This is a genomic window from Nitrospira sp. (genome assembly GCA_030653545.1).
GTDB lineage: Bacteria > Nitrospirota > Nitrospiria > Nitrospirales > Nitrospiraceae > Nitrospira_D.
This window is the reverse complement of sequence record JAURZE010000014.1, coordinates 1-56,150: the sequence shown is the minus strand read 5'-3', so window position 1 is coordinate 56,150 and position 56,150 is coordinate 1. Positions and strand designations below refer to the sequence as shown.

At 56.8% G+C, this 56,150-nt stretch carries 55 protein-coding genes, 4 tRNA genes and 1 other RNA gene (1 of these 60 running past the window's edge); 30 read left to right on the top strand and 30 right to left on the bottom strand.

What is annotated here, in order from left to right:
- Window positions 1-277, top strand: partial view of a DegQ family serine endoprotease gene (locus tag Q7U39_05415; GenBank protein MDO9117373.1) — the final stretch only. It extends 1,223 nt beyond the left edge of the window; 277 of the gene's 1,500 nt are visible here — the last part of the coding sequence; the start codon falls outside the window, past its left edge; it ends in the stop codon at window positions 275-277.
- 64 nt (window positions 278-341) lie between these two features.
- Here the strand turns inward: Q7U39_05415 and purU are convergent, their stop codons facing one another.
- Both purU and rimO read right to left on the bottom strand, forming a co-directional pair.
- Entirely contained in the window at window positions 342-1,208 is an 867-nt protein-coding gene (purU, locus tag Q7U39_05410) for a formyltetrahydrofolate deformylase (protein MDO9117372.1), read from the bottom strand.
- A 66-nt stretch (window positions 1,209-1,274) separates the two neighbouring features.
- On the bottom strand, window positions 1,275-2,693 hold the full coding sequence (gene rimO, locus Q7U39_05405; GenBank protein ID MDO9117371.1) for a 30S ribosomal protein S12 methylthiotransferase RimO: 1,419 nt from the start codon (window positions 2,691-2,693) through the stop codon (window positions 1,275-1,277).
- 86 nt (window positions 2,694-2,779) lie between these two features.
- Here rimO and Q7U39_05400 point away from each other — a divergent pair, with 86 nt between their 5' ends.
- Entirely contained in the window at window positions 2,780-3,316 is a 537-nt protein-coding gene (locus Q7U39_05400) for a gamma carbonic anhydrase family protein (GenBank protein ID MDO9117370.1), read from the top strand.
- Here the strand turns inward: Q7U39_05400 and Q7U39_05395 are convergent.
- The 5 genes from Q7U39_05395 to trmFO all read right to left on the bottom strand — a co-directional run bounded on the left by Q7U39_05395 (window position 3,306) and on the right by trmFO (window position 8,242).
- Entirely contained in the window at window positions 3,306-4,040 is a 735-nt protein-coding gene (locus Q7U39_05395) for a hypothetical protein (GenBank protein ID MDO9117369.1), read from the bottom strand. The genes Q7U39_05400 and Q7U39_05395 overlap by 11 nt on opposite strands.
- The gene (locus tag Q7U39_05390) at window positions 4,037-4,891 is read right to left on the bottom strand and encodes a M28 family peptidase (GenBank protein ID MDO9117368.1); all 855 of its coding nucleotides are present in this window, start codon (window positions 4,889-4,891) and stop codon (window positions 4,037-4,039) included. Before Q7U39_05390 ends, Q7U39_05395 begins: the two co-directional genes overlap by 4 nt.
- A 27-nt stretch (window positions 4,892-4,918) precedes the next feature.
- Window positions 4,919-5,812: an acetylglutamate kinase gene (argB, locus tag Q7U39_05385; GenBank protein ID MDO9117367.1), complete on the bottom strand. Its 894-nt coding sequence runs from the start codon at window positions 5,810-5,812 to the stop codon at window positions 4,919-4,921.
- A gap of 190 nt (window positions 5,813-6,002) precedes the next feature.
- A complete protein-coding gene (gene xerC / locus Q7U39_05380) occupies window positions 6,003-6,953 on the bottom strand; it encodes a tyrosine recombinase XerC (GenBank protein ID MDO9117366.1) in 951 nt (316 codons plus the stop codon).
- Window positions 6,926-8,242 carry a methylenetetrahydrofolate--tRNA-(uracil(54)-C(5))-methyltransferase (FADH(2)-oxidizing) TrmFO gene (gene trmFO, locus Q7U39_05375; protein ID MDO9117365.1) on the bottom strand — a complete coding sequence of 439 codons (1,317 nt, stop codon included), beginning with the start codon at window positions 8,240-8,242 and terminating at the stop codon, window positions 6,926-6,928. The genes xerC and trmFO overlap by 28 nt, the downstream gene beginning before the upstream one ends.
- A gap of 160 nt (window positions 8,243-8,402) precedes the next feature.
- Here trmFO and Q7U39_05370 point away from each other — a divergent pair.
- The 3 genes from Q7U39_05370 (at window position 8,403) to Q7U39_05360 (ending at window position 10,265) form a co-directional block, all read left to right on the top strand.
- Window positions 8,403-8,477, top strand: a tRNA-Val gene (locus Q7U39_05370).
- 156 nt (window positions 8,478-8,633) lie between these two features.
- A complete protein-coding gene (locus Q7U39_05365; protein ID MDO9117364.1) occupies window positions 8,634-8,972 on the top strand; it encodes a hypothetical protein in 339 nt (112 codons plus the stop codon).
- Window positions 8,973-9,107: 135 nt separating this feature from the next.
- The gene (locus Q7U39_05360) at window positions 9,108-10,265 is read left to right on the top strand and encodes a hypothetical protein (GenBank protein MDO9117363.1); all 1,158 of its coding nucleotides are present in this window, start codon (window positions 9,108-9,110) and stop codon (window positions 10,263-10,265) included.
- Between the two features lie 21 nt (window positions 10,266-10,286).
- Here the strand turns inward: Q7U39_05360 and Q7U39_05355 are convergent, their stop codons facing one another.
- The 6 genes from Q7U39_05355 to Q7U39_05330 form a co-directional block, all read right to left on the bottom strand.
- Entirely contained in the window at window positions 10,287-10,772 is a 486-nt protein-coding gene (locus Q7U39_05355) for a TraR/DksA C4-type zinc finger protein (protein ID MDO9117362.1), read from the bottom strand.
- A 91-nt stretch (window positions 10,773-10,863) separates the two neighbouring features.
- Window positions 10,864-11,466, bottom strand: coding sequence for a recombination mediator RecR (gene recR / locus Q7U39_05350; GenBank protein ID MDO9117361.1), 603 nt, complete (start codon window positions 11,464-11,466; stop codon window positions 10,864-10,866).
- A gap of 51 nt (window positions 11,467-11,517) precedes the next feature.
- Entirely contained in the window at window positions 11,518-11,841 is a 324-nt protein-coding gene (locus Q7U39_05345) for a YbaB/EbfC family nucleoid-associated protein (GenBank protein MDO9117360.1), read from the bottom strand.
- Window positions 11,838-13,715, bottom strand: coding sequence for a DNA polymerase III subunit gamma/tau (dnaX, locus tag Q7U39_05340; GenBank protein ID MDO9117359.1), 1,878 nt, complete (start codon window positions 13,713-13,715; stop codon window positions 11,838-11,840). Before dnaX ends, Q7U39_05345 begins: the two co-directional genes overlap by 4 nt.
- Before the next feature lie 26 nt (window positions 13,716-13,741).
- An RNA gene (ffs, locus tag Q7U39_05335) (signal recognition particle sRNA small type) lies at window positions 13,742-13,841 on the bottom strand.
- Between the two features lie 316 nt (window positions 13,842-14,157).
- Window positions 14,158-14,247, bottom strand: a tRNA-Ser gene (locus Q7U39_05330).
- Between the two features lie 140 nt (window positions 14,248-14,387).
- Between Q7U39_05330 and Q7U39_05325 the strand changes: the two genes are divergently transcribed.
- The 10 genes from Q7U39_05325 (at window position 14,388) to Q7U39_05280 (ending at window position 24,300) form a co-directional block, all read left to right on the top strand.
- Entirely contained in the window at window positions 14,388-16,037 is a 1,650-nt protein-coding gene (locus Q7U39_05325) for an AsmA family protein (GenBank protein ID MDO9117358.1), read from the top strand.
- An 11-nt stretch (window positions 16,038-16,048) separates the two neighbouring features.
- A complete protein-coding gene (locus Q7U39_05320; GenBank protein ID MDO9117357.1) occupies window positions 16,049-16,840 on the top strand; it encodes a mechanosensitive ion channel family protein in 792 nt (263 codons plus the stop codon).
- A gap of 129 nt (window positions 16,841-16,969) precedes the next feature.
- Window positions 16,970-17,509, top strand: a complete 540-nt coding sequence (gene atpH, locus Q7U39_05315; GenBank protein ID MDO9117356.1) for an ATP synthase F1 subunit delta — start codon at window positions 16,970-16,972, stop codon at window positions 17,507-17,509.
- A gap of 2 nt (window positions 17,510-17,511) precedes the next feature.
- The gene (atpA, locus tag Q7U39_05310; protein MDO9117355.1) at window positions 17,512-19,029 is read left to right on the top strand and encodes a F0F1 ATP synthase subunit alpha; all 1,518 of its coding nucleotides are present in this window, start codon (window positions 17,512-17,514) and stop codon (window positions 19,027-19,029) included.
- A gap of 50 nt (window positions 19,030-19,079) precedes the next feature.
- The gene (gene atpG, locus Q7U39_05305) at window positions 19,080-19,958 is read left to right on the top strand and encodes an ATP synthase F1 subunit gamma (protein ID MDO9117354.1); all 879 of its coding nucleotides are present in this window, start codon (window positions 19,080-19,082) and stop codon (window positions 19,956-19,958) included.
- Window positions 19,959-19,985: 27 nt separating this feature from the next.
- Entirely contained in the window at window positions 19,986-21,428 is a 1,443-nt protein-coding gene (gene atpD / locus Q7U39_05300; GenBank protein ID MDO9117353.1) for a F0F1 ATP synthase subunit beta, read from the top strand.
- A 124-nt stretch (window positions 21,429-21,552) separates the two neighbouring features.
- Window positions 21,553-21,975, top strand: a complete 423-nt coding sequence (locus Q7U39_05295) for a F0F1 ATP synthase subunit epsilon (protein MDO9117352.1) — start codon at window positions 21,553-21,555, stop codon at window positions 21,973-21,975.
- A gap of 118 nt (window positions 21,976-22,093) precedes the next feature.
- Window positions 22,094-23,059, top strand: coding sequence for an RluA family pseudouridine synthase (locus Q7U39_05290; GenBank protein ID MDO9117351.1), 966 nt, complete (start codon window positions 22,094-22,096; stop codon window positions 23,057-23,059).
- 47 nt (window positions 23,060-23,106) lie between these two features.
- Window positions 23,107-23,529, top strand: a complete 423-nt coding sequence (locus Q7U39_05285; GenBank protein ID MDO9117350.1) for a hypothetical protein — start codon at window positions 23,107-23,109, stop codon at window positions 23,527-23,529.
- 339 nt (window positions 23,530-23,868) lie between these two features.
- The gene (locus Q7U39_05280; protein ID MDO9117349.1) at window positions 23,869-24,300 is read left to right on the top strand and encodes a GNAT family N-acetyltransferase; all 432 of its coding nucleotides are present in this window, start codon (window positions 23,869-23,871) and stop codon (window positions 24,298-24,300) included.
- A gap of 173 nt (window positions 24,301-24,473) precedes the next feature.
- On the opposite strand, the gene Q7U39_05275 is transcribed toward Q7U39_05280, so the two are convergent.
- From Q7U39_05275 to Q7U39_05255, 5 genes are all read right to left on the bottom strand, one after another.
- Window positions 24,474-25,118: an outer membrane beta-barrel protein gene (locus Q7U39_05275; protein ID MDO9117348.1), complete on the bottom strand. Its 645-nt coding sequence runs from the start codon at window positions 25,116-25,118 to the stop codon at window positions 24,474-24,476.
- Window positions 25,119-25,507: 389 nt separating this feature from the next.
- Window positions 25,508-26,098, bottom strand: a complete 591-nt coding sequence (locus Q7U39_05270; protein MDO9117347.1) for an outer membrane beta-barrel protein — start codon at window positions 26,096-26,098, stop codon at window positions 25,508-25,510.
- A 167-nt stretch (window positions 26,099-26,265) separates the two neighbouring features.
- Window positions 26,266-27,087 (bottom strand): metal ABC transporter permease, encoded by an 822-nt coding sequence (locus Q7U39_05265; protein MDO9117346.1) that lies wholly within the window; start codon window positions 27,085-27,087, stop codon window positions 26,266-26,268.
- Window positions 27,088-27,101: 14 nt separating this feature from the next.
- Complete coding sequence (locus Q7U39_05260) at window positions 27,102-27,893, bottom strand: metal ABC transporter ATP-binding protein (GenBank protein ID MDO9117345.1); 792 nt, start codon at window positions 27,891-27,893, stop codon at window positions 27,102-27,104.
- Window positions 27,894-27,938: 45 nt separating this feature from the next.
- The gene (locus tag Q7U39_05255; protein MDO9117344.1) at window positions 27,939-28,844 is read right to left on the bottom strand and encodes a metal ABC transporter substrate-binding protein; all 906 of its coding nucleotides are present in this window, start codon (window positions 28,842-28,844) and stop codon (window positions 27,939-27,941) included.
- A 188-nt stretch (window positions 28,845-29,032) separates the two neighbouring features.
- On the opposite strand from Q7U39_05255, the gene Q7U39_05250 reads away from it, so the two are divergent.
- Together Q7U39_05250 and Q7U39_05245 are read left to right on the top strand one after the other, a co-directional pair.
- Window positions 29,033-30,214, top strand: a complete 1,182-nt coding sequence (locus tag Q7U39_05250; protein MDO9117343.1) for an anhydro-N-acetylmuramic acid kinase — start codon at window positions 29,033-29,035, stop codon at window positions 30,212-30,214.
- Between the two features lie 17 nt (window positions 30,215-30,231).
- Window positions 30,232-30,741, top strand: a complete 510-nt coding sequence (locus Q7U39_05245) for a DUF2726 domain-containing protein (GenBank protein ID MDO9117342.1) — start codon at window positions 30,232-30,234, stop codon at window positions 30,739-30,741.
- 34 nt (window positions 30,742-30,775) lie between these two features.
- On the opposite strand, the gene ybgF is transcribed toward Q7U39_05245, so the two are convergent.
- Window positions 30,776-31,276 carry a tol-pal system protein YbgF gene (gene ybgF, locus Q7U39_05240; GenBank protein ID MDO9117341.1) on the bottom strand — a complete coding sequence of 167 codons (501 nt, stop codon included), beginning with the start codon at window positions 31,274-31,276 and terminating at the stop codon, window positions 30,776-30,778.
- A gap of 250 nt (window positions 31,277-31,526) precedes the next feature.
- On the opposite strand from ybgF, the gene Q7U39_05235 reads away from it, so the two are divergent.
- Entirely contained in the window at window positions 31,527-32,315 is a 789-nt protein-coding gene (locus tag Q7U39_05235) for a right-handed parallel beta-helix repeat-containing protein (GenBank protein MDO9117340.1), read from the top strand.
- A 12-nt stretch (window positions 32,316-32,327) separates the two neighbouring features.
- Here the strand turns inward: Q7U39_05235 and Q7U39_05230 are convergent, their stop codons facing one another.
- Window positions 32,328-33,263 (bottom strand): GGDEF domain-containing response regulator, encoded by a 936-nt coding sequence (locus Q7U39_05230; protein ID MDO9117339.1) that lies wholly within the window; start codon window positions 33,261-33,263, stop codon window positions 32,328-32,330.
- 218 nt (window positions 33,264-33,481) lie between these two features.
- Complete coding sequence (locus tag Q7U39_05225) at window positions 33,482-33,859, bottom strand: hypothetical protein (GenBank protein ID MDO9117338.1); 378 nt, start codon at window positions 33,857-33,859, stop codon at window positions 33,482-33,484.
- A 1,168-nt stretch (window positions 33,860-35,027) separates the two neighbouring features.
- On the opposite strand from Q7U39_05225, the gene Q7U39_05220 reads away from it, so the two are divergent.
- Window positions 35,028-35,624 (top strand): lytic transglycosylase domain-containing protein, encoded by a 597-nt coding sequence (locus Q7U39_05220; GenBank protein ID MDO9117337.1) that lies wholly within the window; start codon window positions 35,028-35,030, stop codon window positions 35,622-35,624.
- 62 nt (window positions 35,625-35,686) lie between these two features.
- Here Q7U39_05220 and Q7U39_05215 read toward each other — a convergent pair whose 3' ends face one another.
- Complete coding sequence (locus Q7U39_05215) at window positions 35,687-35,884, bottom strand: hypothetical protein (GenBank protein ID MDO9117336.1); 198 nt, start codon at window positions 35,882-35,884, stop codon at window positions 35,687-35,689.
- A 696-nt stretch (window positions 35,885-36,580) separates the two neighbouring features.
- Between Q7U39_05215 and Q7U39_05210 the strand changes: the two genes are divergently transcribed.
- The 6 genes from Q7U39_05210 (at window position 36,581) to Q7U39_05185 (ending at window position 44,576) form a co-directional block, all read left to right on the top strand.
- Window positions 36,581-38,632, top strand: coding sequence for a filamentous hemagglutinin N-terminal domain-containing protein (locus Q7U39_05210; protein ID MDO9117335.1), 2,052 nt, complete (start codon window positions 36,581-36,583; stop codon window positions 38,630-38,632).
- A gap of 408 nt (window positions 38,633-39,040) precedes the next feature.
- Entirely contained in the window at window positions 39,041-40,843 is a 1,803-nt protein-coding gene (locus Q7U39_05205) for a ShlB/FhaC/HecB family hemolysin secretion/activation protein (GenBank protein MDO9117334.1), read from the top strand.
- 964 nt (window positions 40,844-41,807) lie between these two features.
- Entirely contained in the window at window positions 41,808-42,119 is a 312-nt protein-coding gene (locus Q7U39_05200; protein MDO9117333.1) for a helix-turn-helix domain-containing protein, read from the top strand.
- A gap of 5 nt (window positions 42,120-42,124) precedes the next feature.
- On the top strand, window positions 42,125-43,132 hold the full coding sequence (locus tag Q7U39_05195) for a replication initiation factor domain-containing protein (protein ID MDO9117332.1): 1,008 nt from the start codon (window positions 42,125-42,127) through the stop codon (window positions 43,130-43,132).
- 47 nt (window positions 43,133-43,179) lie between these two features.
- Complete coding sequence (locus tag Q7U39_05190; GenBank protein ID MDO9117331.1) at window positions 43,180-43,476, top strand: helix-turn-helix domain-containing protein; 297 nt, start codon at window positions 43,180-43,182, stop codon at window positions 43,474-43,476.
- A complete protein-coding gene (locus Q7U39_05185) occupies window positions 43,476-44,576 on the top strand; it encodes a site-specific integrase (protein ID MDO9117330.1) in 1,101 nt (366 codons plus the stop codon). The genes Q7U39_05190 and Q7U39_05185 overlap by 1 nt, the downstream gene beginning before the upstream one ends.
- Before the next feature lie 17 nt (window positions 44,577-44,593).
- Here Q7U39_05185 and Q7U39_05180 read toward each other — a convergent pair.
- Window positions 44,594-44,670: transfer RNA gene (locus Q7U39_05180), tRNA-Met, on the bottom strand.
- Window positions 44,671-44,755: 85 nt separating this feature from the next.
- Between Q7U39_05180 and fmt the strand changes: the two genes are divergently transcribed.
- The 5 genes from fmt to pheT are packed head-to-tail and all read left to right on the top strand — an operon-like array spanning window position 44,756 to window position 51,155.
- Window positions 44,756-45,715, top strand: coding sequence for a methionyl-tRNA formyltransferase (fmt, locus tag Q7U39_05175; GenBank protein ID MDO9117329.1), 960 nt, complete (start codon window positions 44,756-44,758; stop codon window positions 45,713-45,715).
- On the top strand, window positions 45,673-47,154 hold the full coding sequence (gene rsmB / locus Q7U39_05170; protein ID MDO9117328.1) for a 16S rRNA (cytosine(967)-C(5))-methyltransferase RsmB: 1,482 nt from the start codon (window positions 45,673-45,675) through the stop codon (window positions 47,152-47,154). The genes fmt and rsmB overlap by 43 nt, the downstream gene beginning before the upstream one ends.
- Window positions 47,151-47,852: a ribulose-phosphate 3-epimerase gene (gene rpe / locus Q7U39_05165; GenBank protein ID MDO9117327.1), complete on the top strand. Its 702-nt coding sequence runs from the start codon at window positions 47,151-47,153 to the stop codon at window positions 47,850-47,852. The genes rsmB and rpe overlap by 4 nt, the downstream gene beginning before the upstream one ends.
- Before the next feature lie 10 nt (window positions 47,853-47,862).
- The gene (locus Q7U39_05160; GenBank protein ID MDO9117326.1) at window positions 47,863-49,428 is read left to right on the top strand and encodes a phenylalanine--tRNA ligase subunit alpha; all 1,566 of its coding nucleotides are present in this window, start codon (window positions 47,863-47,865) and stop codon (window positions 49,426-49,428) included.
- Window positions 49,429-49,436: 8 nt separating this feature from the next.
- On the top strand, window positions 49,437-51,155 hold the full coding sequence (gene pheT / locus Q7U39_05155) for a phenylalanine--tRNA ligase subunit beta (protein MDO9117325.1): 1,719 nt from the start codon (window positions 49,437-49,439) through the stop codon (window positions 51,153-51,155).
- A 376-nt stretch (window positions 51,156-51,531) separates the two neighbouring features.
- On the opposite strand, the gene rplT is transcribed toward pheT, so the two are convergent.
- From rplT to Q7U39_05120, 7 genes are all read right to left on the bottom strand, one after another.
- On the bottom strand, window positions 51,532-51,900 hold the full coding sequence (rplT, locus tag Q7U39_05150) for a 50S ribosomal protein L20 (protein ID MDO9117324.1): 369 nt from the start codon (window positions 51,898-51,900) through the stop codon (window positions 51,532-51,534).
- Window positions 51,901-51,943: 43 nt separating this feature from the next.
- Window positions 51,944-52,144: a 50S ribosomal protein L35 gene (rpmI, locus tag Q7U39_05145; GenBank protein ID MDO9117323.1), complete on the bottom strand. Its 201-nt coding sequence runs from the start codon at window positions 52,142-52,144 to the stop codon at window positions 51,944-51,946.
- 39 nt (window positions 52,145-52,183) lie between these two features.
- Window positions 52,184-52,675, bottom strand: a complete 492-nt coding sequence (gene infC / locus Q7U39_05140) for a translation initiation factor IF-3 (protein ID MDO9117322.1) — start codon at window positions 52,673-52,675, stop codon at window positions 52,184-52,186.
- Between the two features lie 28 nt (window positions 52,676-52,703).
- On the bottom strand, window positions 52,704-54,635 hold the full coding sequence (gene thrS, locus Q7U39_05135; protein MDO9117321.1) for a threonine--tRNA ligase: 1,932 nt from the start codon (window positions 54,633-54,635) through the stop codon (window positions 52,704-52,706).
- Window positions 54,636-54,717: 82 nt separating this feature from the next.
- A tRNA-Val gene (locus tag Q7U39_05130) sits at window positions 54,718-54,792 on the bottom strand.
- A 131-nt stretch (window positions 54,793-54,923) separates the two neighbouring features.
- Window positions 54,924-55,196 (bottom strand): HU family DNA-binding protein, encoded by a 273-nt coding sequence (locus Q7U39_05125; GenBank protein ID MDO9117320.1) that lies wholly within the window; start codon window positions 55,194-55,196, stop codon window positions 54,924-54,926.
- A 91-nt stretch (window positions 55,197-55,287) separates the two neighbouring features.
- Window positions 55,288-55,878, bottom strand: coding sequence for a helix-turn-helix domain-containing protein (locus Q7U39_05120; protein MDO9117319.1), 591 nt, complete (start codon window positions 55,876-55,878; stop codon window positions 55,288-55,290).
- Window positions 55,879-56,150 lie beyond the last annotated feature (272 nt).

Sequence of the window (56,150 nt, the reverse complement as noted above, 5' to 3'; positions counted from 1 at the left end):
TGCCGGAGTGGCGGTTCAGGATCTCGACCGGGAGACCGCGAAGGAGTTGGGCATCAAAGGCAAGGCGCAGGGAGTGGTGGTGACAGGCGTCGAGCCGGAGAGCGGCGCCGAAAAGGCCGGTTTGATGGCAGGGGATGTCATTCGAGAGATCAATCGCCAGCCGGTCAAGTCGGTCAAGGAATTTGAGAAGGCCTCATCAGCGATCAAGAAGGGCGACCATGTCCTGATCTTGATCAATCGCCATGGCAATGCGTTATTTCTGACCGCGAAAGTGTAGGTGAGAGACCGGGGGATGGGGCGTTCGCCTCATCCCCCGCGAGCAGACTCTTTCAGTATCCTGCCTAATCGAAGACGACGGTCTTTTTCCCATACACCAACACCCGATGTTCGATATGCCGGCGCACCGCGCGTGCCAGGACAATCTCTTCCAGGTCGCGTCCCTTCCTTACCAGATCATCGACGGTGTCCCGGTGTCCAACGCGAATCACATCCTGTTCGATGATCGGTCCCTCGTCGAGGTCCTGGGTGGCATAGTGGGCCGTTGCACCGATGATCTTCACGCCCCGCTCGTAGGCCTGCCGATAGGGATTTGCGCCGATGAACGCCGGGAGAAACGAATGATGAATGTTGATCACCGGGCAGCCGATTTGAGTGAGGAAGTCGGCGCTCAGAATCTGCATGTAGCGGGCCATGACCACCAGTTCCACACAATGGGATTTCAACGCCGAGATGACTTGCTGCTCTTGCTGGGGCTTGGTTTCCTTGGTGACCGGTAAGACCACGAAAGGGATCTTGAACAGGTGGGCCCACTCCGCGCAGGCGTCATGATTGGAAATGATGACCGGAACATCGATACGTAACTCGTCTCGACGGTGCCGTTGGAGGAGGTCTGCCAAGCAGTGATCTTGTTTCGAGACGAGCATGCCGACGCGCGTGCGGTGGCTGGAATGATGCACCTCGTAGCGCATCTCAAATATTTTGGCGATGGGGGCGAAGGCGGCGGAAATCTCGTCGGGAGGAATCTGCAATCCCTCGGTGGCGAATTCCATCCGCATCAAGAAGTCGTTCGTTTCTTCATCGGTATGGTGATCGGAGTCGAGAATGTTGCCGCCGAAGTCGTGAATGAATCCCGACACGCGGGCGACAATGCCCTTCCGGTCTTTGCAGTGGATGAGAATCACCACGGAATCTTTACGAGTGGCTGCCATGCGGATACGCCCCTTTCGTCAGTTTTCAAAGAGTGTAGCAGATCGGGAATCGGGTGTGGCGTGAAGTCAGGAGACGATGTGGCCGACGAGATCGTACGTGGCCGCATCCGTGATCTCGACCTTGACGAGGTCTCCTGGGTCGGCCGAGCCGTCGTTGATATAGACGACGCCGTCGATCTCGGGTGCGAGGCCTTCGTGCCGGCCTTCCAGCAGCAACGGAGTTTCCTCCGAAGGCCCTTCCACAAGGACCTCCATGACCGAACCGATACGATCCTGCCCGCGTGCCGCGGCAATCCCTTCCTGGGTGGCAAGCAGTTCGTTCCGTCGTTCTTCCATGACGCTGCGCTCGATTTTGTCGTCCAGCGATACCGCTGTCGTATCTTCCTCGTCCGAGTAGAGAAATGCGGCCACTCGGTCGAAACCGGATTCCGCCACGTAGGATTTGAGTTCCTGGTAGGCCTTCTCCGTTTCACCGGGAAATCCAACGATGAAGGCGGTCCGGAACGTCAGGCCGGGAATGCGGGTGCGAATCCGGTCCACGAGTTTCTCGATGGCGGCTCGATTCCCCAGACGGTGCATGCGCTTCAGCATTCGGTCGTTGATGTGCTGGAGCGGCATATCGATGTACTTGGTAATCTTTTCCTCGCCCGCATAGAGGTCGAGTAGATCATCGGTGACTTGTTGGGGATAGAGGTAGAACGGTCTGATCCAGCGAATGTCCGGAACCTTCACCAGCGCGCGAAGCAGCGAGGTGAGACCGCCTCGAATACCCAGGTCCACGCCGTAGTTGATCGTATCCTGGGAAATGAGGTTGAGCTCTTTTACGCCTTCGCCGGCGAGGCGCTCCGCTTCGGCCACAATGGATTCGATCGACCGGCTCCGCTGTTTCCCGCGCATGATCGGAATGGCGCAGAAGGCGCAATTTCGGTTACACCCTTCGGCGATCTTCACATAGGCACTGTGCGGCTTGCCGAGCCGTAGGCGCGGAGAGTCCGCGTCGTAGAGGTAGGGCGGTTCGCTGATCCACAGTCGTTGCTGGCGTTTGCTGGGCGTGAGGAGGTTACGACAGATTTCCGCGATCTTCCCGAATTCCCCGGTGCCCACTACGCCGTCCAATTCCGGCAGTTCTTTCAGCAGGTCGCCTTGATAGCGTTGAGCCAGGCAGCCTGCTGCGATGAGGACCCGGCAGGCACCTTTCTTCTTCAGTTTGCCATGTTCGAGAATCGAATTGATCGATTCCTGCTTGGCTTCTTCGATAAAGCCGCAGGTATTGATGATGACGACTTCAGCTTTCTTGGGGTTGTCGGTCAGTTGGAAACCGTCGTGAACCAGCGTGCCCAGCATGAGCTCGGAGTCCACCTGGTTTTTCGAGCAGCCCAGATTCACAAAACCGACGGTGGTTCTACGGGCGGCAACGGGTGCCTTGGTTTGCGCGGCTTTCTTGGTGGCTTTCTTGCGATCGAGCTGGATCAACGGTGTAGACATGAGCGGCAGTCTACGGGAGGGTTGAAAAGGCTGTCAACGCGTCTTGGTCTTGAAATCCAGGCCATGCTTCACCTACAGTGCGCACCGTGATTCGAACATTCAAGGGTATCAAGCCCACCATTCCGGACTCCTGCTTCATCGAGGACACCGCTGTCGTCATCGGCGATGTGGTCATGGGTGAGGAGTGCAGCGTCTGGTTCAATGCCGTGATCCGGGGCGATGTGCATTATATCCGCATGGGGAATCGGACCAATGTGCAGGATCTTTGCATGCTGCACGTGACGCACGATACTCACCCGCTGATCATCGGGAATGAGGTTACCATCGGCCATAGTGTCGTCTTGCACGGTTGTACGATCAAAGATCGGGTGCTGGTGGGCATGGGCGCGATCATCATGGACGGCGCCGTGATCGGGGAGGACTCGGTCGTGGGCGCCGGCGCGTTGGTGGTGGAGGGGACAGTGGTTCCGCCGAAGAGCGTCATCCTCGGCTCGCCCGGCCGGGTGCGGCGTGGGGTTTCGGATGCCGAACTCGCCTGGATCAAGGAGTCGGCGGCCAATTACGTGAAATACGCTTGCCAGTATATGGACGACTCGTCGAAGCAAACCGGATTTAAGGTCTAGCTCGTCGTGGCCTTCGAGTTTTCGTTGCCGCCGCTCCAATTTTCATAAAACACACCGGGTCCCCTACCAGGGCCGTTGGAAATTGCTCTCGTCCAACGAGGTACGGGATATTCTTGCGGTGACACCAGTCGGCGATCCAGACCACTTCTTCTGTTGAGGTGGTCACCAAACCAGGCAGGCTCAGTTTCGGCATGACGCGATCGACGATGGAACGCACGATGCGGCGCTGCTGCTCAAATTGGCGCGGGTCGAATGTCACCGGATCGGCGGTTCCGTAAGACAGCGGGGCCAAGTGAGGGAATCGTTCCGGATCATTGAGCACACTCACCATCCAGAGATGATCGAAGCGTCCCTTGGCCTTGGCTGCATCAAGGCTATGAAATCGAACCGGCAGGGATTGGCAGGCTCGATTGATGGCGGCGACCTCGGTTCGGCGAAGATTATAGGGCTCGACTTCTCGTTGGAGGTCGAGCGTTTCCATGAGAAGCGGCGGGAGCTCCGCGACACCCGCTCCCACATAGAGGCTCCGGCCATGCGGGTCGAGGCGATCGTAGAGCGCACGAGCGATCCGGTTGCCCAGTCGCTCACAGGGCTTTCGCTTGGCTTGCCAGAACTCATCGCCGCCTTCGTAACAATAGACCGGGCCGAGCGCCGTATAGTCTAAATGGGCAAAGAGCTGGGAAACGGCGGCTCGTGTCGGCCGGCTAAGGGGCTTGGGCATCATGGCCTTTCCGGCATGGCGGCAAGCGCCAGCACTGCATTCGTGACGGCGTCAGTCACGGATGCGAGGAATTTCAGGTTAAGGGTGTCGACCGTATCGGTGGATCGATGGTAGTGCGGATTCCGAAAATTAGCGGTGTCGGTCACCATCACGGCGGCGAAGCCCTGTTCCCAAAAGGCCGTATGGTCGCTTCGTCTGGTGTCGGGAAGGTGTTCCCCGTTACCAGGGACGACCAACGGAACGACGGGGATGGCGGGAGCCATGGCTTGCGACAACGCGGAGGTCAGGGAGGCTGACGCCTGGTTTCCGATCAGCGCGAGAAAGTTTCCGACAGAAGGTACGGCGATGGGAATACCGGGGGGCGTTCGCTGCGAGCCTTCCTGCTCGTTGGCATATCCGACACATTCAAGGACGATTGCCCCATAGACGGACTGGCCGGTCTCGGCAAGATGGGCCACATAGGCGCGACTGCCCAGCAGGTCTTCTTCTTCGAGGCAAAAGGCCATGAATCGGACCGGTCGCGCCAGTGCGGTCTGCGTGAGTCGGCGGGCGACTTCGAGAAGGACGGTGAGCGCGCTGGCATTGTCGTCGGCGCCGGGCGATCCAATGACCGTATCGTAGTGGGCGGCGAGAATCAGCGGTGGAGCGGCCGCGCTATTTTGCGACGATTTGCTCCCGATCACGTTGTCGTAGGTCTGTCCCAAGGCCTCAAATCGGTGCGTGGTGACCTCAAGGCCCAAGCGGAGGAACTGCTGTGTTAAATAGACGGCCGTCTCCCGCAATGCGACCGGCGATGTGTCGGGGTGGCGCTCGCGGGTAAGCGCAGCGAGGTGGGTCGTCAATTCGTCAGTCACGCGGCTGGTGCTCGTGCTTGGAAAGGGTTACGACACAATCTCGGTGCCGATGCCCTTGCGGGTGAATATTTCGAGCAAGAGGGCATGGGGAATGCGGCCGTCGATGATGTGGGCTTTCCCGGCTCCGCCCGCCAGCGCCTCGAGACAGGCATGCACTTTCGGCAACATGCCTTGGCCGATCACGCCTTTCTTTACCATTCGCTGCACATCTTTTCGTGAGACCGTCGAAAGGTGGCGGTTGTTGGCGTCACGGATTCCCTTGATGTCGGTCATCATCACGAGTTTTTCTGCATGGAGCGACGCGGCAATGGCGCCGGCCACGAGGTCGGCATTGATGTTGTACGTGTTGCCTTCCTTGTCTGTTCCGATCGGTGCGATGACGGGGATATAGTGGTCTTGCTGGAGCTTCAGCACGAGACTGGGATCGACCGCTTGTACTTCCCCGACCAGCCCGAAATCACCCTGGTCGTCGCCTTCTAAATCTTTACCTAAACTCTTCGCCCAGGATTTCGCGGTGAGTGGTTGAGCCATGAGCAGCCCGCCGTCTTTTCCGCTGAGGCCCACGGACCGGCCGCCGTGGCGATTCAGGAGTTCCACGATTTCCATATTGATCTTGCCGGCCAGGACCATCTCCACGATTTCCATGGTGGCTTCGTCGGTGATCCGGACGCCGTGGCGGAACTTGGCTTCGATGCCGAGTCTGGTCAACATCTTGTCGATCTGCGGGCCTCCGCCATGCACGATGACCGGATTGAGCCCGACATATTTGAGTAGGACGATATCTTCCGCGAACCGTTCCTTGAGCGCCGTCTCGGTCATGGCATGCCCGCCATACTTAATGACCACCGTTTTGCCCCGGAAGGTGCGGATATAGGGCAGCGCCTCGATGAGGATATTGGCTTTCTTAATCAGTCGATTCATGGGCTGCTCCTAGTTCTCAGAGGATGTCCCGGATCACATTCCGATCCTTCACCGCGGCGCGCACTGGCTTGCGGGCCGTGACTATATCAATTTCCTCCAGAAACACAATCCTGTTGTGCTCGAACCGGTATCAATTTTCTCGCAAGTTTACGGTCATCTCGGGCTGAATCGGAGGCCGTTGAGCCAGTGTTCACGTTGCGGGACCGTCTTGCCCGGCCGGCGGCGTCTTGGCCGTCTTGGCCCGGGGATGAGCGCGGTCATAGACAGCCAGGAGTTGGTCGGTGGCCAGATGCGTGTATTTTTGTGTCGTGCTGAGCGAGGCGTGTCCCAACATCTCTTGAATAGAACGCAGGTCCGCGCCTTCGTCGAGGAGATGGGTCGCGTAGGAGTGGCGGAGAGCATGGGGGCTGACGGATCCGCCAGCCAGGCGACTTGAATAACGAGCAACCAGGCGGGCGACACTCCGTGAGGTCAAACGACCTCCCCGGTGATTGAGGAACAGAGGGGTCGCAGGTCGATCATCGCCCGCCGCATGTTTCAGCGAGGTCCGATAGGTTTGAATTGCCTGGAGCGCGACATCGCCGATCGGAACGATGCGTTCTTTCCGGCCCTTGCCGCGGAGATGGACGAGCCCGTCGGATCGGTTGAGATCGCCGAGGTTGAGCCCGACGGCTTCACTGACGCGGGCGCCGGTGGAATAGAGCGTTTCCAGGATAGCCCGGTCTCGCAACGGCAACGACGTGCGCCCCTCGGGGAACTCCATCAAGACATTCGCATCATCCTTCGTCAGTACCCGCGGCAGTGTCTTCGGGAGCTTGGGACTTCTAATGTCTTCGGCCGGATTCTTTTCGACCGTCCCTTCGCGGACATGGAATCGGTAGAAGCTTCTCAGGCAGGCGAGTTTGCGTGCGAGAGAGGAGGCCTTTTCACCCTTGCGGTCAAGCCAGTGCAGATAGGCGCGCAATGAATCCGCGGTCACATCGCCTATGGCGACTATAGACTGCGGCTGTGGCGACGGCCGGGCTTGCGCGAGAAAGGTCGTCAGCTGTCGGAGGTCAGAATGGTAATTGCGGATGGTTTCCGGTGAGGCCTGACGCTCGACGGTGAGAAACGTCATGAAAGCGCGGATTGCGTCATCCATCTCTCAAAATCCTCGCGAGCCCGCTGGGCGATAAGTTGCCGTTTCTTTTCTTTGTCCCTGGTCGGCTGGGCGAGAGGCGGGAAGAGTCCGTAATTCGTATTCATCGGCTGGAAATGTTTCGGGTCGGATGAGGCCACATGGCCCACCAGGCATCCGTGGGCGGTCGTGGCCGGCGGAGTGACCAGCGGCTGGCCCGCGAGGGCTCGCGCCGCATTGATACCCGCGAAGCCACCCATGGCGGCAGATTCGGTATAGCCTTCCACCCCGACCAATTGGCCGGCAAAAAATAAGGTGCCGCGCGACTTAAACTGCAGCGTATTCAAGAGCAACTGGGGGGAGTTGATAAAGGTATTCCGATGCAGGCTGCCGTAGCGGAGGAACTCCGCCTGTTCCAGGCCGGGGATCATGCGAAACACCCGTTTCTGTTCCGGGTAGGTGAGCTTCGTCTGAAAGCCGACCATGTTGTAGCAGGTCTTATGGATGTTTTCGGTCCGGAGCTGGATGACCGCTGTCGGTCTCTTGCCGGTCTTGGGGTTTTCGAGTCCAACCGGTTTCAGCGGGCCGAAGAGCATGGTCTGCCGGCCTCGTTCCGCCATAACTTCTATGGGAATGCAGGCTTCAAAGTAGGGGGTCTTCTCAAATTCTTTCGGCTGGACCTTTTCGGCCGCCATCAGGGCGTCGTAAAAAGTGTTGTATTGAGCCTCATCCATCGGACAGTTCAGGTAGTCGGCGCCTCCTTTGTCATAACGCGAGGCGGCGAAGACGATATCCATATTGATCGACTCGGCGTCGATAATCGGGGAGATAGCATCGAAGAAATACAAATGGTGCGATTGCGTCACCGCACGGATCGCCGCCGACAGTTTGTCCGACGTGAGGGGGCCTGTGGCAATGATGCAGAGGCAATCCGTCGGGATCTCGGTGATCTCCTCATGCAGGATGCGGACATTCGGATGGCTTTCCAGTGCTTGAGTGATTTTGAGTGAAAACAGGTCGCGATCGACGGCGAGTGCTGAGCCAGCCGGGACCCTGGCCTGCTCGGCTGAGGTAATGATCAATGAACCCAGCCGCCGCATTTCCTCTTTGAGGATGCCGGGAGCGTTCAAGGGATCGGCTGATCCGAGGGAATTGGAACAGACTAGTTCCGCCAGGCCACCGGTTTTGTGCGCTTTCGTCATCTCCTTGGGACGCATTTCATAGAGCGTCACCTTCGCGCCCCGGTTAGCCGCCTGCCAGGCTGCCTCGGAGCCGGCCAGACCACCCCCTATGATGACGATGTCATCTCTCATGCCCACAAACGCTCCTCTCAGGGAAAATAGGAAGGCCGCATTCTAGAAACCGAGTTTCGGGGAAGTCAAGGCGCCGCCGCCGGTTCTATACCTACGGCTCGTATCCTGGTGCTCTTGCAATTGAACCCGCGAATTGCTCCGTGCTAGACTTGGCCCGCATGGGCGATTGGCTCAGTGGTAGAGCGCTTCCTTCACACGGAAGAGGCCACAGGTTCGATCCCTGTATCGCCCACCATGCTGTTTCTGCTTCGCACCCCATCGCCGCTCGGCCAGGTTCTTTCAATAATTATCTCGTTCCTAGACAGAATCAGGGATGTCGGCTACACTTCACACTGTATTTCGGAGATCGGTTGGGCCACTGTCGATGGGATCGAACAAAGTGAGGTTACGTATGCGACCAACATCTTGGGCAATGGGTGCGGTGCTGATGGCGGTGCTTGCAGCAGGGTGCACGACGACGAATCAAGCGGGTACTGCATCGGAGAGGGAGTACAATCCTCCAACAAGCATTTACAACGTGCTCGATAGCACGGCCTTGGTGTATTCAGATCCTACGGCAGGCAGCCCGATCAATGACAATCCGATCCGCTGGTTGGGTTTCTTCTTCCACCCGCTCGGCCACGCGGTAGATTATGCAGTAAATCGTCCAATCTATACCTTGGCAGGCGCCTTTCCGTATTTGTTCGGCTACACCGCTGAGGACAATATGCAGGATAGCCAGCGCCGGTAAAACGGCCCTCGCAGCTCATCACGAAAGCCCGCTTCCTGGATAAGGGAGCGGGCTTTTTCTTGCCCGGTCGCAAACCCTGCCGAATTCGTGTAAGTTTCATTGGCCTCAGACTCTGGATTCTTGACCGGAGACCGTATGCCATTGCACCGCCGATTCGGCACGCTCGCAATAAGCAGTATCCTATTGAGCCTGATAGCCGGATGTAGCGGTCCGCCTCCTCCGATTCGACCCAATCTTCCCCCATCCGAGAGCGATCTCGTTCTGCTCAAGACGACGGCCGCGTTGTGCGATCGCAAACCCGAGGTCCTGAAAAAGGTCCCGCCCCAAACATTTACCGCGAGACCCTGGGGAAGCGGCCAGGAATTACTGTATCCCTCTGCGCACAGTCCCTCCCATGCAGATGAATCTTATTTTTTCGATGAGGACGGAATGCTCGTGGGAGCGATCTTTATGTTCCCGAGCGGGTTGGATCTCGAACCCTATCCTGTCTTGAGAAAGACGTTGCAAGCCTTGAAGCCACAATTGGAGTTTTATCTGAACGTGTCGCAGTTAGCGACCAAGGCCAATATGGACTCCAGCGCCATCTTCGATACCGGCGATGAGAAAACGACGGTCGAGTATCTGGTGACCGGCAACCGGGAGCATATGATTCTCCTCACGGCTTCTTTCACGATTGACCCTTATGTCCGGCTGTTTTCCCCCTACCGGCGGGAATTTCTCGACCGGCTCAGGGCACCGGCTGGCGGCAAGTCTGGAATGAAGATTGAGAGTCAGGGAAGCGAAGACAAAGAGCCGTTTGCCTCCTTGCAGCAGTTCGCCCGCGGTCAGACGGCGCAATTGGCCTATTGCGGAGACAAGCATTATGATGTCGCTGCTGACGCCTACCAGAAGTCGATTACGAGCGGCTTCGCCAACAAAGTGTGGATGGCAGAAGCCCACCATCGTTTGGGCGTCTCGTTGGATGCGAAAGGACAGTTTGAAAAGGCAAAGGCTGAAATGCTTCAGTCGCTCGCCATCCGGCCGAATGTTCCGGAGGTGATGAACAATCTCGGGGCTGTCCACAATAAACTCGGGGAGAAAGCTGCGGCCATGAGTCTATTTGAGAAGGCCGTGATCCTCAGACCGAACTATGCCATGGCCCGGTACAATCTGGCGGAGGCCTACGAGCCAACGAATCCGAAACGGGCTCTTGCCGAATATGAAACCTTCCTGGCGCTTGTCGAGGGAATTCCAGAAGAAGAGGGGCGAATTGCCCGGGTCAAGGAACGACTGAAGGTCTTGAAAAAGCCGTAAAGGAGAGACGGAAATCCTGGGTTACCGGCGGCCCCGTTCTTTCTGTTCCTGAAGAGTTTTGCACTCGATGCAGAAGGTCGTGACGGGGCGGGCCTTGAGCCGCTTGTAGGGAATGTCCTCACCGCATTGCTCGCAGATGCCGTAGGTCTGATTCTTCATCCGATCCAAGGCTTCATTGACCTTCTTGAGCAGCTTCTGCTCGCGCTCCATGATCCGCATAGAAAAGCGCTGATCTTCTTCTGCCGACGCCTGATCGCTGACATCCGGTAACGCTTCCGGGGTCTTGTGCTGTGTCAGCACTTCTCCCACCTCTTCAAGCAGGTCGGCGCGCTGCCGTTCAAGGGCTCGTCGAATGTCAGGATACTTCGAACGACTTTTTGGAGAGGCCGATTTCTTGGGAGAAGCTGGTTTCTTGGCTTTGGCGGATACGGTGCGGGCGGCAGTCTTCGTGCGTGAAGCCGTGGTGCGTGCCGCAGAGGTCTTTTTCCGGGGAGCAGGTGCCTTCATGGATGCGGGCTCCGATCATCCCGAACGAGCGTGGACTATAGCAGCCGTCCAAAGAATGGGTCAACGGGAATGATCCTGAAGGGTCTGAAGCCTACAGGTCCCGGCGGCCCTCAATCGACTTGAGTAACGTGACTTCGTCGGCATACTCGATATCCATACCGACGGGGATGCCGTAGGCGATACGGGACACACGGGTGACAAAGGGCTTCAGCAATCTGGTGAGATAGATCGCGGTCGCTTCCCCTTCAATCGTCGGACTGGTGGCGAGAATGACTTCGTCCACGCCGCCGAGCTTCACCCGTTCGACCAGTTCCTCTGCTCGAATATCGCCCGGGCCGATGCCATCGAGGGGAGAGAGGGTGCCCAGCAGCACATGATAGAGACCGCGATAGCCGGCGGCCCGTTCAATCGCGTAGGTCGTGCTGGGTTCTTCCACGACGAGGATTTTGGTCTGGTCCCGTTTGGGATCGAGGCAGAATTCGCACAACTCGCCTTCGGCAATATTGCGGCATTGCCGGCAGAATGCCAGCCCGTCCTTGACCGCGCGGATGGCATCAGCCAACCGGAGCGCGTCCTCACGTTCTGCCTTGAGCAAGTGAAAGGCCAGTCGCTGGGCGCTTTTCTGTCCGACGCCAGGCAGACGAACCAGTTCTTTTACGAGCCGGGCGAGTAATCCACGTTGATCGATTGACATGATTGAGTCGGTGGTATTCTGTTGAGACGATATCGAGCGTAATCCGGCGCGTTAAAACAGCCCCGGCATCTTCATCCCGCCCGTCAGGGCCTTCATATCCTGCTCCATCAAGTCCTTTGCCTTCCGGAGTGCGTCGTTAGACGCGGCCAGCACAAGGTCCTGGAGCATTTCCACATCGCCGCTCTTGCCGACTTCGGGATCGATGGCCACGCTCACAATCTGCATGGCGCCATTAGCCGTCACGGTGACGCTGCCGCCGCCCGCCGTGCCGGTCGCGATCTTGGTCGCGGCCTGCTCCTGGATCTTGGCCATCTGATCCTGCATCGCTTTTGCTTGCTTCAAAATATTCGACATATCGCCAAAGGGATTTTTCATTCGCCGGTCTCCTTCTGTGCCACGGTGCGTACCGCTGCGAGATCCGCACCGAAAATGTCCAAGGCCTGTTTTGCGACCGGAGTCGCTCGCGCCCGCTCAAACAATACCATGCGCTGTTCCTGTTCTTTGGCCGCCCGCACCTGGGCCATCGTGAGTCCCGGCGGATCCGATGCGGACAGCTCGATCACCCGGATGCGAATGGGTTGCCCGACCTGTCGTTCGCAGAGCGTCGACAAGGCTCGGAGATTATCTTCCTTTTCCATCATGGCTCGAGCCAGCGTCGCCTGTTTCGCAAAGCCGATCGTGACCTGTCCTCCCTCCAGAGAGACAAATCGGCCGGCTTCCAAAAACGGAGCGAAATTCGGGAACGAGGCCGCCACTTCTTCCTGCACCAACTCCCATTTGAGCGCGGACTGTTCCGGTGAATTGGTAGGGAGGGAGACATCGACCGCCGCCGCTTGCGTCCTATGTGGTGCTGTTGGAGGTGCCATGGCCTTGTCCGGCTTGGGCGCGAGAGGCGGTGTGGCCTGCACCGGTTGAGTTGCCATAACCGGCTTCGATGCCACCGGCGTCGCCGGGCGCGCAGAGGCAGATGACGGGCCGGTGCGCGGGGGCTGTGGTGCTGATCCAACTAGCGGGGCAGGGCGAGGCGTGGCGATCGTCGTGCCGGATGTAGGTTTCACTGGTGGCGGTATGGCCGGCGATGTGGTGCTTGGTTTTTGTGCCAACGGCGATGTCGCCGCCTGGGATGGAGCTTCCGTGCGCTTCTCCTGCTGCCGAACCAGTCTGGTGGCGCGTACCGCCGCCGCTTCCAGCACGAACCGCGGATGAGCGCTGTAGCGCAAGGAATCTTCAGCCTGCGAAAAGATCGTCAGGAGCTCTTGAAGTTGTTCCGGCGTCAGCTTCTTGGCCTCCAGGGCCAATTGGTGAATGTCTTCTTCCGTGGCTTCGATCAAGCCGCGCAATTCAGGGCCGGCAGAGACGACTGAGGCGACCAGGAGATTGCGGAGATATTCCACCACATCGGAGCAAAAGGCCTTCAGGTCATGGCCCTGATCGAGCAGGTTGGCGAGTATTGCCAGCGCGGCCGGGCTGTCTTGCGAGAGAATTGCGGCGCTCATGCCCTGCACCAGTTCCTGCGGCACGGCGCCGAGCAGCACTTCCAGGTCGGCGTGGGCGATCGTTTTCCCGCCGAACGCGACGGCCTGATCGAGCAGGCTCAACCCGTCGCGCATACTGCCTTCGCTCGCGCGCGCGAGCGCGGTGAAGCTACGATCCTCGATGGTCATACCGTCTTGCGTGGCGACGTGGCGGAGTCGGTCGATAATCTCCTGGCGCGCAATCCGCCGGAAATTGTAATGCTGGCAGCGCGACATAATGGTGGCCGGAATCTTGTGGATTTCCGTCGTCGCGAAAATAAACACGACGTGAGACGGTGGCTCCTCCAGCGTCTTCAAGAGCGCGTTAAAGGCCGAATTCGAGAGCATGTGGACTTCGTCGATGATGTAGACACGGTAGTGCCCGCGAAAGGGCGAGAACTTCACGTTCTCGCGAATCTCCCGCACATCGTCGACGCTGGTATTGGATGCGCCGTCGATCTCCATCACATCGACGGAGGTGCCTTGCGTGATCTCGACGCAGTTGACGCAAGTATTACAGGGATGGCCGGTCGGTCCCTGTTCGCAGTTCAGCGCTTTCGCCAGAATGCGGGCGACCGTCGTCTTGCCCACCCCGCGGGTGCCGGAAAAGAGGTAGGCATGCGCGATGCGTTTGGTATCGACCGCGTTCATCAGTGTCTGAACGACGTGCGACTGCCCCACGACATCATCGAACGTGCCGGGTCGGTATTTGCGGGCGGAGACTTGATAGTCCATTACGAGTGGCTCATGTGCAAACTAAGCGGGGCCAGGTGATCCTGCGGCACACAAAACTGACCGCTTACCGTTGCTTCCTTCCGGACCTGGCGGGGTTCACAGGGTTCTGTTGCACAGGGCCCGGCCCCTTTTTTCAGTCCTGGGTATTGAGTGAGGTAGCGAGTGCTGAGAGCGTGAAGGAAAAGAGCAGTTGTCCTTGCCTGCAAAAACTCAGGACTCAGTACCCAGCACTCAACGCTGTCTGTATGGCGGAGAGGGGGGTATTCGAAGTCGCGCCGAGGTGCTTCGCACGCGCTCCTACGAGAGGGCCAGCCCCCTCGTACGCTCCCCACGCGGGGGACGCATCCCCCACGATCCCCCTGTTCGACTCCCACCCCGCCCTATTCCCTTGTAACGTCTGTTCCCCGGTGAACGTCGGGAGTTCATGCACCGGTTTGCTGTATGGCGGAGAGGGTGGGATTCGAACCCACGGTCCCATTGCTGAGACGCATGCTTTCCAAGCATGTCGATTCGACCACTCTCGCACCTCTCCGCGCCCATACGAGGAGCGGGATTGTAGCACTGCGGTCTGGCATGCGGCAAGGCGCGAGGATATCAGTGGCGCCACATTTGACCCTCTAGGGGGTGTTTCCTATACTGCAGATTGGAATTGGTTGGAATTGGAGGTGCAGGATGAAAATCATGATCGGTATCAGTGTGGTGATCGCGGTGCTGGTCGCGGTGGTGCTGCTCCTTCCGTTCATCATCGATCTGAATAAATATCAAGAGCAGTATCGCCCGTTGATCGAAGACGCGCTGAATCGCAAGGTGACGCTACAGGATATTCGCTTGACCATCTGGCCCAGGCTGGGCGCGCGGGTGGCGGGATTCACGGTCATCGAGGATCCGGCCTTCGGGACCGGTCCGTTTGCCTCCCTGTCCTCGGTCGATGTCGGAATCAAGCTGATGCCCTTGCTGAGTGGCAAGGTCGAGGTCGAGGAGATTACGCTGCGTGAGCCTGTGATCACGGTGATCAAGAACAAGAACGGGGTGCTGAATGCGGCGACGTTGGGACGCAAGGGGGTGGCTGCGTCGGAGACGCCGTCGCGCGCGCCGGTGCCGTCGCCGGATGGACCGCTGAAGATTCTGGCGCTTCTGGCGGTGGATCGGGTGTCGCTTGCCGGTGGAAAGGTCACGTATCGCGATTTCTCGCAAGGGAAGCCGGTCGAATATGTGCTTCAGGATATGGAGGTTCTGTTGCAGTCCGTTCATCTGGGCAGCAGTCCGAGTCTCCATCTGGGGCTGACGGTTCAGCCCATGAATCTTCCGGTCTCGCTCGATGGCACGTTCGGTCCGCTCAAAGAGACGGCGGACCTGGATGCGGTCAATCTGCAATTGGCACTGGGGAAAACGAATTTCAGGATTGCCGGAAAGACTGCAGGGCCGCATATGGCTCTGACCGTGACCGCGCCGTCGATCAATACCGCCAACTTGCCGATGACATTGCCGCTCAAGAAACCGGTCGAGGTGAAAGACTTCAAGATCGCGGCGGAGGTGAAGGGGCAGGATATGCGTCTGACCGACCTCTCGTTTCAGGTCTTTGAAGGGAAAGTCGTTGCGCAGGGCGGGCTCACGTCAGGGGCTGCGGCTCCTCCATTCAACGGGAAGCTGGCGCTCAATGGACTGCAGCTGGGCCCCGCGATTGATGCAGTCGCCGAGACGCCGGTTTCGATCAGTGGAACAGCCGGGGCGGACCTTTCTGTGAAGGGCCAGGGCTTTGCCATGCCGGACCTGACAAAGGCGCTGGAGGGCGCCGGCCATGTCGCGGTGAAAGACGGCAAGATCGACGGGGTAAATTTGCTTCAGGAAGCCGTGTCGATCTTGAAAGTCGCCGGCATTTCAGTGGGGGAGGCCAAAGCCACGGCGTTCTCGACCATCGAGACGGATCTCGCGATCAAACAGGGTGTTGTCATGTTGCAGAATATGCTGATGGACAGTCACGATTTTCAGGCGACCGGCGGCGGGACGATCGGCTTCGATCATGCCCTCAATATGACGGTGAATTTGCGGTTGTCTGAAGCCTTGAGTCAGCAAGTGGCCGGATCCTCTCCGGTCGCGCGACTGGCGGTGAAGGAAGGCCGGCTGACGCTGCCGCTCCTGATCGGCGGCACGCTCGACGCGCCCTCCTATGGACTCGATATGAAAGGACTGACGGGAAAGGTGCAGGAGCAAATTAAACAGAAAGCGGAGGAAGCCATCGGCGGCTTGCTCAAAGGCACGACCAAGCCGAAAGATCTGGAGCAGGAAGGGAAGCAGTTACTGAAGGGATTGTTCGGTCGTTAAGGAAGGGACATATGCTCGCAATGGATACTCTCACGCAATACGCGGTGAAGTACGGCCTGCAGGCGCTCGTGGCCATCGGCATTTTTGCCGCCGGTTCGCTGGGCGCGCGCTGGGCCGGGAACCTGATGCAGCAGGCGCTTGAGCGGCAGACACTGGAGCCGCCGGTGCGGATGCTGCTCGTCCGCATTGTCAAAATCATCGTCCTCTTGTTTACGGCCGTCATCGCGCTGGAAGCGCTCGGTGTGCCGATTGCGCCGCTGGTCGCAGGAATCGGTGTGGCTGGTGTGGGGATCGGTCTGGCGCTGCAGGGCGTTTTAAGTAATGTGATGGCAGGACTCTCGATCATCTTCACGAAGCCGTATAAGGTGGGAGAACATATCTCGTTGTTGGGCGTGCACGGCGATGTCGTGATGATCGACATCTTTTCCACGACTCTGATGCACTCAGATCATTCCCGTGTGGTGATTCCGAACCGTAAGATTGTCGGAGAAATCTTGCATAACTTCGGGACGATTCGACAGCTGCACTTCACAGTGGATGTGTCGTACAAAACGGATCTGAATCAAGCTCTGGCAATTGTGCGGGAGATTGTGGAGAACCACTCGCATGTGCTCAAAGATCCGCAAGCGGCGATCGGTGTCAGCCGGCTGGGGCAGCCAGCCGTTACGATTGCTGTCGAACCCTGGACTCAAGTCGTGCACTACGGATCGCTGCAGGGCGAACTCAGCAAGGCGATCGTGGAGCGGTTTCGCACAGCCCAGATCGAGTTTCCTCCCTCCCCGCTGTCCGTGTCTGCCAGGTGAATTTCACGGATAGGCCGGCTGCGGAGTTGACAGTTCCTCGCAAGCAATGGTAGCTTGGCGCGCTTATTTTAGTGCGGACAGCACGACAATTATCCGTGTGCCCATTGTGGAAGTGAGTGGACAAGGACCGTGATTAAGACAGCAGTTGCGCGACGTTACGCCAAAGCCCTCTTCGAGCTCCTCGATTCCTCCACTATCGAAGCGACGCGGGGTACCCTCAATGGCCTGTCTCAGGCCATGCAGGACTCTGTCTCCCTCCGACACGTGGTCGCGTCCCCGGTGTTCGGCATGGAAGAAAAGATTGCCGTGCTCACCGAGATCGGTGGCCGATTCGGATGCCCCCCGGCCGGCAAGGCCTTTATCGGGCAGCTCGTGAAAAAGAATCGCATCGGGTTTCTGCCGGAAATCGCCGACGCCTTCGGGAAGCTCGTCGATCAATCCAAGGGGACTCAGCAAGTGACCGTATCGAGTGCGGCTGCGTTGCCCACGGCAGAACAAGACCGCATCAAAGCACGCCTTCGCGACACCCTGAAGCGAGACGTGGATATCACCTTTCAGACCGACGCCAGTCACCTCGCGGGCCTGCAGATTTCTATCGGCAGCACGGTCGTCGATAGTACCGTCCGAGGTCGCTTGCGCGCCATGCAGAGCCTGTTGACGAAGGAGTAGCCATGCAGATCAAGGCAGATGAAATCAGTGCGATCATTAAGGAAAAGATCAAGGGCTTCGACAAGCAAGTCGATGTCAAGGAGACCGGTTCGGTCATCCAGGTCGGCGACGGGATTGCCAAGGTCTACGGGCTCGATGGAGCCATGGCCGGAGAAATGCTGGAGTTCCCCGGCGGACTCTATGGCATCGCGCTGAACCTCGAAGAAGACAACGTCGGTGCCGTGTTGATGGGCGAAGACACCGCGATCAAGGAAGGCGATCCCGTCAAGCGCACGGGCCGCATCGCAGAAATCCCGGTCGGCGAAGCCCTGATCGGGCGCGTGGTCAACGCCATCGGCCAACCGATCGACGGCAAGGGACCGATCAAGTCAGAGCATTCGTCCCGTATCGAAGTCGTCGCGCCCGGTGTGAATACCCGTCAATCCGTCCGCGAGCCCCTGCAGACCGGCATCAAGGCGATCGACGCCATGATTCCGATCGGGCGTGGCCAGCGCGAGTTGATCATCGGCGACCGGCAGACCGGGAAGACCGCGATCGCGGTCGATACGATCATCAATCAAAAGGGCCTGGGCGTATTCTGCATTTATGTCGCGGTCGGCCAGAAGCGTTCGACCGTCGCCCGCGTCGTCAAGACACTCGAAGAAAACCACGCCATGGAATACAGCATCGTGGTCGCGGCGACCGCCAGCGACCCGGCGCCGATGCAGTTCCTGGCGCCGTTCGCCGGCGCGGCGATCGGAGAGTATTTCCGCGATAACGGCAAGCATGCGCTGATCGTGTACGACGATCTGTCAAAGCATGCGGTGGCCTATCGGCAATTGTCGTTGTTGCTCCGCAGACCGCCGGGACGCGAAGCCTATCCGGGCGACGTGTTCTATCTGCACTCACGCTTGCTGGAGCGGGCGGCCAAGTTGAGCGAAAAGCTCGGCGGAGGCAGTTTGACAGCCCTTCCGATCATTGAAACGCAAGCCGGCGACGTGTCGGCCTACATTCCGACCAACGTGATTTCAATCACCGACGGCCAGATCTATCTCGGCAGCGATTTGTTCTACTCAGGTATTCGACCGGCCATCAACGTCGGTTTGTCGGTCTCCCGCGTCGGCGGATCCGCGCAGATCAAGACGATGAAGCAGGTTGCCGGTACCTTGCGGCTCGATCTGGCGCAGTATCGCGAAATGGCGGCCTTCTCGCAGTTCGGCAGCGAGCTCGACAAGGCGACGCAGATGCAGCTCGCGCGCGGCGTGCGCATGGTCGAGTTGCTCAAGCAGGGCCAGTACAAGCCGATGCCGGTGGCCGATCAGGTGCTCTCGATCCATGCCGGCGTCAACGGGTATCTCGACGATGTGCCCGTCGACAAGGTGCTGCAGTTCGAAGCGGACTATCTCCACTATGTGCAGCAGCATCATCCCGATTTGAAGAAGGAAATTGCCAGCATCGGCAAGATCGACGACAAGGTGGGAGCCCGGCTGAAAGAAATCATCACGACGTTCAAACAGAAGATGGGATACGGCGCGAAATAATCTTCGCTGAAGCGTCCGCGCGCTTTGCCGATAGCCAAGAAAAGTAGACGATGCCGAGTTTACAAAGTCTGCGCCGCAAAATTGCGGCCTTCAAAAATACGCAGAAGATTACCAAGGCCATGAAAATGGTGGCCGCGGCGAAGCTCAAGCGTTCGCAGGATCGAATCCTGGCGGCGCGTCCCTACGCATTGAAGATGCGCGGAGTCTTGAGCAACCTGAGCCAGCGGGTGAACCGTTCGGCCCATCCGCTCTTGCAGAAGCGCGAGGGGAAGAAGATTGAAGTGCTGGTGATCACCAGCGATCGCGGACTCTGCGGCGGCTTCAACGGCAACATTGCGCGCAAGACCGTCGAGTTCGTCCGTCAGTGCGAAGCCCGCGGGCTTCAAGTCAATCTCAGCATCGTCGGCCGCAAGGGGCGCGATTACTTTAGACGGCGGACCTGGCCGATCCGGCAGGAGTGGACCGGGGTCTTCGATAAGCTCAGCTTCGAGCACGCACTCGATATCGGCGGCGATCTGACCGACAACTTTGTGAAGGGCACATTCGACGAGCTCTACGTCGTCTACAACGAATTTAAATCAGCCATCCAGCAGCGAGTGATCGTCGAGAAATTGTTCCCCATTGACGCGGCTACCGAGTTCGGCGCGGCTCAAGCCGAGGGGACGACCGGCGGCAGTTACCTGTACGAACCGGACGAAGCCGATTTGCTGAATGTGCTGGTGCCGAAGCATTTTCAAGTGCAGGCCTATCGTATTCTGTTGGAGTCGGCCGCGGCCGAACATGGCGCACGTATGGCCGCGATGGATGGCGCGACGCGGAATGCCGGCCAGCTCATCAAGAAAGTCACGCTCTACTACAACAAGACCCGGCAGGCCGCGATTACGAAAGAACTCATGGATATCGTCGGCGGCGCAGAAGCGTTGCAATAGTCAGTTACGTTGAAGAAGGAGTCAGCCGTGAGCACAGGAAAAGTCGTTCAAGTCATCGGGCCCGTGGTGGACGTGGAATTTCCTCCCGGCCAACTGCCGAACATCTACAACGCGCTGAAGGTGGTCCAGGAAGAAAATAAGGCCGCCGGCAAGCCGGCCGTCCGGATCACGCTGGAGGTCGCCACGCACCTCGGTGAAAACCGGGTCCGCGGGATCGCCATGTCGACCACCGATGGTTTGACGCGTGGGATGGATGTTCATGACACCGGTGCGCCGATCTCTGTTCCGGTCGGTCGTGAGACGCTTGGTCGCCTCATCAATGTGCTGGGTGAGCCGGTCGATGAGAAGGGGCCGATCAACGCCAAGAAGACCTACCCGATTCACCGCCCCGCTCCGAAGCTCGAAGATCAGGATACCAAGACCGAAGTGCTCGAGACCGGTATTAAGGTCGTGGACCTGCTGGAGCCGTACAGCAAAGGCGGAAAAGTCGGACTCTTCGGCGGCGCCGGTGTCGGCAAGACCGTTATCATCATGGAGCTGATCAACAACATCGCGCTGCATCACGGCGGTTTTTCCGTGTTTGCCGGCGTCGGTGAACGCACCCGTGAAGGCAACGACCTCTGGCACGAAATGCAGGAGTCGAAAGTCATCGATCCGGACGATTTTACCAAATCCAAGGTCTCATTGATCTATGGCCAGATGAACGAACCGCCCGGAGCCCGTCTTCGCGTGGCCCTGACCGGTTTGGCCGTCGCGGAATTCTTCCGTGATGAAGAGAATCAAGACGTGCTCCTGTTCGTCGACAACATTTTCCGGTTTACCCAGGCCGGTTCAGAGGTGTCAGCCTTGCTCGGCCGTATGCCGTCAGCCGTCGGCTATCAGCCCACGCTCTCAACTGAGATGGGGCAGCTGCAAGAACGTATTACTTCGACCAAGCGTGGTTCAATCACGTCGGTGCAAGCCATCTATGTGCCGGCGGACGACTTGACCGACCCGGCCCCGGCGACGGCGTTTGCCCACTTGGACGCCACCACCGTGTTGTCCCGGCAGTTGGCGGAGTTGGGTATTTATCCGGCCGTCGATCCGCTGGACTCCACCTCCCGTATTCTCGATCCGCAAGTCATCGGTGAAGAGCACTATAAGGTCGCCCGCGGAGTCCAGTCTGTGCTCCAAAAGTATAAGGATCTGCAGGACATTATCGCGATTCTCGGTATGGACGAATTGTCCGAAGACGACAAAATGGCGGTGGCCCGTGCGCGGAAGATCCAGCGATTCCTGTCGCAGCCGTTCCATGTCGCCGAAGCGTTTACCGGCTCGCCGGGCAAGTATGTGAAGCTGAAAGATACGGTCCGCAGCTTCAAGGAAATCCTCGAGGGCAAGTACGATCACCTCCCGGAACAAGCGTTCTACATGGTAGGTCCGATCGAGGAAGCCGTGGCGAAGGCCGCAAAGATGGGTGTGAAGGTATAGGCGCACATCGGCAGGGCGATCTCCTGCTCGCTGACCGCGCACGATGAAACGGTGCTCGGTCAATGCGCGCAATCGAGATCTGCCCCGCCGCCGTGCTTGGGTTGGTGGGAAGAGGAAGAAAAGAATGGCGGGAAAGATTCTGTTAGAGGTTGTGACTCCGGAAAAACAGCTGCTGAGTCAGCAGGTGGATGAAGTCATCGCGCCTGGCTCGGAAGGCGAGTTCGGGGTGTTGCCAGGCCATTGTTACTTTCTGTCCACACTGCGCATCGGCGAGCTTCGATATCGTGTGGGCGATCAGACTCACCACATGGCGATTCTCTGGGGCTATGCCGAAGTCACCCCGACTAAAGTCACAGTCATGGCAGAGATCGCGGAGAAGGCCGAGGATATTGACGTCGGCCGTGCTCAAGCTGCGGTCGAGAAAGCCGAACAACGCCTGAAGGCCGGTGGCCTTCCTTCGGAAGTCAAAGAAGCCGAAATCAGCCTCGAGAAAGCCCGTCTTCGTAAAAAGATCGCCGAACGTGCCCATAAAGCCGGGCGCGCGTAGCTTCATTTCCTAACCTCTCAATTCTCTCCTCTTTTTCCTCCTCTGTTCCCTAGCAATACGGTTGGGGCTGCATGATTTCATTGCAATTGATCGAGGCTCTTTAGTAGCTTGTGCCGTTATGATTACGGAATTTGTGGTCACGGCTGGAGAGCAGCCCAAACGCCTGGATATCTTTCTCGCCAATCACCAACGAGATATCTCCCGATCCGCCTTGCAGCGCCTGATCGAACTTGGCCGCATTCGCATCAACGAGCAGGTAGTGAAGGCCAGCCAGAAGATCAAGCCGGGAGACAAGATCAGCATGGATGTGCCGAAGCCCGAGCCACTGGCGCTTAAGGGCGAAGCTATCCCTCTGGAAGTCCTCTTTGAAGACGACAGTCTCCTAGTGCTCAACAAGCCCTCTGGCATCGTGGTTCACCCAGCGCCGGGGAACTGGACCGGGACACTGGTGAATGCGCTGCTCCATCACTTTCAGACATCCGGAGGGACCGTCTCGGCTATCGGGGGGAAAGAACGACCCGGACTTGTCCATCGACTGGACAAGGAAACCTCCGGCGTGATGGTGATTGCCAAGACCGATCAAGCGCATCGCCATCTCGCCGCGCAGTTTAAGGAGCATACGATTACGAGAGTGTACGAAGCCTTGATCTGGGGAGTTCCGAAGAAGGGCCATGGGTTGATCGAGCTGGCGATCGGGCGCGATACCAAGGAGCGTAAGAAGATTTCGACCAGGACGACCAGCCCGCGAGAATCAGCGACGGAGTACAAGGTGGATCAGCGGTATGGCAAGGTTGCCGCACATGTCCTCCTCTACCCTCGGACGGGGCGCACGCATCAGCTCCGCGTCCACCTCACCTCCCTCGGTCACCCCATACTTGGGGACCCGACATATGGTGGCCGAAAGGTCTGCGCGATTGATGAGGTGGAGATTCCGCGTGTCATGCTCCATGCTCGAACACTCGGCTTCACGCACCCCACGACCGGGATGCGACAGGACTTTACTCGCCCGTTCCCATCCGATATGGAGACGGTGACCAAAGCGCTTCAACAGATACGAGCATCGAAGCTGAACAAAGAATCATGAGTGGTGATCCGCTCCGAACGAACGCCCACTCCTGAGAGGAGAATGGTATGCAAACTGCTGATATTCTTGATGCGATCGGCGCCCTCTCGGCTCAGCTGAAAGCCTATGCCGCTAAGTTGCCGCCCATTGTTCACCTATCGGCGGTGCCAACTGGTGTGAAGCCCAAGCTAGAGGCTGTGGATGATTATGAAGAGAATGTCTCTCGCGTGCGCGGTCAGAGTACGGGTACGCCCTACAAAGGATTGAACGAATCATTCGTGGCCTCATTGGAGGCCTTTGAGGTCGGGAATTTAATAGGAGCCGTACAGCCCTTACTCGCGGTGCTCGATCATGTGGAGCGTATGCAGCGGGATAAGGAAATCGAAGTGGGCCGGATAGACGAAAAGCGGGTTGCAGAATACCGCGCCGCTCTCCACAAAATACTTCCCGGAAACAAACCTGAACTGGATGGCTCAGGACGAGGGTTATAGCTCCAGCCTGGCGCTGAAATGCTCAGAGCAAAACCAATCTGATTAGAGGGGCCTGGGTGACCGTGCAGAGACCGATGAAACGAGTCGCGGCCCCTCCTTAGTGACCCATTTTCGGGCCCGCCGCATTGTCGCCTTCGCTGACAAGCCGAAAACGGACCGTAGAGCCGCAGTGGGGACATTTGGCCCTCACTGTTTCCACGTCGACGAGTTCAAACTCGCTCTGTTTGAGCCACATCAACTGGAAGCATTTGGGACAGCTACGGACTTGCGTTGACATCGGTTTCCTCGTACACTTCGAACTTAAAGTCTATCGCGAAACGGGAGATACTCTAGTACACAATGCCCCCTCCGCTCAAGACCACGGTTACCTTTTCAGAAAAGAAGTCGCTTCACCCCGAACAATTATTGACGTTGTTTCAGCAGGCACCCTGGGCTAAGGGCCGGACGCTGAATGATGCCCGGGAGATGCTCCGTCATACCGATGTGGCGCTGTGTGCCTGGGACGGCGATCGTCTGGTCGGCTTCGGCCGTGTGCTCACGGATTTCGTCTATCGCGCAACCATCTGGGATGTGATCGTGGATGAGCGGTATCAGAAGCAGGGCATCGGAGCCGAAATTGTCCAGCGCATCCTCCATCATCCTCGCCTGAAAAAAGTCGAACTCTTCTGGCTCTGCACCCGCCGGCCGGGCTTCTACGAAAAGCTAGGATTCAGTTCCAAGGAACAGACCGGCATGGTCTGGAATCGCAGCCAGAACGCTCGGATGGAATAACCCGCCAGCACGTCATTCCGCTCCACCCAGTGATACTTTATAGTTAGCACAGGATCGCGTTAGAACTCGCCATGGCAGGCTGACCGAACGGGTCATTTGCAGAAAAGAAAAGGCAGGATGTCTGATTATATCAAGACATCCTGCCTTGTATGATCTGCTGAAGCTCTCGGCTTTTAGAAATACATCTTCACCCCGAAAAGGAACCCAAAGGACGAGGCGTTCCAGTCATCGTTTCGTGTGTTGTTATTAATAGTTACGTGTCCGTCGTTCCTTTTGTAGGCCATTTCCGCATTCAAGGCGAACTGCTTTGTGATCATGTAATCCGCTCCCCAGCCCAACCGCCAGGCAAACGTGTTGCTTGGGCTGATACGCGTAGTGGTATCTTCTCCAAAGCCGTTCGAGTTGACTCCAAAGCTCATGTTGACATACGGGCTTAATTGACCATAGTTTCCCGGGCGTAATTCGAGGGTCGGCAGCACCGATACGGTGTCCTGGTGCCCCAAACTCCTCGAAGGCCGTTCACTGTCAACGGCGTGGCGTTCCCATTCCACCATCAAGCCGACGAGCAGCCACGTATTCAGGCTATACATAGCCTGAAAGTTCACCAGCGATCCGACATCGGTTGAGGTGTTGGCTGAGAGCTGTTGGGTGAGTGGCGCAAACCCTGCTCGCATGCCCAGGACCCATTTCCCCGGCTCGATGCCACCAAAGTCTTGTTTGCCGTCTTCGGCCAGCACCGGACTGGTAGACATCAGTACGCTAGCGAAAAGAGCCAAAGCTAAACCGCTGACGACCCGTCGAGATGATCCCTTGTTCATGTAGTTCCTCCGAGATGAAATTGTTAAAAAAACGATAGCGTATTTGGAAAAGCAAGTCCTGTGCTGAATTGCTCACTTTCAATACAATTAATTATCATGCTGCCATGTGGCTGCTAAGCGCGGTATTTGTCGCCGTGGAGTAATCGGCGATGCTGCAGTCAAGCACTTCGTGGTCTAGACATTCGTTCTCTGTAGTCAGGGGCCTACATTTGGCACAAAAGCGCGCTGAGGATTACCATTGAGGCTGAGCTGGTGATGTTAGGCGGTTGGAGTTCAGCGCCGTTACCGTTTGGGGAGAACACAATGGCGAGCTATAAGAGAGAATGCAACTTAATGGACAGGAGGGGCTGCCGTGGAGTCAAGCCCCTCCTGCGTATTCTGGCAAGATTCTAACGGCCAAACGAATAGCGAACGCCGAAAAGGAGGGCCACACCGCCGAGATCTTGGCCATCGGTGGTGTTTCGGGTGTACTTGATTTCTGTATTGAGCGCTAACGCCTTGGTCAAGAAGTAATCAATCCCGCCCGCTGCACGCCATGCCATCGTATTCGAAATCTGCTTGTTGTTAACGTTCACACCAATACCTGTGGCCACATAGGGCTGAATCCCGCCAATACGTCCTGGACGGTACTCCAAATACACGGGAAGAATCGTGATCGTTGAAAAGGATCCGCTGACGCCGAGCGCATTCGCTGCATTCTTGTCAATCTTATGCTGGTCCCAGTCGAGAACCATTCCCATGCGGAGCCACTTATTGACTCCATAGAGGCCTTGGAAGTTCAGGGAAGGGCCGACGGTATTGAGTGCGGGGTTTGTGCTGAATCCTGGGCCTACGCGAAAGCCTGCTACGATTTCCCCTGGCTGCGCTGTTCCCTCATGCACCACATCAATGGCGTGGGAAACCGTGGGCGACGATATGGCGATTGCCCCAACCAACAACCCCAGTCCTAGAACGCGCTGCTTCAGTACTCGATGTAACATGGAACCTCCTAAGCGTTAAAACTGAACTAGCCGTTGCAATTTTAAGGCTAGGGATGCCTGACATTCAAGGGGTTTCCTAGAGACTTTATTGCAATATTTCTGTGGTATATACGTTTTGGGGCGCGTCCTAGCCGCGCATATCCAGTCTGTGCGCAATCCTGCGATCCTTAAGAGGTGTAGGCGACAGGCTGTCGCTTGGGGGAGACCAGGATGGAACAGAAAAATAGCGTCGTGGCCAACAATACAATGGCTGGGCCGGATGGAATATCCCAGAACGCCGAAATCAGGACACCCGCTACCGATGTCGAGATGCCGATGAGAATGGAGTAGATGGTAAGAGTGCGCAGGCTGTGTGTGAGCTGGTAGGCGGTCGAAGCCGGTATCAGAATCATGGCAAATACTAGGATTGCTCCAACAGTTTTAAGCGAGATTACGACAGTCAGTGCGACTAATGTGAGAAGGAGGAAAAATATTTTACGGGCCGGTACACCTGAGGCTTCGGCCATCTCCTGATCGAAGGCGATGAAGTACAGCTCTTTCGAAAAGAGCAGGGTCAGGCCCAGCACAAGGATGCTGAGACCTCCGATAGTCCGCAGTTCTTCGCTTGTGACGGACAATACACTGCCAAACAAATAGCCATAGACCTCAGCATTGTAGGTCTTCATGAGACCGATGAAAAGAATGGCCAGCGCCATGGTTGTCGTGTAGAGAATCCCGATTGAGACATCCAGCTTCATGCGACCCTTTTCTTCCACCCACCCAGTGATCCAGACTGTAGCTAAGCCAAAAATGATCGCAAGGAGCAGCGGTGGCCAACCCATTAAATAGCCGAGTGCCACCCCGGCAAATGCGGCATGGGCCGTACCTGCCCCAACGAAGGCGAGTCCCCGCAAGACCACAAACACGCCAATGACAGAACAGAGCCCGCCTACCATCGCTGCAGCGAGGAGGGACCGTTGCATGAAATCGTAAGTAAACAGCTCAAGCATATGGCGTCATACGGCTAATGATGATGGTGGTAGTCCTCAACAATCACGAGGTCTTTATCTGTTATTACGAGTCCCTTCCCATAGACTTGGCGAAGAATGTCTGGTTTGAGCACGTCGGCCGGAGGCCCGGCGGCAAACAGGCGAGTCTTGAGCAGCACGAGCCGGTCGACGTGCGGGCGAATCATATTAATATCATGTGTGATCAAGAGCACGGTCAAGCCCAGTTCCTTATGCAGATGGGCCACGAGTTCGATGACGTTATGCTGGGTGGTGATATCAAGGCCGGTGGTTGGCTCATCGAGCAGGAGGACTTTGGGTTGCTGGGCCAGGGCGCGGGCAATGAATACCCGCTGTTGCTGGCCGCCGGACAGGTGGCCCAGTGCCGTATCTCGATGCGCGTCCATCCCCACGTGGGCGAGGGCATCGAGGGCAATGGCCTGGTCCTTCTTCGTCGTTCGTTTAAAGAGGCCCAAGGTGCCATAGCGCCCCATCATGACGGTTTCGAGGACGGTGACCGGAAAGTTCCGATCCACGACGCCCTTCTGGGGAAGGTAGCCGATCTGGGCCCGGTGGTGGCAGCGCAATTCGCCGCAGGCGCAATCAAATATACGTAAATGTCCGGTTAGCGGAGCCATGAGGCCTAAGACGGCACGGCAGAGCGTGGTTTTGCCTGATCCATTAGGGCCGATGACCCCGACAAACTCTCCCATGCCGATGGAGAGTGAAATATCTCGGAGCGCAATCACTCCGGGAAAGCCAAAAGTTGCGTGGTCAAATTGGATAATCGGGTTGGATGATTCGGACACGAAAACCAGGCTCCTTCCGGCGCTGAGCCGCACCAAGGACGATCGTTATGTCGCCTCCAGCGCGTTAGCCAATTGGAGCACATTATAGCGAAGCATGTCGAGGTAGGTCTCGGTGCCAGGGAGTCCGCCTGGTAGTGTTGTGAGGACAATCACGCGAGTTTTGGCTTCTTTCGCTAAGAGTTCGGGGATCCGTTGACTCAACTGGATTTCTGAGACGATGACCTTGATACGGTCCCTTTTGATTTTCGCGACGAGCGACTGAATCTGAAGGGCCGATGGTTCGGTGCCCGACTGCGCTTGGATCGTGGCTACAATATCGAACCCAAACCGTCTGGCCAGATAGGGCCAGGCTGGATGGTGGGCGATAAAACGCCGATCGGTCAGCTGCTTGACTCGTTCGGACAATTCCTTCCGGAGTTGATCCAATTGTCGGAGATACTTGGCTTGGTTGTCGCGAAACTCGCTGGCATGCGCCGGGTCAAGCTTGATGAGCGTCTCCGTAATGTGCCGGAGCATCGTGGCGACACTCTCCGGATCCATCCACACGTGGGGATTGCCGCCGTTGGCATGCTGATGGTCGCCTGGTTGGGCAATCTCCTGATCGGCATGATCGCGGATCAACCCGATGCCATCGGAAGTCGTGATGACAACGAGCGAAGGACTTCCGGCGTTCTTGACCAGGGCTGAAACCCAGATCTCCAGCCCGATGCCGACTTCAAAAAGAACCCGGGCTTTTCTGACCGCGATCAAGTCACTGGGCTTAGGCGCATAGGTGTGCTCGTTCTCATAGCCACTCAGGAGGGAGGTGACGTGGACATACGGGCCGCCTACTTGTTGCGTGAGGTCTTTCAGTACCGGAATGGTGACGACGACGTTCAAGGGAGGCAGGGAAGTTGCCCGGGCATGCGACGGCATGAACGCCACGAGGCAGCATATGGCTGTGCGAATCATTGTGAAAGACATTCGAAATAGTACAAACATGGGCGGGGACGGTAGCATCGGGGTTCTGTGATGTCAACGAATTGGTCCGACGCTCACATAAAATGGACTGGTGGCGCAATGGCTTGACCGCATGCCCGACTTCCATTAGCGTAGCGGCGACGTCTGCGCGAGGCCTATCGAGAAAGGGAAGCAAGATTATGAAAGTGGTAGGACTGATGTCTGGTACGTCTGGTGATGGAGTTGATGCCGCACTAGTCGAGATCACGCGATCACGGAAGGGCCTGGATATACACACCATCGCCTTCCACGCATTGCCGTACCCGCGATCTCTACAACAGCGGATTCTTGCGGCCTCGGCCTCGGGGTCTGTTGCAGAAATTTGTCACTTGAATGCCTTGCTCGGCGAATGGTTTGCCAATGCGGCTCTCGGTGCGATTCGAACCGCCGGGCTTCGGCCCAAGGATATCGACTTAATCGGTTCTCATGGCCAGACGGTTCACCACTTGCCTCATGGAGTGAAGGATGCCGGGGTTGGAGCCATCCGGTCTACCCTGCAGATCGCCGAGCCTGCCGTGATTGCTGAGCGAACGGGCATTACTACGGTGGCTAACTTTCGCCCGCGTGACATCGCTGCCGGTGGCCAGGGTGCACCGTTGACTCCCGGCGTGCATGCGCTCGTGTTCCGCCATCCCCGGCGCGCACGATTGGTAGTGAATCTTGGCGGCATCAGCAACGTGACCTATCTGCCGCGCGGGAAAGGAGTGGGGGGTGTCATCGCGTTTGATACCGGTCCGGCCAATATGGTTTTGGACGGCCTCATGTACCGGGCGACGGACGGCCGGGTCTCGATGGATCGTGACGGACGCCTGGCCTCGCGCGGGAAGCCGGACGGTCGGTTGCTGACGAAGTTGCTGGCGCATCCATATTTGTCAAAACATCCTCCCAAATCGACTGGACGAGAACTATTTGGCGCACCGATGGTAGAGGAGCTTCTGGCCATTCAGGAGGCGCGACAGCTTTCGATCGAAACCCTCCTGGCTACCTGCAGTCGTTGGACAGCCGAGTCTGTAGGGACGGCCAGGCGATGGATTCATGGTGGAATCGACGAAGTAATCGTCGGTGGGGGCGGCGTGCGAAACCGCGCCATTATGACGCATCTAGCCGACGTATTTTCACCGGCCCCTGTCACGACGTTCGACGCGATTGGGTGGGATAGTAAAGCGTTCGAGGCGGTCGCGTTTGCCATTCTGGCGTATCAAACAGTGATGGACCAGTGCGGCAATGTTCCTGCTGTCACTGGCGCGAGTCACCTGGCTTTGCTGGGCTGCATTGTTCCCGGTGGACCGGGGTGGATGCGCCGGCTGAAAATCTCATCTTGAAGGGCCGCACGTAGCGCATGGAAGTCATTCTCATTGGTTCTCTCGCAGTGGTTGTGCTGGCATTGTTGCTATGGAAACGGAGCCCTTCGTCAGACAAGGGGAAGAGTCAGGGCCCAGTCTTTCCGGCAGGAACGAAGGTAAGCCCCGCTCCATTGCTGACGGAGCAAGAAGTCTTGCTCTACAACCTTATCCGGCTGGCGGTTCAGGATCAGTATCTTGTCTTTTCGCAAGTTCCGCTCTGGGCTTTTGTCCGAATTGAGGCGGTTGGAGAAGTTCGGGCACAGGCTTTTCGACAGATTGCACTGAAGAGTGTGGCGTTTGTCCTGGTACACCCGGGGACGAGGCAGGTTGAGCAGGTTGTGCAAGTGGAAGATATTGCTTCGCGGGGCGGTCAAGAAAGCCGACAGCGGGTGATCGAGTCGGTGCTAGATGCTGCCGGGATTAAGCTTGTAACTCTCCGTGTGCAGAAGTCCTATACCGTTCCAGCGCTCGCATCCCTGCTCGGATGCGAGCCGGATGAGTTGTAGTGGCTGGAGGGGCCGTAGGCGGACTTGGCCCGTGTTATTCAAGCGTGTGTGAGACCGGGTCAGATTTGGCGTTGGTGGTGTCGATAGCCTTCCTGGCAAGCTCGGCTTCTGAACTGTCGGGGTACTGGTCGACCACGCGTTCAAACATCATGCGGGCTTTATCCTGGTCGCCGAGTTTCGTATAGGCTTGCCCGATTTTCAGAGTGGAGGCCGCCAGCTTCGGACTGAGTGGATAATACGAGACGACATTATAGAACGAGGCGAGCGAATCCTTATAGCGCCCCAATCGATACTGGCATTCTCCGATCCAATATTGGGCATTTGCAGCAAGGGCGGAGTGCCCATGCACTTCGATAAAGAAACGAAATCCTGCGAGCGCCGCTTCATAGTCCCGGTGCTTGAATTCTTCCATCACTCGATCATATAGGCGGCGGGAGCTGTCTTGCATTTGGCCTTGAGCCGCCAGTGGGATATTTGGCGAAAAGAGCAGGGCGCTCATTGCAACGAGGATTCCGATGCGCAATTGCTTCTTCATGGTTTTCCTCCAACTAGCCAGCCCCCTCGGGTCTTCAGAGGGGGAGAACGCAATCGGTATGCCACGAGGAAGATAGAGCAGAGACCTCAAAACGGTGAAAAATAGAGGGGTTCTGGCATTCAGATCAGAGCTACTCTGACACAATTCGGCCGGAGGCTCTGAATGATGACAGAATTGTACGAGTCCATTTTTGCCCAGTGTGACTTTAATGCTACGCTGCTACGGTTGGAGCAAAAAGAAGGAGCTAAGCATGGATGAGCCGGTACCATCCAATCCAGCTGGTGGCAAAACGCTGATTGTCGATGCAAGAGATCCGCGTTGCTATTCTCTCCCAAGTGACGCGCTTCGTCATGCGGAGGAGCAGGATCAGATCTATATTAGACCAGGCATTTATGAAGATAAGATTTTCATCTCCGACCGTCCGGTGCGGTTGATTGGTGCCGGGCGCGATCAGGTGCAGATCTTTTCCCGTCGCGGTGGGCCCTTATACATGCAGCGGGTTCCAGCTGGGCGAGTTTCAGGCATCGCATTTCGTTATGTGGGGAGCGATCAACATTCGGCCATCAACGTTCTGGATAGCACCTGCGTGATTTCCGACTGTCGCGCCATGGAAGGGATTTTGTCAGGTGTGGTGCTGTATGGCCCGGAATGTCGGGCAACCTTCTCCGGCAATGAAGTTTGTCTGAACCGGGAGTCAGGGATTTTCGTGTTTGCTGGAGCTCAACCTCGGGTAGTAGACAACCGGTGCTTCGACAATCATCATTTTGGTATTGCCGTCCGTGATGCCGGGACTTGCCCCGATATCGTCCGCAATCAATGTGAGGGGAACATGCTAAGCGGCATCCTGCTGTTTCATCATGGAGGCGCCTTGTTGGCGGATAATCTTTGCCGGGATAATCAGCACTGGGGGGTCGTGGTAACGCCCGATGCGCATCCCAATCCGGCTCCCTCCGAATTGGTCACCGCCAATGATCTTGTGCGTAATCCACGAGGAGCGTATGTGGTGACGGATCAACCGTTGGAGGACATCGGTCGCTAGCCGAGGTGACTGCTACGAGACAAGCGGGGAGTGCGGCTTGGCATCGGATGTGTGCAGTTGAAAGGTGCTGCCACCTTTTTGTTTGGCGCGGTACATCGCGGCATCGGCGTGTTTCAGGAGGTCGTCGATATCGTGATCGTCAGAGGGGTAGATGGTGACCCCGATGCTGACGCCAATCGATGGGCGGTGCTGGCCCAGTTCGAAGGGCTCGCTCAGGGATTCGGTAATCCGTTGAGCCACGATCGTGATGTCCTGTTCCGCTGAGCAACCTTCCAGGATAATCGTAAACTCGTCTCCACCCATTCGGGCTACTGTATCTACTTCTCGGACACAGAGTTTAAGCCGGTCTGCCACTGACTTAAGCAGCAAATCGCCAACATCGTGTCCCATCGTATCGTTGACCGCTTTAAACCGGTCGAGATCTAACAACATCAAGCCGAGCGGGCGTTGGAGTCGTTTGCTTCGCGCCATGGCCTGGATGAGCCGATCGCGGAATAAGGTCCGATTGACCAGGCCGGTTAACTGGTCGTACTGCGCCAGGTACGTCATCCGTTCTTCTGCCCGCTTCCGTTCGATGGCATAGCGGATGGAGCGAGCGAGCAATTCAGGATGGCCCTGCCCCTTGACGAGATAGTCCTGGGCGCCTTGTTGCACAGCCTGGAGGGATAGGGCCTGGTCGCTGACTCCGCTGAGGACAATAATGGGGATGGTGGGGCTTGTTGCTTGAACCTGTTTCAGGGTGGGCAAGCCATAGGCATCGGGCAAGGACAGATCTAGCAGGATGGCATCGTAGCGATCTCGTGCAAGATGGGCAAACGCTTCGCTGAGTCGCGTGACGTGAGTGATGTCGAATTGCTCAATGCTCCATTCAGCCAGGATATCCCGAGTGAGGTGGGCATCGACATCATTGTCTTCGACGAGCAGCAATTTGATTATTGAAGGGCTCAATTCTGATCCCTCTGTGCAAGAAAACAGTGTCGAGATGCGCCTTTCCGATCAAGGCGTCAGCAGCGCTGGCTCAAGTATAGCCAAAGTCCATGTCTTCACAAGGAAATGTCAGAAATAGTAGGGAGTGATGAAAACCGAATACCTAGGGAGCGGCGACTGTGAGGAGGGCCCGGAGAAGTAAGCGGTGTTGCTGCTTCTCCGGGATGTCCTATGTGGGGCTATGCGGAATGAAGGGCTTCAGCACGCCGGCGGACTTCTTCGGCTTTTTGTGACTGCCCGAGATTTTCATATAAGGAAGCGATATTTGAGTGGAGATGGGACAAGAGCTGGCCAAGTTGGGCTTCCTGCGCGATGACATTCGCTTCCATCGCCAATTTCTTTTCCTCGCTCCGACGGAAGCGCTCTTCCAGGCGCTGAACCAATTGAATCCAGCCGCGCACCTTACCTGAATCGAGCTGAGGCATTGTGGGTAGAGCTTCCGCGCGTTCAAGAGCCTTTTCAGTTTGATTCATCCAATTAATAAAGACGAGAAAATCACCGAGAGTAATGGTCAATGCGGAGGAGGTGCCTTCTTCTTCAATCACCAAGTCTTCCATACGTACTCCTTGTTTCTAATCCAACAGATTTTTGTAAAACGGATGGCGCAAGAACCACAGGTTTTTCCGAATGCATATGCTGACGGTACAGCACTCTTGTTCTGTTGTTCATGGACCTGGCCTGTACCCCTTTGTGCCAGAATCCTGGGTCCACCTCCCTTCGACTTGCCCGCATTCCCATAAACAGAAGTGCGAGAAGGAGCGTTGTGCCCGCACGCCCCCATATTCTGTGGAGGATCGAGTATTACTGCGCTATAGGGAGTGTTGTCAACAGAGACTTTGTCTGAAAGAGAAGAATTCTTACTAATCGTGAGTATGGAAGGAAAATATTTTTCGTGCCAGTCGTTTGAGTAGTGGATGCGGGAGAAGTTCACTCACTGTGCGCAAGCAGCGGCGAGTCTTCGAGCGGGTAAATGCCCCTAGGTTTCCCTTCCGGCCCTATGGCTGCCTCACAGGCATACCCACCTTCAAACGGCCATAGAAGGGATTGACCAAAAAATGAGCCTCGCACATGAACATAGCGAAAGGTAACTCCAAGGCGAACACCCTCTGCTTGAATCTTTTGCAGGCAGGTTTCCTTTGAGTAGGCTCGCCGTGAAAGGAGGATGGGGTCTCCCGTTTGGGTATGGAAGGCATTGTATTCACTCGCGCAGCCATATGTGAAAAAGAGAACCCCCCACAGGGCAATGGCTCGAAGGAACCGTGGTCGCTGATTCATCACTCCCCCCTTCTTTACTCAACCCTCTTGCCACTGCGTCTCCGAGCTTGCGAATCACAAAGCAACCGTAGCACAACGGGAGTCATTGATCGAGCATATCGCGGCCACTCATCGGACAATATTCGGGCCATTTCATCGAAGCGACAAAGTGTGGCGCAATGACGAAAAAGCGGCTACTCCATGGGCGTCTTCACCTACATAAGTCTGGAGGTGTATACGTGCCTATCTGTTTGAAAGTGTTGAATAGTTCATTGACGGATGGTTCTTGTGTAATGGCACAATCCATGCGGATAGACCAGGCGTGAGGAGACCTGACGCAACGGGCCCATGGCAAGCGGAGTACTGGAGGGAGCGCAAATGATTCCCACAACTCTCAATGATTCTAACTGTAGGCGGAGAGCCGAAACATCCGGGAATGGCGTCTGGGCTCGACGGATCGGGATTAGGCTCATGGTCGGCCTGTTTATGGTTGCCATTGCAGCGCCCGCTGTTCTAGCAGACGGGGAACTCTACGGGTACGTGAGTTCTACTGGAACAGTACATGTGACCAACGTCCCGGCGGATCAGCGCTTTAGGGAAATCATCCTCAAGCCTCGATACCATGCGGCAGTCTCAGACCAAGAGTTAGAAGAAGCGGTGATCCGCTACGCGCGGGAATATCGGCTGTCTCCCGCACTCCTCCTCGCGGTCATGAAGGCCGAATCGTCGTTTGACCCAACTGTGATTTCAAAAGCCGGAGCGGTGGGGTTAATGCAGCTGATTCCCGAAACGGCAATTCGTCATGGTGTGCGAAACCTCTATGATACCCGCGACAATATTGGCGGTGGTGCGAAACACCTGCGCTACCTTCTGGATCGCTTTCACGGGAATATTCGGCTGGCACTCGCGGCCTACAACGCTGGAGAGAAAAGAGTCGATCGGTACCGGCAGATTCCCCCGTTCAAAGAAACCCAGTTATATGTGAGGAAAGTCATGGGCTACTATCGAGACTATCGCTCCCAGGAACCAGACTTTCTGATAACGGCGGGTGGGACGGCCTACCGATAAGCGGATCCTACGATTGAGGGAATGGATAGATGAGTCAGAGGTAGGGTGGCGCTAGGGCGGGTTCACACCGGTTTTTCAGCGACATACTCAATATACTTCCAGAATTCTTTGGCTTCTTCCTCATTCAGCACTACAGGGGTGTTATTCGCAGTCCCGGCCATGTAAATCTTTACGGATATGGCGTCTTGCCAGATCTGCACTTCGCAATGGGTGACGCGATCAAGATTCAGTGCGCGGTTGCCGATTCGAATAAAGTTCACGACCCCGCTCCCTTCCCGCCAGTCAGCGTAGGGTGATCCTATCGCAAATGGAGAGACCACCCAAGGAACTTGCGAATCTTCGCATGCCAGGGCGGAGTTTTGCCGTAGAAACGCCTTGAGAGTATCCAGGATTCTTTGGGTGACGTGGTTATCAGGGAGGGGGAGTGCCGATTGGTTGCGGGGAGAGGATTTGAACCTCTGACCTTTGGGTTATGAGGCCGTAAAGACTAGTTTTGTAACACCCTGATCTTCCGTCTGGTTTCTCGCTTTATTAAAGACTTTCGAGGGTTTAGCGCATTCTATTCGTTGCGGCTAATTCTGATGATTTTGATCCCTTTCGATTTTCTTTAGCACAGTTTTAACACAGTCGATTTGGATGTGGGCTGCTGCCGGTATCAAAGACACCGAGTTGGGTGTATGCAGGAATCCGGAAGGTCGTTATGTAGCAACGCAAGTAATCGCAAGAGTTAAAGGGAGTGGCGGGGAAAATGGCCATAACTTAGCCACCCTACTAAAGAGGGGATATCTATTTTACTTGATTACTCCTAAGGTTCGCGCTGGCGAGCGTGCTGTCGCGGAACGCGTGGTGGTTCATCAAGACAAGAGGAAAATATTTCGATAGGTCGTTCAGGCAGTTTCGCCCGAACGACCTTTTTTATTGGTCCCTGAGGCCTAATTATTGAGGGGAGATCCACTATGAAACAGCCGCATCGGGAACACGTTAGGTTGGCTCGATATCTCACAGTCGGATTCTTTCTCCTTCTTGCAATCCCTTGCGCGGTCTCCATCGCCCAAGTAGGTACGCCGATTACGTCATCAGGCCTCAATACGACGGTGTCCGCACCGGTTACCCTGCCGACTGGACAGACTCAATTCAACATCACCGGTGGCACGAGACCGGGGGGTGGATCGAATCTGTTTCACAGCTTTGGCAACTTCAATGTTCCGAACAACAACATCGCGAACTTTCTTAATAATTCCGGTCTTCCTACATCCAACATTCTTGGTCGCGTGACTGGCGGCAATCCATCTAACATCTTGGGAAGCATCCAAACCACAGGGTTTGGGAACGCCAACCTCTTTCTGATCAATCCAGCCGGGTTCCTCTTTGGTCCAAATGCCACGGTCAATGTCGGAGGAATGATGACGTTCACGTCGGCGGATTACCTCCGACTCTCAGACAATGCACGATTCAATGCGATTCCTCGGACAGGACCCGATCAACTTCTCAGCGCTGCCCCCGTCGCAGCGTTTGGCTTCTTGGGTTCAAATCCGGGCGCGATTACTGTCCAGGGGAGCCACCTTTCGGTCGTCGGGGGAACAGGGATCTCCCTGGTCGGAGGGAATATTACCATTCAGGATGGCACGCTCACGGCACCGAGCGGTCAGATTAATCTTGTCAGCGTCGGCAAGCCGTCGAATGCGAAAGTTGGGGGAGAAGTCGTTGTGAGTGGGGTGGGACAGGGATCAGGTTTCACGCCGACCGGCTTCAAAAGTTTGGGGGCCATCAATCTTTCTCAAGGCAGCACCGTTGATACAAGTGTATCCGCAAACGGTGGAAATTCCGCAGGAGGAGTGTCGATTCGTGCTGGAGAGTTTGTGATGAACAATTCCTCCGTGAAGGCTGAATACGCCTCACAGATCTTCAATGCATCTAATCCATCCGTTGGCGGAAACATCGAGGTGACGGCCAAGCATATCGATATTTCGAATGGCAGCAGGATAAGTACCACTAATCAACGCTACGGGTCGGCGGGAGATATCACGTTCAATACAGAGACTTTTTCGGCGAAAGATTCAGCCATCAACGCCAGCGCAGGGTGGGATACATCCGCGGCTGGGGCTGTGACGATTCAAGGACTCCACGGCCCAGGCGACAGCGCACGCTCGGTTTCTGTGACGAATACCACCGTGGATACCTCAAACAGAGGTCTTCCCGATTTCGGGTCCGATGTGCGTGGGGGGCCCATTGCCATTCGGGCCGACAATATCGAGGTCACTCAGAGCCTCTTCTATGCGTATTCCTACGAGAATACAGGGGGAGCAATAACGCTGGTGGGGAATAATCGCATCGAAAGTCGTGACAGCTCCTTTTCCAGCAATAGCATTTGGTGGTCCGGCGGGCTAGTGGACTTCACAGCAGGGAACAGCATCGACCTCACGAATACGCTAATTAGCACACGCTCATCAATTGCATTCAATGGTGGGAACATCTCACTAGCAGCGCCCAGCATCTCGATCAAAGGCAGTCAGCTCGACGCCCGTAGTGGCGGAATCGGCCATGGGGGAACAATTAGCATAACGGGGAAAAAGTCAGTGAGCCTCACCGATACCGCTCTTTCCGCAGACAACTACCTGAACTATCCCTTCTTCACTACGCCACCCCGAAACGCCAATGGCGGCACCATTCATATCGATGGCGGATCCCAGTTCACTAGTCAACAGAGCACGATCTCGGCGCAATCGGTGCTCGGAAGCGGCGGCTCCATCCACATCGAAGCCCAAAAGGCTACGTTGAATGATACGGTGCTCACGACCTCGGTTTCGGGTGGCCCGCAGACGGTCGGGGGTAGCATCACCGTGGATGCGAAGAACGTGACCGTCAAAAACAGCCAGATTCTCAGCACCGCCACGGAAGGGCAAGGCGGCACCATCGAAATCTCAAGTCACAATCGTCGTCCAATTGCCAACAGCGTCATTGACGCGACATCCCAGCTTGGCACAGACGGCACGGTGACCATTCATTGATGGCGCGGCTGAGTCGGACCCAATCGACGGCCCGGCATGAGATCGTTATCACTCAAGCTAGCACCCATGCGGGCTGGCCTATGACTGGTTCGACTCAAACATTGACGGTGTAAGGGGTGTAAGAACGGCGGGACTCTTTCTGCTGCCACATCAGGTGTGGGAACTGGAGGCATCATCACTGTCGATGCCGGCCAACTCATATTAAACAGTGGGGGCCGTCATCGACGTATCGACGATAGGAGTGGGGGCTGGCGGAGCTTTTGAGATAACCGTCAGCTCTACGTCCGTTAGCAATACCAGCGTTGTACGGACGACTGCGGCGCAGACGCAGAGGAGCAACGTCGTCCTCACGCCGACCGGGTTCTTGACCCAGGCTTCTGCCTCGGATTGGTCGGCGAGCTCTCAGTCATGACCCATCGCGTTGGGGAGCCAGGGCCTATTCGCTCACCCTGGGTCCTGGGAACACTTTGCTGCTGCACCGGATTCGTGCTGGTCATGGTGTCGGCATCTCCTTCAGCCTTTGCCCAGATTGCGATCGATCCAACAGGACGGTCCGGCGAACCGCACGGGCCCCTCAAGGAGGAATTTCAGCGGCCCATCCCACCTCCGAACCTCATGCTTCCCATCGTTCCGCTCCCACCGGAGACCGAGGTGCCGACACCGCCTGGCACGATACGGGTGTTCGTTCGTGACGTGCGCGTGATCGGCCACACCGCCTTTTCGGACACGGAGATCGCCGAGGTGACCGCCCCATTTACAAACCGGACAGTGCTGACCGAGGATCTCGAACGGCTCCGGCTAGCCCTCACCCTGCTCTACGTCAATAAGGGCTACCTGACCTCCGGTGCGATCATCCCAGACCAGGACGTCTCGTCAGGCGTCATCACGATGCAGATCATCGAAGGAACGCTGACGCGGATCGACGTAGAAGGAAACCGCTGGTTCCGTTCCTCTTACCTCCGCGACCGCCTGGAACTCGGTATCCGCACGCCGGTGTCGCTCGACCCCTTGCAGGAGCAGCTGCAACTCCTTCAGCAGGACCGGCGGATTGAGCGTGTAAACGCCGAACTGCGACCTGGTGACCAGCAGGGCGACAGCGTCCTGAACGTGCGCGTGGTGGACAAGAACCCGTTTCACGCCACGCTAGAGGTCAACAACTATCAGACACCGTTGGTCGGGGAAATCCGAGGGATTGGCACGCTGTCCAACGATAACCTCACCGGCCATGGAGACCAGCTCAGTCTCAGCTACGGCCAATCGAGCGGCGCCTTTCCGATCGTGGACGCTTCCTACTCTCTCCCCGTCAACCGATACGGGACAACCTTTTCCCCCTACTACCGGCGCTATGGCTTCAAGCTAGTCGAACAGCCCTTCACTCCGCTGAACATCAAGGCGGACTCAGAGATCATCGGCATGAGCCTGCGTCAGCCGATTTATAAGACCGTGACCGACGAGGTAGCATTTTCGATCATCGGGGAGCATCTCTTCACCCAAAGCTTTCTGTTCGCGGGCACGAGCGATCAAATGACGTTCAATTCGTCTCCTGGTTTTCAAAATGGGGCAGCCACCGTCTCGGCCCTCCGCTTCGCGCAGGACTGGACCCACCGCACGCTCGATACCGTGCTGGCCCTCCGCTCTCGATTTAGTGTGGGCCTTAATGTTCTCGGCGCGACTATTCATGCAAACCCTGACACGCCGGACGGACAATTCTTCTCCTGGCTGGGCCAGGCGCAGGCTATCAAACAGTTCGGTGATGAGGGGTTCGGTATGCAGCTCCTCGGCCGCCTGGATCTGCAATTTACCAACTCGCCGTTGTTTTCGCTTGAGCAGGTGGCGCTCGGCGGGCGGTACACGGTGCGCGGCTACCGAGAAGTGACCATCCTACGCGACAATTCGATCACTGCTTCGGTGGAGCCACGCTTTCCGGTGCTACGGTGGGCGAACGGCGAACCGATGGTCCAGGTTGCACTCTTTGTGGACGTCGCACACGGCTGGAACTTGGGCGACAACCGCCCGGCCGTGACAGCTCCCCTCACCAGCTTCCCTAACACGCTTGCCAGCGCGGGGGCCGGTCTCCGCTGGAATATCCTGCCCAACGACAAAGCCCTCTTTGAAGTCTATTGGGGGCAGCAACTGAACCATGTGCCGAGCGCCGGGAATACGCTTCAGGATCATGGAGTCCACATGGGAGTCGTGATGAATCTCTTTTAACAGCATCTTGACACAAGACCTGAGCACCGAAGGCCCCCCGGAATTGGCCGATCACACTGACTGGGCGTGTTTGGACAGGATGTGGGAGACGGTGTGTCAGAGATTTCTCTCTACCTATCAAACAAATTCGCCAGTGTGTGTATTATCGAAACACAAGACTAACGTAAGCACTCGCATCGCGAACAGTATTGGAGTGGCTAGGAGCAGGACACTCTGGAGGCGCGAAAAGAATTGTGGGCCGATCCGCAGCCGGTGCCACCGCGGGAATGGCGAAAGAGGGAATCCTTAATCGGACCTAGTCGATAGCGTGAATGAAGACGAATGGCTATACGAAATTCTATAAGCAATCACTGTGCTAAAATTGTGCTAAAAAGCATCACAAACCATCGAACTGAGCAGAGTCAATCGACTGCATAGAAACTCTCCAAGCCTACGGGTAGACGGCCAAGCAAGCTGCCTCAGCCCTCGTTTTCGGAAATGAACTCACCCTCAAAACGTACGGCAAAGATAGTTACGGGCTCACGGGTACCCTGTATTTCTCGCGAGTGAACATCCTGGCTCCTATCTCGTCGGCAGCTTCTCTCTGTTAGGAAACACGTGAGAAGAAATATTTTCTGTTCGGTGACCATTTCCTCCTCCCAATCGAATTCTTGATCGGCATCATTCGATCAGGACCAAGCCAGTTGCCACTTTATCGAGCTTAGCCGCACAATCCCTTGTTCGTGAGAGATAGAACTTCAAGACGTTTCTGACCACTCCTGACCTCTCTAGTCCCTTCCTGCCTAATTTCTTTTGGTGGCCCGCTGCTCTACCGTCGTGAGGGTGCCGAGCGGGGGCCGTTGCTGGGGAAGTTCGACAGAATGATCACTGCAGCGCACATCTGGATACATCTGACTACATCTGCTTAATTCCCAGAAGGGTGGCAGTCGGGTAGCCTGACTCAAGTTTACACAGGAGGATGAGTATGAACGATAGAAACGAGCAGAAGCCCGACCACCGTGTCTCTATCAAAGAATTAGCCGAGCTGATCGGGGTCAGTACCGACACGATTCGCCGGGCATTCCGGAAGGGTGAGATCCCAGCCATTCGCGTGAAGACTGCGCTCCGGTTCGATCTCGACGAAGTGCTCCGCTATATGCAACGCAACGCCGAAGCCCGCTATGGCACAAAAGCCTGCGCCGCGGACGGCACCTGCCGACCGCGCGCAGGAACTCCCAGCCCCCGGACTGGTAACACGGGGGCGCAAACCACAGCGATCATTCCAGGAGGTCTATAGAGTCGATGAGTCCCCCCTTCACCCTCACCATCGATTGGCTTGCCTTTACGCTGCCCTCCTGTTCGCTCCAAGACGTTCTCCAGGTGCTGGGAGGCGATTGGATTCAGAGCGAGAGCGGATTCCGGCGCTATCCCGTGTCGTGGATCACGACAGGATCAGACCGAGGGATCGGCAAACTGGGCACCGGGGCGGCACGGAATCCCCTCGAAGTGCATGTGGATCTCTCTGCCGGGATCGTCGCCCCTTGGGAGGCTGGCAAGGTCCGGACAGTCATCCAATGGATCTTAGCGCAACAAGGCCATCTGACACGCCTCGATTGCGCCTTGGATGATCGCGCGAGCCTGGTCCCCCTCGCGACCATCAGCCACGCCGTGGAGGCCGGGCAATGCGTGACGCGGGCTCGCCAGATCCAGCGGATCTCCTCAGCGTTGATCCATACCGGCACCGCAAGCGGGGAAACCATCTACTTCGGGAGTCCGCAGAGTCAAACCAAGCTCCGGGTCTATGACAAACGTCTGGAGAGTCAGGCCAAACAACGGGAGGACTGGCAGGAGTATGGCATCCGGTGGGAATTGGAGTTGAAACAGGAGCGGGCGCAGGTCTGCGGCCAGGTCTTATCGTATCTCGAAGAAGCGGACTGGTTGGAATTCATGGTCGGAGTCCTGCGGGGCTATGTCGATTTCCGAGACACCAGCCGAGAGGAAGAGGATGAGTCTCGATATCGGGCACCGCTCCTGGAGTGGTGGGTGCAGCTCACCGACGGCTTGAAGAAGGGTCGCTTGGTCGTGGAGAAAGATGCGCAGACCCTCCTCAAAGTGAAGCGCTGGGTGAGTCAGTCTGTCGCGCCTATGTTAGCCGTCATCTATGAGGCCGATCCCGAGGGACACGCCTGGTTGGAGCGGCAAATTCTCGCGGGCAAGCGCCGATGGAAAGATAAGCATCGGGGGCTGCTGAAAAACAAGAACTCATCGAATTCCATAAAGGACGCCGGCGGCGACGCGGGCGCACCGTGACAGGGGGTGCGGGGGTGTCGGAAGACTCCCCCGACGAAGGGCTCAAGATGCTACTCACAATTAAAGATCTCTCAACCTGGCTCAATATCAAGCCGTCTACGCTGTACCTCTGGGCGGCGCAGGGCAAGATTCCTTGTCGGAAGATTCATGGATTGATCCGGTTTGACCCGGACGCCATCACTGCCTGGCTGCATTCATTTGAGCCCAGCAAGATCCCAGCGGTCCCACCATTCCCCTGCCAACCGACCCGCGATCTGGATCAACTGATTGAAGCCGCAAAACGCCAGGTCTATACTCCCGCCTGCGAGAAACCAGACGAAATCAGGGCCAAGCAAGGAGGTTAATGATGGCTCTGTTTCGGCGAGGCCGCGTCTGGTGGATGGGTTTTCCCTATCAAGGGAAGCAAATCAGGAGATCCACGGAAGTCACGGATAAGAAGCTGGCGGAGAAGATTTATCACAAGGTGATGGTCCAGATCGCTGAGGGCAAGTGGTATCCGCCTGAAGCCGGGGCTGACAAGACCGTGAAAGAACTCTTGGAGCGATATCTGAGAGATCACTCGGCTTGCAATAGAGCCCCCACGACACACAGATGTGACAAGTCTCGCGTTCAGTCACTGATCCGGGTCTTCGGGGATTTGACGTTGAAGGAAGTGCGACCTTCTCTTTTAGCAGCGCACAAGGCGAAGCGACGGGCTGACGGTGCCGCGGCTAAGACGATCAACAATGAACTGACGCTCTTAGGCCATGCCTTTCAGCTCGCGGTAAAGGAATGGGAATGGGTGGCGGACAATCCGGTGCAGCGGGTCTCGAAGGAGAAAGTGCGGAATCTGATTGAGCGATGGCTGTCCGCAGAAGAAGAACAGCGTCTCTTAGCGGCCTCTCCTGTGTGGCTACAAGAGATCATTCTCTTCGCGGTCAACACGGGATTTCGGCAGAGTGAAATTCTGAACCTTCAATGGTGCAACGTGGATCTGTTCAGGAGAACCATTACTCTGCTGGAACAAAAGAACGGAGGCAGAGATACGCTTCCAGTGAATGCAAAGACGCTGGAGGTACTCAAAGCCAGGGTGAAAGTCCGATCGCTCAAGACGGATTATGTCTTCTTCAACGGGGCCGGGAACCGAATGGACGCACGGGATCTCCTGCGTGTCTTTTATCCGGCCATGAGAAAGGCAGAGGTGAAACGATTCCGGTTTCATGATCTGCGCCATACCTTTGCCACTCGACTCGTGCAAGCCGGGTGCGACATCTACACCGTGCAAAAGCTTGGGCGGTGGAAAACAATTTCGATGGTCATGCGATATGCGCATCACCATCCGGAGAGTTTACGCGCTGGCATCGAGATTCTTGATCGGGTTCCGGACGGAGTTAGCACAGTTTTAGCACAATCGGCTAATTTCACTGTGTCGGAAGCAGGGAGAGAATCTCTGGTAAGCTGTTGAATTGGAAGAGGTTTGTTTGGTTGCGGGGAGAGGATTTGAACCTCTGACCTTTGGGTTATGAGCCCAACGAGCTACCAGGCTGCTCCACCCCGCAGGTGGAGACTAACAAAGCGTTGAACGGCAAGTCAAGCTGAGTTGCGCCCGTTGCATTCAGTGCAGGGCGATGTTAAAGGCATAGCATGCGTATTGTCTTTATGGGCACGCCAGAATTTGCCATCCCTTCACTTGAGGCGCTGCTGAAGTCTGATGACCAGGTCGTAGGCATTGTCACGCAACCTGATCGTCCTAAAGGGCGCGGCCAAGTCTTGACTCCGCCTCCGATCAAGCTCCTTGCGCAACGAGAAGGCATACCTTTTCTCCAGCCTGTGAAAATCAGAGTGCCTGAGTTTCTCACGGCCCTCGCAGCCTGGAAGCCCGATCTGATCGCTGTCACGGCCTATGGACGAATTCTCCATAGCCCGATCCTTACCTTGCCGCCGGTGGGTTGCGTGAATGTACATGGCTCGCTACTGCCGAAATATCGCGGAGCGGCGCCAGTGCAATGGGCGGTGATCAACGGTGAGACCGAGACCGGCATCACTACCATGCTGATGGATGAGGGGATGGATACAGGCGCCATGCTCTTGCAGGAGTCACTGCCGATTTTCCCTGAAGACACATCGGGAACGCTGGCGCCGCGCCTCGCCGTACTCGGAGGAAGTTTGCTGGTGAAGACAATTGCGAGGCTCAAGGCGGGAACCATTACGCCGCAGCCGCAGAATCATGCTTTGGCCACCTTGGCCCCGCCCTTGAAGAAAAAAGACGGGGTGATTGACTGGGCAACGAGTGCGAGCAACATTGCCAATCGTGTCCGCGGTCTTTCTCCCTGGCCCGGTGCGTATACGCATATCGGTGGTGAACGATGGATGGTGTGGGCCGTAAATCAGAGTCCGGGGAAGCCCGATGTTGCCCCCGGCACCATCATCGAGGTGACGAAGCAGTCTATCCAAATCGCGACGGGAGACGGGGTGGTAGCCCTGAGAGAGATTCAACCGTCCAATAGTAAACGACTCACTGTGGCGCAGTATTTGGCGGGGCATCGCGTGAGCGCAGGCCAATGTTTCGACGCAGAGCCGCCGCCGTCAGAACCACCGGCGTGATCGGACACGCCATGTCTTCTCCTCCTGTCTCAATGCAGTCCGCCTCTCCTTCCGCCAGGGCCCGCGCGCTGGTGGCCTTGTTGACCCAGTCCAAATCAGGCGACCCACTCGATGAGGTCTGCAATCGCTTGTGGGATCGACAAGCGATGGATGGGCGTGATCGCGCCTTCGCCATGGAATTAGTCTATGGAGTGTTGCGCCGCCAGGAGACGCTTGATTGGCGTTTGGAGCCCGCACTGAAGAAACCCTTGCCGCGACTCCCGCTGATGGTGCAGATGCTTCTGCGCATGGGGATGTATCAGTTGGCTTACATGGATCGTGTGCCGGCCTCTGCAGCCGTGAATGAATCCGTGAATCTGGCCAAGGCCAACAAGGCCCAGCTTGGGAGGGATTGGAGCGGCCTCGTGAATGCCGTGCTACGAACCGTGATCCGTTTGCCGGAACGGCCGTTCCCCGGGCTCCACCCAGAGCCGGCTTTGGCACTCTCGATCCGCTACGCGGTACCCCAGTGGCTCTGTACTCGATGGGTCGAACACATGGGGATTGAAAGGGCGGAAGCTGCCTGTCAGAGCGTGAGTGCCGTTCCAGTTCTGACGCTGCGGGTGAATCGTCAGCGAGTGACCCGTGACGCGTTTCTTGCGCAGCTCGTCGGCGCGGGGATTGCCGCCCGTCCGACAACTGTCAGCCCCGTCGGGGTGATGCTCGAAGAGGGACGGGCCGTCACTACGATCCCGGGGTTTCAAGACGGAGTGTTCTATGTCGAAGACGAAGCCGCGCAACTCGTTCCACCTCTATTGGATCCACATCCGGACGAGCGTCTTCTCGATGTTTGTGCGGCCCCTGGAGGAAAGGCGACGCATCTCGCCGAGCTGATGTCGAATCGTGGTCAGATCGTAGCAATGGACCGTCACGCCGTGCGACTACAGGTATTGAAAGAGAACTGCCAGCGGCTTGGTGTGGCGATCATTTCTCCGGTTGTGGGAGATGCGAGAGAGCTTGGCATGATTGCCCCTTGCCAGAAGATAGAGACACAGCTCCCACCGCTCGGTGTCTTCGATCGCATCTTGGTCGATGCTCCTTGCAGTGGCATTGGTGTACTGCGTCGACACCCTGATGCGAAGGGGAAAAAAGATGTCGGGATGTTCGCCCGCCATCAAGTTTTACAGGGAGAGATTCTCGAACGGGCGTTCACTGTCTTGCGGCCTGGCGGGGTGCTGGTCTATAGTACCTGCTCGACAGAACCGGAAGAGACTGAAGCCGTCATTATCCGGTTTTGCCAGGACCACGCCGATTGTGCTCGCGAGTCCATTCTGCCGTGGATTCCCGCTCCTGCCCGTCCGTTTGTGACGGCACAGGGCGCGTTGTCCACGATGGGAAATACCCTCGGGATGGACGGGTTCTATGCCGTCCGGTTGAGAAAGACGCAAGGGTCGTTATGAGTAGTCCGGTATTGATTGCCCCCTCGATTCTCGCAGCTGATTTCGTGCGTCTGGCTGATGAGATTGCGGCTGTGGAACGAGCCGGCGCGGATCTCCTTCATATCGATGTGATGGACGGACACTTTGTGCCGAACCTCACGATCGGTCCTCCGGTCGTCGAGTCGATCAAGAAGGTCGCTAAAGTGCCGCTCGATGTGCATCTGATGATTACCAATGCCGATGCGTTCATTCCGGAGTTTGTGACGGCCGGAGCCGATTACATCACGGTGCACGTCGAAGCCTGCCCTCATCTCCATCGGACAATTCAATCGATCAAGGAGCGTGGGGTCAAGGCTGGCGTGACGCTCAATCCTGCGACGCCGGTCAGTGTCCTGCAGGAGATTTTAGCCGACGTCGATCTGGTGCTCGTCATGTCGGTCAATCCAGGATTCGGCGGGCAGAAGTTCATTCCGTCCGTATTGAAGAAGATTGCCTCAATTCGGGAGATGTTGGATCGTCTCCAAAGCCGGGCGTTGCTCGAAGTCGACGGCGGAGTGAAACCGGACAATGCCGCGCAGATCATCGCGGCGGGAGCCGACGTCCTGGTCGCCGGCTCGGCGATTTTTGCGAGCCGAGACTATGCCGGCACCATTGCAGCGCTGCGGACCGCGGGGCAGCCGGCCGCCACAATCACCTCTCACGCCGCTTCCCATCGATAGGCCATTCAGGGTGGATACTTCCGCACTCATCGACAGTCTGCATCCCCTCGAAATCAAGGTCCTCATGGCCCTCGGGTCACGTCCTGCAGGCACCGTGCTCGAGACCGAGCCATTGGCCGCTGCGGCTGAATTGGAGCCGTCCCAGCTCAGCATGGCGATCGAGTGGTTACTCGCAAAGTCTCTGCTGGTGGTGCATGCCGAGACGGTGACGCCGATGGTCTCCCTGACGAAGGTGGGCGAACAGTATGTCAGTGGCGCGTCACCGATCGAACGGGTCTTCTCAGCCGCGCGAGAAGTGGCCAGCACGGGGAAGCGGCTGACCATTCCCGATCTGCAGGCGCAGGATGGATTGGATCCATCCGATGTCAGCAAAGCGGTCGGACGTTTGAAAAAAGAAGGAGTGTTGCTGATCGTCCAGGGCGGCTGTATCGAATCCACTGGCCGTCCCAGTCCGACCGTCGAGGCCATGAGGGTCTTGCTCCAACAGGTCAGCGAGGCGGCTCGAGAACTACAGAGCTTTCCTGAAGCCCATCGCCAAGTGATCGAGGATTACGCTGTCAAGCGCGGGAACGCCAAAGAGCCATTCCGGGTGGATGATCGGGTCACGCGATCCTTTACGCTCTCTCCGTCCGGAGTCGAGGCGGCAGAGCACCTCGCCAAGGAAGGAGTGGCGGAGGAAGTTTCTCAACTCACTCCCGACCTATTGAAGGACGGCAGTTGGCGGAATAAGCGATTCCGCAAATACACCATCAGTCTGCGTGCGCCCCGCATCGGAACGGGAAAGAAGCATCCCTATCGCGAGTTTCTCGATACCGTGAAGACAAAGCTCGTGAGTATGGGTTTTCAGGAAATGCGCGGCTCGCTGGTGGAAACCGAATTCTGGAACATGGACGCGCTCTTCATGCCGCAGTTCCATCCGGCCCGCGATATTCACGACGTCTACTTCGTGAAGCACCCCACGCATGCCGCGAAGATCGTCGAGCCGTTCCTGTCACGGGTGACGAAGGCACATCAGGATGGCGGCAAGACCGGTTCCACAGGGTGGAAGTACGCTTTCAATGCCGAACGAGCCAAGCGGCTGGTATTGCGGAGTCAGGGGACCGCCGTTTCCGCAAGGACGTTAGCGTCCGCGCCGGCCGTGCCGGGAAAGTATTTCTCGATCGCTCGCTGTTTCCGCTATGACCAGGTCGACGCCACGCATGCCACCGACTTTTTCCAGGTCGAAGGCATTGTGCTGGGTAAGGATATTAACTTCCGTACGCTGCTCGGCCTCCTGAATCTTTTTGCGCGTGAAGTGGCTCAGGCGAAGGAAGTGAAATTCCTGCCGGCCTATTTCCCCTTTACCGAACCGTCGGTCGAAATGCATGTGCGGCATCCGCGCCTGGGGTGGATGGAGCTGGGCGGAGCGGGGCTATTTCGCGCTGAAGTCACCTTGCCATTGGGTGTCACCGTGCCCGTCATCGCCTGGGGACTGGGCCTGGATCGCATGGCGATGGTGGCGCTCGGCATTCACGACATTCGCGAATTGTTCACCGACAATCTGGACTTGATCCGGACTACCAGAGGGATCTTCTAGCGCACGCCATGCCCACGATTTCTATTTTCAAAGACGACTTCGAATCGCTGCTGGCTCTCGGCGGTCGCGCCAAGCGCCCGGTCTCGATCGAGCAGTTGGAAGACTGGCTCATGCTCGTGAAGGGTGAGCTCAAGGGGCATAATATTGAAACCGGAGAGTTGCGCATCGAATTGCAAGACAGCAATCGGCCCGACCTCTGGTGTTGCGAAGGCATTGCGCGGCAAATTCGTATCAAGCAACAGGGGAAGCTCAAGCCGTATCCCTTCTTCGCCAAGAAGGCGAAGAAGGGACACGTGCTCATTGTCGCACCGGGGCTCGAACAGGTGCGTCCCTATGTCGCTGCTTGCACAGCCAGGGGGTATCGGGTTACCGAGGAAGGCTTAGCCCAGCTCATTCAGACGCAGGAGAAGCTGGCGGATATCTTCGGGCATAAGCGAAAGACCGTCTCAATCGGGGTCTACCAGCTGGCGAAGATTGCGTTCCCGGTCACCTATGAGTTGGTCAAGCCGGATCAGGCGAAGTTTACCCCGCTGGGTATGGAGACGGTGATGACGCTGGCGGAAATTCTCATGGTCCATCCGAAAGGGCTGGAGCATGGGCATATCCTGGCCGGGCAGAGTCGTCTCCCGATTCTCCGTGATGCAAAGAATCAACCCTTGTCGTTCCCGCCGATCATCAACAGTCGAGAAGTGGGGGAAGTGCGCGTCGGGGACGACGAACTGTTTGTCGAAGTGACCGGGACCGATCAGTTGATGGTTGTCCTTACGCTGAATATCTTTGCTGCCAACCTTGCCGATCGCGGCGCCGTGATCGAACCGGTTGAAGTGCACTACCCCAAGAGCACCCCTTTGGGTAAACGGGTGGTCACGCCGCAGGATCTTGGGAATTCCAAGACAATTCAACTCAAGACCATTGAACAAGCACTAGGTCAAGAACTCGGTGTGAAGGTTGTGAAGCAGGCGCTCGAAGTGTACGGGTACGAGGTCTCAGCTGGGAAGGGGACGGTGAAGGCAACGTTGCCGCCTTATCGGCAGGATCTGATGCATGCGATGGACGTGGTTGAAGATGTCGCGATCAGCCGTGGCTACGGAGAGTTCGCTCCGGTCATGCCGGCGCAATTTACTGTAGGAGGGCTCTCGCGGATTGAGCAGACGTCGGATCGAGCGCGTGAGCTCATGGTCGGGCTGGGATTCCAGGAAATCATCTCCAACATTATGGGATCGCCGGAGAGCTATCGCGATACGATGCGTCTGGCTGATACAGAGTGGGGGAGGATGGTCGAAGTGGAGAATGCCATGACGCTGACCTTCTCCTGCCTGCGACAGTGGCTGCTTCCTTCGTTGCTGCGTGTCGAAACAGCGTCGAGCCGGGCGTTCTATCCGCACCGTTTGTTCGAGGCCGGCGATGTGGCGATCCCCGATCCCACGCATGAGCTAGGCTCACGCACGGAGACGGTGTTGGGCGCCGTCATTGCCCATGCGACCGCGCACTTCTCGGAAATCCACTCGTGCCTCGATATCCTCTTTTATCATTTGGGAAAAGACTACAGTCTGGAGCCGGTCCAGCATCCGTCCTTCCTGGAAGGCCGCGCAGGGCGCATCGTTGTCGCAGGAAAACCCATCGGCGTCATCGGCGAAGTCCATCCCGAAGTCCTCGAGCGCTGGCAGATCACCGTGCCGGTCGTTTCGTTCGACGTGAACCTCTCTCAACTGCTCGATCTGAGCTAGTTGTTTTTTCGCCTTGCCATCTCATCTTGCGTCCCTGGAATTTCTCGCGGCGGTCATCACATTTTTGCCCCCTCATGGCGCGGAGTTGGCGTGAGCGATGAGCTGCGTTAGCTAGCGCTATATTATCCCCATCCGACTATTGGTCTTGCGGTTGCCCGTGATTTGAGGTCACGGTGAGGACCCGACGATATTTTCTTATTGCAGAGACGTGAATGCAGACGAACGGGCGAATTCAAAATACCGGAGCCGACAAGTATCCGGTCTGAGATGCGTTGGGGGAAGGGGTGCTGAGACTGGTAAATTGATGGAGGGCGACAGCTTGTCGCCCTCCAAGATCAGAGAAGCTACTTGAAACCGTGGTTCAGAGGCGGTGTCGTTATGCAGCGACAGGAGTCAAGTGTTGCTTGGCCAAGCCGACCAACTTTTCAAAGCCCGCGGCATCCTTGATCGCCATGTCTGAGAGAACTTTTCGATCCAGTAGGATTTCCGCTTTCTTGAGGGCGTTGATGAACCGACCGTAGGTCAGTCCTTGTGCCCGGACGGCGGCACTGATGCGCGCAATCCACAACCGGCGAAAATCCCGCTTCCGGTTCTTTCGTCCGTCATAGGCGTACTGCTGTCCCTTATCAACTGATTCCGTGGCTGAGCGGAACAACCGGCTCTTCGCGCCGTACTGTCCCTTTGCTAGCTTCAGCCGCTTTTTCCGTCTCGCTCTTGTTTTCGGTCCACCTTTTGCGCGGGGCATGACTCAATACTCCTTTTATCCGTGAGGGTCGCTCTTTAAGGGCTTAGTTATACGGCAAGAGGCGGTTCAAAGACAAGGTGGAAGTCGCATCCACCACGGCCGTTCCGCTTAACCGGCGCTTTTGATCGCTTTTCTTATGGCTTAACAAGTGGCGCTTCCCGGCTTTCCGTCGGACAAGCTTGCCGCTTCCGGTGCGGGAAAACCGCTTTTTAGCCCCTTTGTGTGTCTTGGCTTTCGTTTTCATCGAATCCATCCTCTCCGTTTGTAGGCTGCAAATGTATCCCTAATTCTTGGGTGCCACGATCATGATCAGGCTGCGGCCTTCCATGCGCGGGGCATACTCTATCGTTCCAATCTCGGTCATTTCGGCGATCACTGAGCTCATGAGTGATCGACCCATCTCTTGATTGGCCATTTCCCGGCCACGAAACGTCAACGTGACCTTGGTCTTGTTCCCGTCAGCCAAAAATTCCTTGATCTGACGGATCTTGATGCCTAGGTCGTGCTTATCGGTGCGTGGCCGAAGCTTGATTTCCTTGACCTGGGTCGACTTTTGGTGACGTCGATTCTGATGGTCCTTCTTGCTGAGCTCGAATTTGTATTTGCCGTAATCCATGATTCGGCAAACCGGCGGCGCTGCAGTGGGAGCGACCTCCACGAGGTCGTAGCCGCCCTCCTGAGCCTGGCGCAACGCGTCTGGCGTGGGGAGGATCCCCAGTTGCTCTCCTTCCGGACCGATGACTCGAACCTCTCGCACTCGAATTTCGCGGTTCACGCGCAGTTTGGGGACGATAACCCACCTCTTAGTGTGTTGGTTGTAGCTCCGGCTGCGCGCGCGTGACGTCGTTCCTGAGAAGATCGATCACTGCAGCCCCTGTCATACTGCCAAGATTTGCCCCGCTCCGTCCTCTGACGGAGAGCGTGCCGCTCTGGACTTCCCGATCCCCCGCCACGAGCATGTAGGGGATTTTGGCTTTTTCCGCCTCGCGAATTTTAAAGCCGATTTTTTCGTTGCGCAGGTCGGCATCAGCCCGAAACCCTGCGGCTTTCAACTGCGCGACGACGGTATTCACATACTCCCGCTGATTGTCGGTGATCGCCATGACCACGACTTGGACCGGCGCCAGCCAGGTTGGGAATGCGCCGCCATAATGTTCGATGAGAATCCCGAAGAATCGCTCAATGGACCCCATCAAGGCCCGATGAATCATGATCGGCTCGTGAGATTTTCCATCTTCCCCGATATAACCGAGCTCAAACCGTTCCGGATTGTTGAAGTCCACCTGAATGGTGGAGCATTGCCAGGATCGGCCAAGCGCGTCCTTGATTTTAATATCGATTTTCGGTCCGTAGAAGGCCCCGCCCCCTTCGTCCAAATGAAAGGCGATCCCACGGCTCTTGAGCGCTCCCTCCAGCGAATCTGTCGCGAGGACCCACTTATCATCAGAGCCGACCGACTTTTCCGGTCTGGTCGACAGAAAGATCTCAAAGTCGACAAAGCCGAACGATTTCAAAATAAAGAAGGTGAAGTCCAATACCCGGCTGACCTCATCCTGAATCTGATCGGGTCGGCAAAAGAGGTGCGCATCGTCTTGCGTGAATCCGCGCACGCGCAAGAGGCCATGCAGGACGCCCGTGCGTTCATACCGATACACTGTCCCGAGCTCGCCGTAGCGGATGGGGAGATCCCGATAACTCCGCAAGTGCGATTTGTAAATCATGATGTGGTAGGGGCAGTTCATCGGCTTGAGCTGGTATTCGCTGCCTTCCAGCTTCATCGGTGCGAACATATTCTCCCGATAATAGTCAACGTGCCCGCTCGTTTTCCAAAGGTCGAGCCTGGCTACATGGGGCGAATACACCAGATCGTATCCATCCTTAATGTGCTGTTCGCGCCAGAAGTTCTCGATCAAGAGCCGAACCAGTGCTCCTTTGGGATGCCAGAGGACCAATCCAGGACCGGTTTCATCCTGTATCGTAAAGAGATCAAGTTCTTTCCCTACCTTACGATGATCCCGCCGCTTAATCTCTTCAAGGCGCGTCAGATAGGCGTCGAGTTCAGCCTGGGTTGGGAAGGATGTTCCGTAGATCCGTTGCAACATCGGATTACGCTCATCTCCGCGCCAGTAGGCGCCGGCGGTGGTCAGGAGCTTAAATGCGCCGACGTGGCCGGTGGCGGGGAGATGGGGCCCACGACAGAGATCGATAAACTCGCCCTGGCTATAGGCAGAGATCGGCTCATGCTCAGGGAATCCTTGGATCAATTCGACCTTATAGGCTTCACCGCGAGATTGGAAAAGCTGAATAGCTTCTTGCTTCGACAGCTCCTTCCGCGTGACCGGCAGGTTCCGCTTGATAATCTCGCGGACGCGAGCTTCGATTTTCTCGAGATCCTCCGGCGTGAAAGGCCGCTCGAAGGCGAAGTCGTAAAAGAAGCTATCTTCAAGCGCCGGACCGATGGTGACCTGTGCGGTTGGAAATACTTCTTTTACCGCCTGCGCCATGATGTGGGTGCTGCTGTGGCGATAAACTTCTCGCCCTTCTGTCGTATCGAACCGGATGGGTTCCACGACAGCGTCTTCAGTCAGCTGCCGTGACAGATCGACCACGACTCCGTTGACTTTGGCGGCGAGGACATCGGATCCGATCGACAGGCCGCAGGCCTTCAAGGCCGCTCCCACGGTCTGTCCGGTTTCAAGGACCTGGCTATTCCCGCCTTTAAGCGTGATCTTCATCCGTTCCAGTGCTTTTCTTATTCAAACAAAAACAACAAAGGCATTCCGCCGCCTCAAGGCAAACGGATGCCCCTAGCCGGAATGGTAGGCGCGGACGGTCTTGAACCGTCGACCTTTACCGTGTCAAGGTAACGCTCTCCCCCTGAGCTACGCGCCTATTGTCCGGGTGGGCATGCTAATATAGCCCTGCCCATACTGTCAAGAAATGCAAAAGAGAAGGCAGCCTTCTTCCGGAGGTTCTGGAAGGCACCGCCTTCTCTTTGTGCTACTGGAAATGCTGCGGGGTCGTTACTTGACCGCCGAGCGCAGTTCTTTCCCTGCCGAAAACTTCGGGACCTTAGCGGCCGGAATTTTAAGCGATTCCCCGGTGCGTGGGTTTCTGCCCATCCGCGCTTTCCGCTTTGAAATCGTAAAGGTACCGAAATTCACCAGAGAAACCCGCTGTCCCTTCTTTAGCGACGTCGTGACGGCTCCGGTGAAGGCCTCCAGGGCCGTGCCCGCGGCAACTTTTGTGATTCCTGCCGAGGCTGCCATTTTCGCAATCAGCTCTTCCTTCGTCATCAGTCCCCTCCTTGGTTATGAATGAATGAGGATGCCGAACGCCTGAAGCCGTTCCCATTGTCCAGACAGAGTTTCCTGCTGCACCGCAGCATTAGGAGGAGCCAGCGGCCTTTACGCGACCCCGCTTCAATGGAATATGGAGATTCGTAATCTTCTTTCTCAACGTATTGCGATTCAGGCCCAATAATTCCGCCGCTTGGATTTGATTGCCTTGGGTTTCTCGTAGAGCTGACGAGATCAGAGGGCGTTCGACGGCTGAAATCAGCATCGGGTGAAGGTTCTTGGCGGCGCCGTTATGCATCCCCTTGACGAAGTCTCCCATTTTTTGGTCGAGGAAATCTTCCAGCGAGAGATCGTGTCCCTTGCTCTTCTGGGTTTCCTCGCGGTGCTGGCTCATCAGTTGGAGCATAGCCGGAGCCCGCTTCAGAACAGTTCGTGATCCCACAATGACCAAAGTTTGGGCGGGATCTATCCGTGGAGGAAGCACCTCGGAGTGGCCTTGCCCTGGGCGAGCCTCTACAACCACGGCATCATATGGGCGTCTGGGGAGATCTTTGGGGAGCGAGGCTGCATCGCGAACCATTGTGACGGAGGCGTTCCCAAAAACGGCTTTGAATTGAGCGTGGATGTCGGCATCCGCCGTCAGTAACAGAATGGAAAAAACCGATGTGGGAACCGACATGCGGGCACCATGAGAAGAAGAGGGCGGGATTATTGCCCAGGGTGGACATGATGTCAAATGGATATTTCCCTGGTAGGGGCTCGGCCGTGAGCAAATCGGGTAGAGAGAAGAGTCTGTGTCCCATCGTATGTCCTAGTGTAGTGATTCATGCTGTTCTTGTCTTATCCAGAGCGCTCTTGGCCCGATTCACTTTCGCTAAGATTTCCTGCGCGGATTTGGTCCACACAAAGGGGGTGGGCTGGGTATTGCGGTGGGTCATGTAGGCGTCAATC

What these genes read in the sequence shown, in the direction of transcription:
- fmt (MDO9117329.1), top strand. Translation starts at nt 44,756, where the DNA reads ATGCGTATTGTCTTTATGGGCACGCCAGAATTTGCCATCCCTTCACTT.
- Q7U39_05355 (MDO9117362.1), bottom strand. Translation starts at nt 10,772, where the DNA reads ATGAAGGCACCTGCTCCCCGGAAAAAGACCTCTGCGGCACGCACCACG.
- Q7U39_05235 (MDO9117340.1), top strand. Translation starts at nt 31,527, where the DNA reads ATGGATGAGCCGGTACCATCCAATCCAGCTGGTGGCAAAACGCTGATT.
- Q7U39_05250 (MDO9117343.1), top strand. Translation starts at nt 29,033, where the DNA reads ATGAAAGTGGTAGGACTGATGTCTGGTACGTCTGGTGATGGAGTTGAT.
- dnaX (MDO9117359.1), bottom strand. Translation starts at nt 13,715, where the DNA reads ATGGACTATCAAGTCTCCGCCCGCAAATACCGACCCGGCACGTTCGAT.
- Q7U39_05220 (MDO9117337.1), top strand. Translation starts at nt 35,028, where the DNA reads ATGGTCGGCCTGTTTATGGTTGCCATTGCAGCGCCCGCTGTTCTAGCA.
- Q7U39_05270 (MDO9117347.1), bottom strand. Translation starts at nt 26,098, where the DNA reads ATGTTACATCGAGTACTGAAGCAGCGCGTTCTAGGACTGGGGTTGTTG.
- Q7U39_05185 (MDO9117330.1), top strand. Translation starts at nt 43,476, where the DNA reads ATGATGGCTCTGTTTCGGCGAGGCCGCGTCTGGTGGATGGGTTTTCCC.
- Q7U39_05195 (MDO9117332.1), top strand. Translation starts at nt 42,125, where the DNA reads ATGAGTCCCCCCTTCACCCTCACCATCGATTGGCTTGCCTTTACGCTG.
- Q7U39_05120 (MDO9117319.1), bottom strand. Translation starts at nt 55,878, where the DNA reads ATGTCGGTTCCCACATCGGTTTTTTCCATTCTGTTACTGACGGCGGAT.
- Q7U39_05210 (MDO9117335.1), top strand. Translation starts at nt 36,581, where the DNA reads ATGAAACAGCCGCATCGGGAACACGTTAGGTTGGCTCGATATCTCACA.
- argB (MDO9117367.1), bottom strand. Translation starts at nt 5,812, where the DNA reads ATGAATCGACTGATTAAGAAAGCCAATATCCTCATCGAGGCGCTGCCC.
- Q7U39_05205 (MDO9117334.1), top strand. Translation starts at nt 39,041, where the DNA reads ATGACCCATCGCGTTGGGGAGCCAGGGCCTATTCGCTCACCCTGGGTC.
- Q7U39_05255 (MDO9117344.1), bottom strand. Translation starts at nt 28,844, where the DNA reads ATGATTCGCACAGCCATATGCTGCCTCGTGGCGTTCATGCCGTCGCAT.
- atpG (MDO9117354.1), top strand. Translation starts at nt 19,080, where the DNA reads ATGCCGAGTTTACAAAGTCTGCGCCGCAAAATTGCGGCCTTCAAAAAT.
- recR (MDO9117361.1), bottom strand. Translation starts at nt 11,466, where the DNA reads ATGTCAATCGATCAACGTGGATTACTCGCCCGGCTCGTAAAAGAACTG.
- Q7U39_05245 (MDO9117342.1), top strand. Translation starts at nt 30,232, where the DNA reads ATGGAAGTCATTCTCATTGGTTCTCTCGCAGTGGTTGTGCTGGCATTG.
- rpmI (MDO9117323.1), bottom strand. Translation starts at nt 52,144, where the DNA reads ATGAAAACGAAAGCCAAGACACACAAAGGGGCTAAAAAGCGGTTTTCC.
- Q7U39_05290 (MDO9117351.1), top strand. Translation starts at nt 22,094, where the DNA reads ATGATTACGGAATTTGTGGTCACGGCTGGAGAGCAGCCCAAACGCCTG.
- atpA (MDO9117355.1), top strand. Translation starts at nt 17,512, where the DNA reads ATGCAGATCAAGGCAGATGAAATCAGTGCGATCATTAAGGAAAAGATC.
- Q7U39_05225 (MDO9117338.1), bottom strand. Translation starts at nt 33,859, where the DNA reads ATGGAAGACTTGGTGATTGAAGAAGAAGGCACCTCCTCCGCATTGACC.
- Q7U39_05365 (MDO9117364.1), top strand. Translation starts at nt 8,634, where the DNA reads ATGCGACCAACATCTTGGGCAATGGGTGCGGTGCTGATGGCGGTGCTT.
- Q7U39_05265 (MDO9117346.1), bottom strand. Translation starts at nt 27,087, where the DNA reads ATGCTTGAGCTGTTTACTTACGATTTCATGCAACGGTCCCTCCTCGCT.
- ybgF (MDO9117341.1), bottom strand. Translation starts at nt 31,276, where the DNA reads ATGAAGAAGCAATTGCGCATCGGAATCCTCGTTGCAATGAGCGCCCTG.
- rpe (MDO9117327.1), top strand. Translation starts at nt 47,151, where the DNA reads ATGAGTAGTCCGGTATTGATTGCCCCCTCGATTCTCGCAGCTGATTTC.
- Q7U39_05325 (MDO9117358.1), top strand. Translation starts at nt 14,388, where the DNA reads ATGAAAATCATGATCGGTATCAGTGTGGTGATCGCGGTGCTGGTCGCG.
- Q7U39_05280 (MDO9117349.1), top strand. Translation starts at nt 23,869, where the DNA reads ATGCCCCCTCCGCTCAAGACCACGGTTACCTTTTCAGAAAAGAAGTCG.
- Q7U39_05395 (MDO9117369.1), bottom strand. Translation starts at nt 4,040, where the DNA reads ATGATGCCCAAGCCCCTTAGCCGGCCGACACGAGCCGCCGTTTCCCAG.
- Q7U39_05345 (MDO9117360.1), bottom strand. Translation starts at nt 11,841, where the DNA reads ATGAAAAATCCCTTTGGCGATATGTCGAATATTTTGAAGCAAGCAAAA.
- xerC (MDO9117366.1), bottom strand. Translation starts at nt 6,953, where the DNA reads ATGGATGACGCAATCCGCGCTTTCATGACGTTTCTCACCGTCGAGCGT.
- Q7U39_05200 (MDO9117333.1), top strand. Translation starts at nt 41,808, where the DNA reads ATGAACGATAGAAACGAGCAGAAGCCCGACCACCGTGTCTCTATCAAA.
- thrS (MDO9117321.1), bottom strand. Translation starts at nt 54,635, where the DNA reads ATGAAGATCACGCTTAAAGGCGGGAATAGCCAGGTCCTTGAAACCGGA.
- trmFO (MDO9117365.1), bottom strand. Translation starts at nt 8,242, where the DNA reads ATGAGAGATGACATCGTCATCATAGGGGGTGGTCTGGCCGGCTCCGAG.
- rsmB (MDO9117328.1), top strand. Translation starts at nt 45,673, where the DNA reads ATGTTTCGACGCAGAGCCGCCGCCGTCAGAACCACCGGCGTGATCGGA.
- pheT (MDO9117325.1), top strand. Translation starts at nt 49,437, where the DNA reads ATGCCCACGATTTCTATTTTCAAAGACGACTTCGAATCGCTGCTGGCT.
- purU (MDO9117372.1), bottom strand. Translation starts at nt 1,208, where the DNA reads ATGGCAGCCACTCGTAAAGATTCCGTGGTGATTCTCATCCACTGCAAA.
- rimO (MDO9117371.1), bottom strand. Translation starts at nt 2,693, where the DNA reads ATGTCTACACCGTTGATCCAGCTCGATCGCAAGAAAGCCACCAAGAAA.
- rplT (MDO9117324.1), bottom strand. Translation starts at nt 51,900, where the DNA reads ATGCCCCGCGCAAAAGGTGGACCGAAAACAAGAGCGAGACGGAAAAAG.
- Q7U39_05360 (MDO9117363.1), top strand. Translation starts at nt 9,108, where the DNA reads ATGCCATTGCACCGCCGATTCGGCACGCTCGCAATAAGCAGTATCCTA.
- Q7U39_05320 (MDO9117357.1), top strand. Translation starts at nt 16,049, where the DNA reads ATGCTCGCAATGGATACTCTCACGCAATACGCGGTGAAGTACGGCCTG.
- Q7U39_05125 (MDO9117320.1), bottom strand. Translation starts at nt 55,196, where the DNA reads ATGACGAAGGAAGAGCTGATTGCGAAAATGGCAGCCTCGGCAGGAATC.
- Q7U39_05295 (MDO9117352.1), top strand. Translation starts at nt 21,553, where the DNA reads ATGGCGGGAAAGATTCTGTTAGAGGTTGTGACTCCGGAAAAACAGCTG.
- Q7U39_05190 (MDO9117331.1), top strand. Translation starts at nt 43,180, where the DNA reads ATGCTACTCACAATTAAAGATCTCTCAACCTGGCTCAATATCAAGCCG.
- Q7U39_05285 (MDO9117350.1), top strand. Translation starts at nt 23,107, where the DNA reads ATGCAAACTGCTGATATTCTTGATGCGATCGGCGCCCTCTCGGCTCAG.
- Q7U39_05275 (MDO9117348.1), bottom strand. Translation starts at nt 25,118, where the DNA reads ATGAACAAGGGATCATCTCGACGGGTCGTCAGCGGTTTAGCTTTGGCT.